This window comes from Mycobacterium gordonae (genome assembly GCF_001417955.2).
Taxonomy (GTDB): Bacteria; Actinomycetota; Actinomycetes; order Mycobacteriales; family Mycobacteriaceae; genus Mycobacterium; species Mycobacterium gordonae_B.
The window spans coordinates 171914-225318 of sequence record NZ_LKTM01000310.1 but is presented as its reverse complement, the minus strand read 5'-3'; the positions used below and the strand labels follow the sequence as shown (position 1 = coordinate 225318).

The 53405-nt window shown below is 68.0% G+C and carries 51 protein-coding genes and 1 pseudogene (1 of these 52 cut by a window edge); 40 read left to right on the top strand and 12 right to left on the bottom strand.

The window, feature by feature from the left end:
• Nucleotides 1–490, bottom strand: a 490-nt coding sequence (locus AO501_RS21350; RefSeq protein ID WP_156452711.1) for a PE family protein, incomplete at its 3' end; no start/stop codon positions are given.
• Between the two features lie 212 nt (nt 491–702).
• Here AO501_RS21350 and aroC point away from each other — a divergent pair.
• The 4 genes from aroC to aroQ are packed head-to-tail and all read left to right on the top strand — an operon-like array spanning nt 703 to nt 3945.
• Nucleotides 703–1911, top strand: a complete 1209-nt coding sequence (gene aroC, locus AO501_RS21345; RefSeq protein ID WP_055579587.1) for a chorismate synthase — start codon at nt 703–705, stop codon at nt 1909–1911.
• Between the two features lie 5 nt (nt 1912–1916).
• On the top strand, nt 1917–2441 hold the full coding sequence (locus AO501_RS21340; RefSeq protein ID WP_055579586.1) for a shikimate kinase: 525 nt from the start codon (nt 1917–1919) through the stop codon (nt 2439–2441).
• Complete coding sequence (gene aroB / locus AO501_RS21335; RefSeq protein WP_055579585.1) at nt 2438–3523, top strand: 3-dehydroquinate synthase; 1086 nt, start codon at nt 2438–2440, stop codon at nt 3521–3523. Before AO501_RS21340 ends, aroB begins: the two co-directional genes overlap by 4 nt.
• Entirely contained in the window at nt 3520–3945 is a 426-nt protein-coding gene (gene aroQ / locus AO501_RS21330) for a type II 3-dehydroquinate dehydratase (protein ID WP_055579584.1), read from the top strand. Before aroB ends, aroQ begins: the two co-directional genes overlap by 4 nt.
• Here aroQ and AO501_RS21325 read toward each other — a convergent pair whose 3' ends face one another.
• Nucleotides 3946–4701, bottom strand: a complete 756-nt coding sequence (locus tag AO501_RS21325) for a B-4DMT family transporter (protein ID WP_055579583.1) — start codon at nt 4699–4701, stop codon at nt 3946–3948.
• Between the two features lie 33 nt (nt 4702–4734).
• On the opposite strand from AO501_RS21325, the gene AO501_RS21320 reads away from it, so the two are divergent.
• The 13 genes and pseudogenes from AO501_RS21320 to AO501_RS21265 all read left to right on the top strand — a co-directional run bounded on the left by AO501_RS21320 (nt 4735) and on the right by AO501_RS21265 (nt 18045).
• Nucleotides 4735–5847, top strand: coding sequence for a M24 family metallopeptidase (locus AO501_RS21320; RefSeq protein WP_055579582.1), 1113 nt, complete (start codon nt 4735–4737; stop codon nt 5845–5847).
• Between the two features lie 186 nt (nt 5848–6033).
• Nucleotides 6034–6257, top strand: a pseudogene (locus tag AO501_RS39580) (M24 family metallopeptidase); the annotation flags it as partial.
• 14 nt (nt 6258–6271) lie between these two features.
• Nucleotides 6272–6835, top strand: coding sequence for an elongation factor P (gene efp, locus AO501_RS21315; protein WP_055579581.1), 564 nt, complete (start codon nt 6272–6274; stop codon nt 6833–6835).
• Between the two features lie 2 nt (nt 6836–6837).
• Complete coding sequence (gene nusB / locus AO501_RS21310) at nt 6838–7353, top strand: transcription antitermination factor NusB (RefSeq protein WP_055579580.1); 516 nt, start codon at nt 6838–6840, stop codon at nt 7351–7353.
• Nucleotides 7350–7754 carry a hypothetical protein gene (locus tag AO501_RS21305; protein WP_055579579.1) on the top strand — a complete coding sequence of 135 codons (405 nt, stop codon included), beginning with the start codon at nt 7350–7352 and terminating at the stop codon, nt 7752–7754. Before nusB ends, AO501_RS21305 begins: the two co-directional genes overlap by 4 nt.
• Before the next feature lie 114 nt (nt 7755–7868).
• On the top strand, nt 7869–8336 hold the full coding sequence (locus tag AO501_RS21300; RefSeq protein ID WP_055579578.1) for a DUF6636 domain-containing protein: 468 nt from the start codon (nt 7869–7871) through the stop codon (nt 8334–8336).
• A complete protein-coding gene (locus AO501_RS21295; RefSeq protein ID WP_055579577.1) occupies nt 8333–11164 on the top strand; it encodes an aminotransferase class I/II-fold pyridoxal phosphate-dependent enzyme in 2832 nt (943 codons plus the stop codon). The genes AO501_RS21300 and AO501_RS21295 overlap by 4 nt, the downstream gene beginning before the upstream one ends.
• Nucleotides 11165–11411: 247 nt before the next feature.
• A complete protein-coding gene (locus AO501_RS21290) occupies nt 11412–12149 on the top strand; it encodes a GntR family transcriptional regulator (RefSeq protein WP_055579576.1) in 738 nt (245 codons plus the stop codon).
• On the top strand, nt 12146–12376 hold the full coding sequence (locus AO501_RS21285; protein ID WP_055579575.1) for a 4Fe-4S dicluster domain-containing protein: 231 nt from the start codon (nt 12146–12148) through the stop codon (nt 12374–12376). The genes AO501_RS21290 and AO501_RS21285 overlap by 4 nt, the downstream gene beginning before the upstream one ends.
• 50 nt (nt 12377–12426) lie before the next feature.
• Entirely contained in the window at nt 12427–13779 is a 1353-nt protein-coding gene (locus AO501_RS21280) for an ABC transporter substrate-binding protein (protein WP_371935014.1), read from the top strand.
• Nucleotides 13776–14630 carry an ABC transporter permease gene (locus tag AO501_RS21275; RefSeq protein WP_055579573.1) on the top strand — a complete coding sequence of 285 codons (855 nt, stop codon included), beginning with the start codon at nt 13776–13778 and terminating at the stop codon, nt 14628–14630. Before AO501_RS21280 ends, AO501_RS21275 begins: the two co-directional genes overlap by 4 nt.
• Nucleotides 14627–15367, top strand: a complete 741-nt coding sequence (locus tag AO501_RS21270; protein WP_055579572.1) for an ABC transporter ATP-binding protein — start codon at nt 14627–14629, stop codon at nt 15365–15367. Before AO501_RS21275 ends, AO501_RS21270 begins: the two co-directional genes overlap by 4 nt.
• Nucleotides 15364–18045, top strand: coding sequence for a fumarate reductase/succinate dehydrogenase flavoprotein subunit (locus tag AO501_RS21265; RefSeq protein ID WP_156452708.1), 2682 nt, complete (start codon nt 15364–15366; stop codon nt 18043–18045). The genes AO501_RS21270 and AO501_RS21265 overlap by 4 nt, the downstream gene beginning before the upstream one ends.
• Before the next feature lie 16 nt (nt 18046–18061).
• Here the strand turns inward: AO501_RS21265 and AO501_RS21260 are convergent, their stop codons facing one another.
• Nucleotides 18062–18613 carry a GNAT family N-acetyltransferase gene (locus AO501_RS21260; RefSeq protein ID WP_055579570.1) on the bottom strand — a complete coding sequence of 184 codons (552 nt, stop codon included), beginning with the start codon at nt 18611–18613 and terminating at the stop codon, nt 18062–18064.
• Nucleotides 18610–19818 carry a serine hydrolase domain-containing protein gene (locus AO501_RS21255; RefSeq protein WP_055579614.1) on the bottom strand — a complete coding sequence of 403 codons (1209 nt, stop codon included), beginning with the start codon at nt 19816–19818 and terminating at the stop codon, nt 18610–18612. The genes AO501_RS21260 and AO501_RS21255 overlap by 4 nt, the downstream gene beginning before the upstream one ends.
• A 393-nt stretch (nt 19819–20211) precedes the next feature.
• Between AO501_RS21255 and AO501_RS21250 the strand changes: the two genes are divergently transcribed.
• From AO501_RS21250 to AO501_RS21235, 4 genes are all read left to right on the top strand, one after another.
• A complete protein-coding gene (locus AO501_RS21250; protein ID WP_055579613.1) occupies nt 20212–21075 on the top strand; it encodes an LppX_LprAFG lipoprotein in 864 nt (287 codons plus the stop codon).
• 321 nt (nt 21076–21396) lie between these two features.
• Nucleotides 21397–22866, top strand: a complete 1470-nt coding sequence (locus AO501_RS21245) for a fatty acid desaturase (protein ID WP_082658756.1) — start codon at nt 21397–21399, stop codon at nt 22864–22866.
• Nucleotides 22863–24044: a type III polyketide synthase gene (locus AO501_RS21240; RefSeq protein ID WP_055579568.1), complete on the top strand. Its 1182-nt coding sequence runs from the start codon at nt 22863–22865 to the stop codon at nt 24042–24044. The genes AO501_RS21245 and AO501_RS21240 overlap by 4 nt, the downstream gene beginning before the upstream one ends.
• Before the next feature lie 5 nt (nt 24045–24049).
• Nucleotides 24050–25018: a sulfotransferase domain-containing protein gene (locus AO501_RS21235; protein ID WP_055579612.1), complete on the top strand. Its 969-nt coding sequence runs from the start codon at nt 24050–24052 to the stop codon at nt 25016–25018.
• Here AO501_RS21235 and AO501_RS21230 read toward each other — a convergent pair.
• A complete protein-coding gene (locus tag AO501_RS21230) occupies nt 25015–25668 on the bottom strand; it encodes a class I SAM-dependent methyltransferase (protein ID WP_055579567.1) in 654 nt (217 codons plus the stop codon). The two genes, AO501_RS21235 and AO501_RS21230, sit on opposite strands and share 4 nt — an antisense overlap.
• Before the next feature lie 236 nt (nt 25669–25904).
• On the opposite strand from AO501_RS21230, the gene pyrR reads away from it, so the two are divergent.
• The 12 genes from pyrR (at nt 25905) to metK (ending at nt 39003) form a co-directional block, all read left to right on the top strand.
• Nucleotides 25905–26456 (top strand): bifunctional pyr operon transcriptional regulator/uracil phosphoribosyltransferase PyrR, encoded by a 552-nt coding sequence (gene pyrR / locus AO501_RS21225; protein WP_055579566.1) that lies wholly within the window; start codon nt 25905–25907, stop codon nt 26454–26456.
• Complete coding sequence (locus AO501_RS21220) at nt 26453–27400, top strand: aspartate carbamoyltransferase catalytic subunit (protein WP_055579565.1); 948 nt, start codon at nt 26453–26455, stop codon at nt 27398–27400. The genes pyrR and AO501_RS21220 overlap by 4 nt, the downstream gene beginning before the upstream one ends.
• Nucleotides 27397–28689: a dihydroorotase gene (locus tag AO501_RS21215; protein WP_055579564.1), complete on the top strand. Its 1293-nt coding sequence runs from the start codon at nt 27397–27399 to the stop codon at nt 28687–28689. The genes AO501_RS21220 and AO501_RS21215 overlap by 4 nt, the downstream gene beginning before the upstream one ends.
• Nucleotides 28686–29186 carry a hypothetical protein gene (locus AO501_RS21210; RefSeq protein ID WP_055579563.1) on the top strand — a complete coding sequence of 167 codons (501 nt, stop codon included), beginning with the start codon at nt 28686–28688 and terminating at the stop codon, nt 29184–29186. Before AO501_RS21215 ends, AO501_RS21210 begins: the two co-directional genes overlap by 4 nt.
• 30 nt (nt 29187–29216) lie before the next feature.
• Complete coding sequence (gene carA, locus AO501_RS21205; protein ID WP_055579562.1) at nt 29217–30335, top strand: glutamine-hydrolyzing carbamoyl-phosphate synthase small subunit; 1119 nt, start codon at nt 29217–29219, stop codon at nt 30333–30335.
• Nucleotides 30336–30426: 91 nt separating this feature from the next.
• Complete coding sequence (gene carB / locus AO501_RS21200) at nt 30427–33771, top strand: carbamoyl-phosphate synthase large subunit (RefSeq protein WP_055579561.1); 3345 nt, start codon at nt 30427–30429, stop codon at nt 33769–33771.
• Complete coding sequence (gene pyrF / locus AO501_RS21195) at nt 33768–34586, top strand: orotidine-5'-phosphate decarboxylase (RefSeq protein ID WP_055579560.1); 819 nt, start codon at nt 33768–33770, stop codon at nt 34584–34586. The genes carB and pyrF overlap by 4 nt, the downstream gene beginning before the upstream one ends.
• A 415-nt stretch (nt 34587–35001) precedes the next feature.
• Nucleotides 35002–35316, top strand: coding sequence for an integration host factor, actinobacterial type (gene mihF / locus AO501_RS21190; RefSeq protein ID WP_036355303.1), 315 nt, complete (start codon nt 35002–35004; stop codon nt 35314–35316).
• 25 nt (nt 35317–35341) lie between these two features.
• On the top strand, nt 35342–35947 hold the full coding sequence (gene gmk / locus AO501_RS21185) for a guanylate kinase (protein ID WP_055579559.1): 606 nt from the start codon (nt 35342–35344) through the stop codon (nt 35945–35947).
• Between the two features lie 89 nt (nt 35948–36036).
• Complete coding sequence (gene rpoZ / locus AO501_RS21180) at nt 36037–36369, top strand: DNA-directed RNA polymerase subunit omega (RefSeq protein WP_055579611.1); 333 nt, start codon at nt 36037–36039, stop codon at nt 36367–36369.
• A 14-nt stretch (nt 36370–36383) separates the two neighbouring features.
• On the top strand, nt 36384–37652 hold the full coding sequence (gene coaBC, locus AO501_RS21175; protein ID WP_055579558.1) for a bifunctional phosphopantothenoylcysteine decarboxylase/phosphopantothenate--cysteine ligase CoaBC: 1269 nt from the start codon (nt 36384–36386) through the stop codon (nt 37650–37652).
• 139 nt (nt 37653–37791) lie between these two features.
• Nucleotides 37792–39003, top strand: coding sequence for a methionine adenosyltransferase (metK, locus tag AO501_RS21170; RefSeq protein ID WP_055579557.1), 1212 nt, complete (start codon nt 37792–37794; stop codon nt 39001–39003).
• Between the two features lie 96 nt (nt 39004–39099).
• Here the strand turns inward: metK and AO501_RS21165 are convergent, their stop codons facing one another.
• The 4 genes from AO501_RS21165 to AO501_RS21150 all read right to left on the bottom strand — a co-directional run bounded on the left by AO501_RS21165 (nt 39100) and on the right by AO501_RS21150 (nt 43226).
• On the bottom strand, nt 39100–39666 hold the full coding sequence (locus AO501_RS21165) for a pyridoxamine 5'-phosphate oxidase family protein (RefSeq protein WP_055579556.1): 567 nt from the start codon (nt 39664–39666) through the stop codon (nt 39100–39102).
• Between the two features lie 116 nt (nt 39667–39782).
• Nucleotides 39783–41276 carry a flavin-containing monooxygenase gene (locus AO501_RS21160; RefSeq protein ID WP_055579555.1) on the bottom strand — a complete coding sequence of 498 codons (1494 nt, stop codon included), beginning with the start codon at nt 41274–41276 and terminating at the stop codon, nt 39783–39785.
• Complete coding sequence (locus AO501_RS21155) at nt 41273–42235, bottom strand: alpha/beta hydrolase (protein ID WP_055579554.1); 963 nt, start codon at nt 42233–42235, stop codon at nt 41273–41275. The genes AO501_RS21160 and AO501_RS21155 overlap by 4 nt, the downstream gene beginning before the upstream one ends.
• A 25-nt stretch (nt 42236–42260) precedes the next feature.
• Entirely contained in the window at nt 42261–43226 is a 966-nt protein-coding gene (locus AO501_RS21150; RefSeq protein ID WP_055579553.1) for an alpha/beta hydrolase, read from the bottom strand.
• Here AO501_RS21150 and AO501_RS21145 point away from each other — a divergent pair.
• From AO501_RS21145 to AO501_RS21135, 3 genes are all read left to right on the top strand, one after another.
• On the top strand, nt 43225–43950 hold the full coding sequence (locus AO501_RS21145) for a lysoplasmalogenase (protein ID WP_055579552.1): 726 nt from the start codon (nt 43225–43227) through the stop codon (nt 43948–43950). The two genes, AO501_RS21150 and AO501_RS21145, sit on opposite strands and share 2 nt — an antisense overlap.
• Nucleotides 43951–43997: 47 nt before the next feature.
• Nucleotides 43998–46013, top strand: coding sequence for a primosomal protein N' (locus AO501_RS21140; protein WP_197419914.1), 2016 nt, complete (start codon nt 43998–44000; stop codon nt 46011–46013).
• A 175-nt stretch (nt 46014–46188) separates the two neighbouring features.
• Complete coding sequence (locus AO501_RS21135; protein ID WP_055579551.1) at nt 46189–46668, top strand: MarR family transcriptional regulator; 480 nt, start codon at nt 46189–46191, stop codon at nt 46666–46668.
• A gap of 18 nt (nt 46669–46686) precedes the next feature.
• Here AO501_RS21135 and AO501_RS21130 read toward each other — a convergent pair whose 3' ends face one another.
• Entirely contained in the window at nt 46687–47511 is an 825-nt protein-coding gene (locus tag AO501_RS21130) for a class I SAM-dependent methyltransferase (RefSeq protein WP_055579550.1), read from the bottom strand.
• A 139-nt stretch (nt 47512–47650) separates the two neighbouring features.
• On the opposite strand from AO501_RS21130, the gene fmt reads away from it, so the two are divergent.
• The 4 genes from fmt to ribD are packed head-to-tail and all read left to right on the top strand — an operon-like array spanning nt 47651 to nt 51726.
• Complete coding sequence (fmt, locus tag AO501_RS21125; RefSeq protein ID WP_055579549.1) at nt 47651–48583, top strand: methionyl-tRNA formyltransferase; 933 nt, start codon at nt 47651–47653, stop codon at nt 48581–48583.
• Nucleotides 48580–49995: an RsmB/NOP family class I SAM-dependent RNA methyltransferase gene (locus AO501_RS21120; RefSeq protein WP_055579548.1), complete on the top strand. Its 1416-nt coding sequence runs from the start codon at nt 48580–48582 to the stop codon at nt 49993–49995. The genes fmt and AO501_RS21120 overlap by 4 nt, the downstream gene beginning before the upstream one ends.
• 1 nt (nt 49996) lies before the next feature.
• A complete protein-coding gene (gene rpe / locus AO501_RS21115; RefSeq protein WP_156452716.1) occupies nt 49997–50698 on the top strand; it encodes a ribulose-phosphate 3-epimerase in 702 nt (233 codons plus the stop codon).
• Complete coding sequence (ribD, locus tag AO501_RS21110; protein WP_055579546.1) at nt 50695–51726, top strand: bifunctional diaminohydroxyphosphoribosylaminopyrimidine deaminase/5-amino-6-(5-phosphoribosylamino)uracil reductase RibD; 1032 nt, start codon at nt 50695–50697, stop codon at nt 51724–51726. Before rpe ends, ribD begins: the two co-directional genes overlap by 4 nt.
• On the opposite strand, the gene AO501_RS21105 is transcribed toward ribD, so the two are convergent.
• Together AO501_RS21105 and AO501_RS21100 are read right to left on the bottom strand one after the other, a co-directional pair.
• Nucleotides 51707–53329 carry an MFS transporter gene (locus AO501_RS21105; RefSeq protein ID WP_156452715.1) on the bottom strand — a complete coding sequence of 541 codons (1623 nt, stop codon included), beginning with the start codon at nt 53327–53329 and terminating at the stop codon, nt 51707–51709. The genes ribD and AO501_RS21105 overlap by 20 nt on opposite strands.
• Before the next feature lie 5 nt (nt 53330–53334).
• On the bottom strand, nt 53335–53405 hold the 3' end of the coding sequence (locus AO501_RS21100) for an LppX_LprAFG lipoprotein (RefSeq protein ID WP_082658755.1). The gene runs 649 nt beyond the window's last position; 71 of the gene's 720 nt are visible here — the last part of the coding sequence; the start codon falls outside the window, past its right edge; the stop codon is at nt 53335–53337.

Below are 53405 nucleotides of genomic sequence, written 5' to 3'. Positions count from 1 at the left end.
CGTCGTTGAACGCGCCGTTCGCTCCGGCTGTTCCGGCGCTGCCGTTGCCACCCCGGCCGCCGTTGCCGCCGTTGCCGAACCACAGTCCGCCCGGGCTGCCGGCCTGACCCGGCGCCTTCCCGTCAGCACCGTTACCGATCAGCGGGCGTCCCGTCACCGCCGCAGCCGGGGCGTTGACCGCTCCGAGCAGAGAGTCCACCGACCAGGCGTTGAATGCCTCGGACGTGGCGTACGCCCCGGCGGCGTCGCTAAGCGCTTGCGCGAACTGGGCCCGAAACGCGTCCGCCCGGGCGCTGAGCTGCTGATATTCCCGGGCGTAGCCGGTGAACAACGACGCGATGGCCGTCGACACTTCGTCCTGGGCGGCGGCGGCCAGGCTGGTGGTCCGCGCGACCGCTGCCGAGTTCGCCGCGCCGATCGCCCGGCCGATGCCGCTCAGATCGCCGGCCGCTGCCGCCAATGACGTCGGGGCCACCACTGCAAATGACATGAAATCTCCCGCCGCGCCGATGCCTGACCTCGTCGTCAGGGTGGCCTTCGCGGACTGAGCAACAGTGGGATAAATGTGAAATCGCCAGCTAGAGGCGCAATCCTGCGGGTGAGTCCCTCGGCCGTGGCGATACGCGCACCGCCGACGCACCGGCAATCGCCTGGTCACGGGTGCGAATCGGGGCACGGCCGCACACGTGGGAAGATGTTCGGGTGTTGCGCTGGATCACTGCTGGGGAATCCCATGGCCGCGCGCTGGTGGCCATGGTCGAGGGCATGGTCGCCGGCGTCGAGGTGACGTCCACCGAAATCGCCGACGAGCTGGCCCGCCGGCGTCTGGGCTATGGCCGCGGCGCCCGGATGAAGTTCGAGCGCGACGCGGTGACCATGCTGTCCGGCGTGCGGCACGGTGTCACGCTGGGCGGGCCCATCGCGATCGAGATCGGTAACACGGAGTGGCCGAAGTGGGAGACCGTGATGGCCCCCGACCCCGTCGACCCGTCCCAGCTCGCAGACAGCGCCCGCAACGAGCCACTGACTCGCCCGCGGCCGGGACACGCCGACTACGCGGGCATGCTCAAGTACGGCTTCGACGACGCCCGTCCGGTGCTGGAGCGCGCCAGTGCCCGCGAGACCGCGGCCCGCGTCGCCGCGGGCACCGTGGCCCGGGCGTTCCTGCGCCAGGCGCTGGGCGTCGAGGTGCTCTCGCACGTCATCTCCATCGGCGCGTCAGAGCCGTACGCCGGCCCGCCGCCGCGACCCGAAGACCTGGCCGCGATCGACGCCAGCCCGGTCCGCGCGTACGACGAGGACGCTGAGAGGTCCATGATCGCCGAGATCGAGGCGGCCAAGAAGGACGGCGACACCCTCGGTGGCGTGGTCGAGGTGGTGGCATCGGGCCTGCCGGTCGGTCTGGGCTCATTCACCAGCGGCGACAACCGGCTGGACAGCCAGCTGGCGGCCGCGGTGATGGGCATCCAGGCGATCAAGGGCGTCGAGATCGGTGACGGTTTCGAAACCGCCCGCCGTCGTGGCAGCCGGGCCCACGACGAGATGTACCCGGGGCCCGACGGGGTGGTCCGCTCCACCAACCGGGCCGGTGGGCTCGAAGGCGGTATGACCAACGGCCAGCCGCTGCGGGTGCGCGCCGCGATGAAGCCGATCTCCACCGTGCCGCGGGCACTGGCCACCGTCGATATGGCCACCGGTGATGAGGCCGTCGCCATCCACCAGCGCTCGGACGTCTGCGCGGTGCCCGCGGCCGGGGTGGTCGTCGAGACCATGGTGGCGCTGGTGCTGGCCCGCGCGGCGCTGGAGAAGTTCGGCGGTGACTCGCTGGCCGAAACACGCCGCAACATCGAGTCCTACCAGCGCACGGTCGCCGAGCGGGAGGCGCCGGCCGCCCGCGCCGCCGGAGGCTAGCCGACATGGCTCCCAGGGCGGTACTCGTAGGCCTGCCGGGTTCCGGCAAATCCACCATCGGGCGTCGGCTGGCCAAGGCGCTCGGAGTCGGCCTGCTCGACACCGACGCCGCCATCGAGCAGCGGACCGGGCGCACCATCGCCGACATCTTCGCCACCGACGGCGAGCAGGAGTTCCGCCGCATCGAGGAGGAGGTGATCCGTGCGGCGCTCGAGGAGCACGACGGCGTGCTGTCGCTGGGCGGCGGCGCGGTCACCAGTCCGGGGGTGTGTGCGGCGCTGGCCGGTCACACCGTCGTCTACCTCGAGATCAGCGCCGCCGAAGGCGTGCGGCGCACCGGCGGTAACACGGTGCGGCCGCTGTTGGCCGGGCCCGACCGCGCCGAGAAGTTCCGTGAGCTGATGTCCAAACGTATTCCGCTGTACCGCCGGGTCGCGACGATCCGGGTGGACACCAACCGCCGTAACCCCGGCGCGGTGGTCCGCTACATCGTGTCGCGACTGCAAACCCAGGTAGAGGCCACCAAATGACAGACAACGCACCGGTCACCGTCGAGGTGGCCGTCGACCCGCCGTACCCCGTGGTGATCGGCACCGGGCTGCTCGACGAGCTGCTCGAGCAACTGGCCGGCCGGCACAAGGTGGCCATCCTGCATCAACCGGTGCTTGCGCACACCGCCGAAAAGATACGAACACGCTTGGCGGACAACGGGGTTGACGCACACCGCGTCGAAATACCGGACGCCGAAGCGGGTAAGGAGTTGCCGGTCGTCGGCTTCATCTGGGAAGTGTTGGGGCGCATCGGGATCGGGCGTAAGGATGCCCTGGTCAGTCTGGGCGGCGGGGCCGCCACCGATGTCGCCGGTTTCGCCGCGGCCACCTGGCTGCGCGGGGTGTCGATCGTGCACGTGCCCACCACGCTGCTCGGCATGGTCGATGCGGCCGTCGGCGGCAAGACCGGCATCAACACCGAAGCGGGCAAGAACCTGGTCGGCGCGTTTCATCAGCCGCTGGCCGTCCTGGTCGATCTCTCGACGCTGAAGACGTTGCCGCACAACGAGATCGTCGCCGGCATGGCCGAAGTGGTCAAGGCCGGGTTCATTGCCGACCCGGTGATCCTCGACCTTATCGAGGCCGACCCGCAGGCGGCGCTGGACCCCGAAGGCGAGGTGCTGCCCGAACTCGTCCGGCGGGCGATCGCCGTCAAGGCCGAGGTCGTCGCGGCCGACGAGAAGGAATCCGAGCTCCGCGAAATCCTGAACTACGGCCACACATTGGCCCACGCGATCGAACGCCGCGAGCGATACCAGTGGCGCCACGGGGCCGCGGTGTCGGTGGGGCTGGTGTTCGCGGCCGAGCTCGCGCGGCTCACCGGCCGCCTCGACGACGCGACCGCCGCCCGTCACCGCGACATTCTGACGTCGCTGGGCCTGCCGGTCAGCTATGACCCCGACGCGCTGCCGCAGCTACTGGAGTACATGGCCGGTGACAAGAAAACCCGTGCCGGTGTGTTGCGGTTCGTGGTTCTGGACGGACTGGCCAAACCCGGCCGGCTGGTGGGGCCCGACCCGGGTCTGCTGGTGACGGCCTACGCGGGAGTGTGCACGCCATGACGATCAACGTGATCAATGGACCCAACCTGGGCCGGCTCGGTAAGCGCGAGCCCGCCGTCTACGGAAGCACCACCCACGACGACCTGGTCGCCCTGATCGAAGCCGAAGCCGCCCAACTTGGCCTGAAAGTCGTTGTGCGGCAGAGTGACAGCGAGGCCGAGCTACTGGACTGGATCCACCGGGCCGCCGATGCGAGCGAGCCGGTGATCCTCAACGCCGGCGGTCTGACCCACACCTCGGTGGCCCTGCGCGACGCCTGCGCGGAGTTGAGCGCACCGCTGATCGAGGTGCACATCTCGAATGTGCATGCGCGCGAGGAGTTTCGGCACCACTCCTACCTCAGTCCGGTCGCGACCGGGGTGATCGTGGGTCTGGGGGTCCAGGGCTACCTGCTGGCCCTGCGCTACCTGGCGGCCGGGTAGCTACTTCTTGTCCGGCTTGTCGAGGTTGATGACCTCGGTCTTGGCGTCACTGTTGTCGCCGGTGCGGATCACCTCGGTCTTGTCCTCGTGACCGTGGTTGCCGGTGCGGATGACCTCAGTCTTGGCGTCGTCGCCGTGGTCGCCGGTGCGGATCGTCTCGGTGGGTGCTTCGCGTTCGCGCTCGACGGTGGCCACCGACGACGTCCGCTCCTCGGTCTGGCCGCCGGACGTCCGGATCTCGCCGGTCGGGCTGTCGTCCCCGCGCACCGCGGAGAACACGTCGGTGTCGGCGCTGCGATCGCGGTTCGGGTCATGGTCGGGCTTCTCGACCGGGGGAGCGTTGCGGTCGATGCGCCACCGCCCGATGGCCACGCCGACGATCGCGAACAGGAACACGATCAGCGCCGTGAACGCCGCGAAGGTTGTTAGCTCGTTGATCAAACCGCCGGTGTAGATGCCCTTGTAGAAGATGGCGATAATCCAGGCCACCAGCCCGCTGACCACTCCGGCCACCAAACCGCCCAGCAACCAGACCATGGCCAGGTCCTCGCGCCGGTCCGGGTCCGGGTTGGCCTTGGCGTCGGCGCGGCCGTCGAAATAACCCCACACGGCCGCACAGATGACGAAGATCGTCAGAAGCACCACGCTGATCAGCGCCGACTGGGTCTGCCACGCGTTGATCAGCGCCCCTTGAAACAGGCGAAGAACGACCATCCCGGCGGCAAAGACCAATCCACGCAGCATCCACTTGTTCATGGGCAAACAGCGTAGCGAGTACGGTCAAGGGTCGTGACACATTCCCAGCGCCGACACAACCTGAAAACCAAAATCAGTGCCGCCGGACTAGACGCGATGCTGGTCACCGACTTGATAAATGTCCGCTATCTATCCGGTTTCAGCGGGTCCAACGGCGCGTTGCTGGTGTTTGCTGACGACCGCGAGGCGGTACTGGCCACCGACGGCCGCTACCGCACCCAGGCGGCGCAGCAGTCACCTGATCTGGAGGTGGCCATCGAGCGGGCCGTGGGACGTTATCTGGCTGGCCGGGCCGGCCAGGACGGCGTCGGAAAGCTCGGGTACGAGAGCCACGTGGTCACTGTCGACGGCCTGGACGCGCTGGCCGGTGAACTCGACGGCCGCACCACCGAACTGGTGCGCGCGTCGGGGACGGTGGAGACCCTGCGAGAGATCAAAGACGCGGGTGAGCTGGCCTTGTTGCGGCTGGCCTGTGAGGCGGCCGACGCCGCGCTGACCGACCTGGTGGAACGGGGCGGTCTGCGGCCGGGCCGTACCGAGCGTGAGGTCAGTCGCGAACTGGAAGGCCTGATGCTCGACCACGGCGCCGATGCGATCTCGTTCGAGACGATCGTGGCCGCCGGCCCGAATTCGGCCATCCCGCACCACCGGCCCACCGACGCGGTGCTGGCGTCGGGCGATTTCGTCAAGATCGACTTCGGTGCGCTGGTCGCGGGCTATCACTCCGACATGACCCGCACCTTCGTGCTGGGCAACGCCGCCGATTGGCAGCTGGAGATCTACGAGCTGGTCGCCGAGGCGCAGCGAGCGGGCCGGAAGGCGCTGCACCCGGGCGTTGAGCTGCGCGACGTCGATGGCGCCGCACGCCAGCTGATCGCTGACGCGGGCTACGGCGATCACTTCGGTCACGGCCTGGGACACGGAGTCGGCCTGCAGATACACGAAGCGCCGGGCATCGGAGCGACATCGTCCGGGAAGCTGCTTGCGGGCTCGGTGGTGACCGTGGAGCCGGGCGTCTACCTACCCGGCCGTGGCGGGGTCCGCATCGAGGACACTTTGGTGGTGCCGAGCGCCATCGCGCACCACCCCGAACACGCTCCGGAACTGTTGACGCGGTTCCCGAAGGAACTGGCCATCCTGAGCTAACGATCGCAGGCCGCTAGGGCGAACTTGTTCCGCCGGCGCCGCCTGCCCCGGCGAGGCCGACGTCGCCGCCCGCCGAGCCGGACGGGTTGGGTGCCGGCTGCCCCGGCGCGCCCGGAGTGCCATGGGTGCCCGGGCAGCCGCTCGATCCGGTACCGCCGTCACCCCGTATTCGGGTTGTCGAAACTCGGGGTAGCGTGCGCAGATAACGAAGCGTTGGGCACCGGGGCGGCATCCGCCGGTACACTACTTGCGGGCTCCGTAGTGACGCTGGAGCCCGGCATCTATTACCCGGCCGCGACGGTGTCCGCGTCGAGGACACAGTGGTGGTGGTCTCGGAGACACCAGCCGCCTCGCTCAGCGCCGGACCGGAATTGTTGACCCGGTTCCCGAAGGAACTGGCCATTGTGTAGGAGATTTAAAGGACGTGGCGAGCACTGCTGACTTCAAGAACGGACTTGTCCTGGTCATAGACGGCCAGCTGTGGACCATCACCGAGTTCCAGCACGTCAAACCCGGCAAAGGCCCCGCCTTCGTGCGGACCAAGCTGAAGAACGTGCTCTCCGGCAAGGTCGTCGACAAGACCTACAACGCAGGAGTCAAGGTCGACACCGCTACCGTCGACCGGCGCGACGCCACCTACCTCTACCGCGACGGCTCGGACTTCGTCTTCATGGACAGCGAGGACTACGAGCAGCACCCGCTGCCGGAGTCACTCGTCGGCGACGCCGCCCGGTTTCTGCTGGAGGGGCTTCCGGTGCAGGTGGCGTTCCACAACGGCGCGCCGCTGTACCTCGAGTTGCCGGTGTCCGTCGAACTGGTGGTCTCCCACACCGAGCCCGGCCTGCAGGGCGACCGGTCCAGCGCGGGCACCAAGCCGGCCACTGTGGAGACCGGCGCGGAGATTCAGGTGCCGTTGTTCATCAACACCGGCGACAAGCTCAAGGTGGACACCCGCGACGGCAGCTACCTGGGGCGGGTCAACACCTGAACATGCCGGATGACAAAGCGAGCAATGAGCGGCCGTCCCGGCCATCCCGCCCCACGCGCCCGTTCAAGGGTCGGCACCTGGCCCGCAAAGGCGCGGTGGAACTGCTGTTCGAGGCGGAGGCTCGCGGCCTGAGCCAAGTCGAGATGGTCGAGATGCGCACGGCGCTGGCGCAGTCCAACCCGGACGTGAGCCCGCTGCTTCCGTACGCGGCAGTGGTGGCGCGCGGTGTCGCCGAGCACGCGGCCCACGTCGACGAGCTGATCACCTCGCATCTGCAGTCCTGGAACCTGGACCGCCTGCCCGCGGTGGATCGCGCGATTCTGCGGGTCGCGGTATGGGAGCTGCTGTACGCCGACGACGTGCCGGAGCCGGTCGCCGTCGACGAGGCCGTGGAACTGGCCAAGGAACTTTCCACCGACGATTCGCCGGGCTTCATCAACGGCGTGCTGGGCCAGGTCATGCTGGTGACGCCACAGATCCGCGCGGCCGCCCGAGCCGTGCAAGGAGGTGCCTCGTGACCCGGCTGGAACTGCGTGTCGTCCTGGCGGTCCTGGCGGCGGTCACGGTCGTCGTGGGAGCGGTCATCAGTGCCGCATTCGACTGGACCATCCTCGCCTCGGTGCTGGCGATCTTCGGCCTGGGCGTGGGTGCCGCGGTCTACCACACGGTCGAGCGCCTGATCCTGGCCCGCCGCATCAGTACCGTGCGTACCGCTGCCAAGCCGCTGCAGCCGCTGCTGCCGGTGATGGCGGCCATCATGGGTCTGACCCAGGGTGTGGTGCGTTCACTCGGCGACGTCACCGATCTGCCCGGTCGCCGCTTCGAACTGCCGCAGCTTCCGTTGTTCAAGTGGATGGAAAACCCGCTGAGCAAAGGCAATCGACAGATCATCGACAGCGACGACGAGTTGGACGGCTGATCACCCCGCTGAACCAGGGCCGTCAAAATTCCGGATCGAAATGATCGCGCTTTGCGCGCGGGCGCGACACAATGGCCGTTGGTTACCAACGGAAAGCGGTCGACGGTGAAGTCAATGAAGGGCCCGGGCGTGCTGGCCTGCGCCGGGACGGCGCTGGCGGTTCTGACCCCGGCCACCGCGCACGCCGACGGCTTCGACTTCTTCCAGACACCGTCGGGCAACATCGCCTGTGCGATGGGATTGTTGGACGGTTCGACACTGGTCGACTGCGAGATCAGCGACCACACCTGGGCGGCGCCGGCGCGCCCGACTCCGTGCATGGGGGCCTTCGGGGATCGGATCAGCATGCGTCAGGGGAGTGCGCCCAGGCTGACCTGCCACAGCGATACCGTCCGGGGGACCGGCTACCCGGTTCTGCAGTACGGCCAGTCCCGCTCCCGCAACTCGGTAACCTGCGAAAGCGAGCAATCCGGTATCACCTGTACCGACAGCGGTACGGGCCACTACTTCCGATTTTCCGGTTCCAACTTTCCCGCGATACCTACGAGCTGCACTGACGCTCAAGAACAGGTGACGACATGAATCGAGACAGTGCCCCCAAGCGACGGCTTCGCGTCTCCGCCCTTGCGGCGGTGGCCAATCCGTCGTACACGCGCGTCGACACCTGGAACCTGCTAGACGACGCCTGCCGCCACCTGGCCGAGGTCGACCTGGCCGGTCTGGACAAGACCCACGATCTGGCGAAGGTGAAGCGGTTGATGGACCGGATCGGCGCCTACGAGCGGTACTGGCTATATCCCGGCGCCGCGAACCTGGCCACCTTCCGGGCGCACCTGGAAAGCCTGTCCACGGTGCGCCTCGCCGAAGAGGTGTCGCTGGCTGTGCGACTGCTCTCCGAATACGGCGACCGCACAGCATTATTCGATCTTTCGGCACCCCTGGCCGACCAGGAACTGGTGGCGCAGGCCAAGCAGCAGCAGTTCTACACCGTGCTGCTGGCCGATGACGCGCCGTGCACGGCACCGGACTGCCTGGCCGACGCGCTGCGCCAACTGCGTAACGCCGCGGAAGACATCCAATTCGAGATCCTGCTGGCCCCCAGTGTGGAGGACGCGATCACAGCGGTCGCGTTGAACGGGGAGATCCAGGCCGCCATCGTCCGCCACGACCTGCCGCTGCGTTCGCGGGACCGGGTGCCGCTGATGAACACCCTGCTCGGCTGCAATGAAGACACCGGGGTGTCCGATCGGTCGCACGACTGGATCGAGTGCGGCGAGTGGATTCGCGAACTGCGGCCCCACATCGATCTCTACCTGCTCACCGACGAGTCGATCGCGGCCGGCGGCGACGACGAACCCGACGTCTACGACCGCACCTTCTACCGGCTCAACGACGTCACCGATCTGCACAGCACCGTGATCGCGGGGCTCCGGAATCGTTTCTCCACACCATTTTTCGACGCTCTTCGCGCCTACGCGGCGGCGCCGGTGGGCCAGTTCCACGCGCTTCCCGTCGCCCGCGGCGCCAGCATCTTCAACTCGAAGTCCTTGCAGGACATGGGCGAGTTTTACGGCCGCAACATCTTCATGGCCGAAACATCCACCACTTCAGGCGGTTTGGATTCGTTGCTGGATCCGCACGGCAACATCAAGAAGGCGATGGACAAGGCCGCGGTCACCTGGAACGCCAACCACACCTACTTCGTCACCAACGGAACCTCCACCGCCAACAAGATCGTCGTGCAGTCGTTGACCCGCCCGGGTGACATCGTGCTCATCGACCGCAACTGCCACAAATCCCACCACTACGGCCTGGTGCTGGCCGGGGCGTACCCCCGCTACCTGGAGTCCTACGCGCTGCCGCAGTTCGCCATTTACGGGGCGGTGCCGCTGAGCACCATCAAGAAGGCGCTGCTGGATCTCGAGGCGGCCGGGCACCTGGACAAGGTGCGCATGCTGCTGCTCACCAACTGCATCTTCGACGGTGTCGTGTACAACCCCCGGCGGGTGATGGAAGAGGTGTTGGCGATCAAACCCGACATCGTCTTCCTTTGGGACGAGGCCTGGTATGCGTTCGCGACCGCCGTGCCGTGGGCCCGGCAGCGCACCGCGATGGTGTCGGCCGAGCGGCTCGAGCAGATGCTCGCGTCACCGGAATACGCTGAGGAATACCGCAATTGGAAAGCCTCGATGGAAGGGGTGCCGCGCGAGGAGTGGGTGGACCGCCGGCTGCTGCCCGACCCCGCCAAGGCCCGGGTGCGGGTGTACGCGACCCACTCCACCCACAAGTCGCTGTCCGCGTTCCGGCAGGCCTCGATGATCCATGTGCGCGATCAGGACTTCAACGCCCTGGCCCGCGACGCGTTCGGCGAGGCGTTCCTGACGCACACCTCCACGTCGCCGAACCAGCAACTGCTGGCGTCGCTGGACCTGGCGCGCCGGCAGGTCGACATCGAGGGCTTCCAACTGGTGCGGCAAACCTACGACATGGCGCTGGTATTCCGGCACCGGGTTCGCAAGGACCGCCTGATCAGCAAGTGGTTCCGCATCCTCGACGAGGCCGACCTGGTGCCCGAGGAGTACCGGGCATCGCACGTCAGCTCCTACCGTGAAGTCAGGCAGGGCGCACTCGACGAGTGGAACGAGGCCTGGCGGTCGGATCAGTTCGTCCTCGACCCGACGCGGGTGACGCTGTTCCTCGGCAAGACCGGGATGAACGGGTACGACTTCCGCGAAAAGATCCTGATGGACCGCTTCGGCATTCAGATCAACAAGACCTCGATCAACAGTGTGCTGCTCATCTTCACCATCGGCGTCACCTGGTCGAGCGTTCACCATCTGCTCGACGTGCTGCGCCGGGTGGCAACGGACTTCGATCGCACCCAGGCCGCAGCCAGTGCCGCTGACTGGAAACTGCACGAGCGCCGGGTCGAGGAGATCACCGAGGACCTGCCGCACCTGCCCGACTTCAGCCAGTTCGACGTGGCGTTCCGGCCCGACGAAGGCAGCGTGTACGGCGACACCCGCTCGGCCTTCTACGCCGGGTATGAGGAGAAGGACCGCGAGTACGTGCTGATCGGCACCGCGGGGCGACGTATTGCCGAGGGAAAGACGTTGGTTTCCACCACATTCGTGGTGCCCTATCCGCCGGGCTTCCCGGTGCTGGTGCCAGGGCAGGTGGTGTCCAAGGAGATCGTGTACTTCCTGGCTCAGCTCGACGTCAAGGAGATCCACGGCTACAACCACGAGCTGGGCCTGTCGGTGTTCACCCAGGAGGCGCTGAGTCGGATGGAGGCCGCCCGTGCCGCGGTCACCCAAGCCGCCAAGGTGTCCGGCAACGGGTCGTCGGAACCGGCCCGGGCGCCCGAAGCGCCGATGTTGGCCAGCGAGCACTCGGTCCAGGTGAACTGACGTTCGGCGCGTTGACCGAGGCGGTAATTGTGCTGGCTGGTGAGGGCCCTCCTGACAGTCTCGGCGCATCAGGTTCGGCTCACCAGGATCGAAAGGCCGGACGCTCGACTGTGGTGGCGTAATGGTCCGGTGACGCCGAGGTTTGGGCTGGTCGCCACCGGACCCGGCCTGGCGCAATGGTCTCGCGCGCTCGGCACCCGTCATCGCGGTCCCTCGGCAGCCCCCTGACCTGCATTAGCGTGACGGCGTGGCCGAAGCAGTGCCGATCCAGGGAGCCCGGGCCGACCGGGCGCGCCGCACCGCCGACGTGTTGCGTCAGCAGATCCACGCCGGTGCCTACGCCGACGGCTTGCCCGCGGAGAACGTGTTGGCCGCGGAATTCCTGGTGTCGCGCAACACCATTCGGGAGGCGCTCGCGGTGCTGAAGAACGAGGGGCTGATCGACCGCGGACCCAGGGTCGGCACCCACGTGGCGCAGCGCAAGTACGAGCACGGCCTCAACACCCTGGCGGGGCTCAAGGAAACCTTCAAGAACCAGGGCGAAGTACGCAACGAGATACGGGCGGGGATGCTGGTGGCCGCGCCCCCCTCGGTCGCCCGCCGGCTCCGGCTGAGGGCAGGTGAACACGCGGTGTTCATCGAGCGGCTGCGGTATCTCGGTAACCTGCCGCTCAGCCTCGACTTGACCTATCTCGTCCCCGACATCGGCACCCAGATCCTGGGGCACCCGCTGGAAGACAACGACCTGTTCGCGCTCATCGAGCGGGTGAGCGGACAGAAGCTGGGCTCTGCGTCGTTGGCGCTGGAGGCCATTCCCGCCGACGCGCACTCGGCGGCCACGCTGCAAATGCCTGACGGTGCACCGCTGTTGATGCTGGAGCGGCTCACCAGCCTCGACGACGGCAGGCCCGTCGACCTGGAATACATCCGCATGCGCGGTGATCGAATCACCATGCGCGGCAGTCTCATTAGGAGCAAACCGTGACGCTGGTCAACAACATCCGGGCCGACGTGCCGGTCACGGTAGACGAGTCGCTGTGTATCGACGGCTGCACTCTGTGCGTGGAGGTGTGCCCGCTGGACGCGCTGGCGATCAACCCCGACACGGGCAAGGCGTTCATGCATGTCGACGAATGCTGGTACTGCGGACCCTGCGCGGCGCGCTGCCCGACCGGCGCAGTCACCGTGAACATGCCCTATCTGCTGCGCTGACCTCAGGACCAGCCGTGAAAAGACCCGCCACTCGTCTGGTGTCGGTCGTGATGACCGTCGCCGCGATCACCTCCGGGTGCTCGCTGGAATCGCTCGCCGAATCTTCGGGTGTGGTCAGCCTCGTTGTCGGCTACCAGTCGAAAACCATCAATACCGTCACCGCCGGCACGCTGCTGCGCGCCCAGGGCTACCTCGAGCGCCGACTGTCGGATATCACCTCCCGCACCGGTACCAGGTACGCGGTCCGCTGGCAGGACTACGACACCGGCGCGCCGATCACCGCGCAGATGCTGGCCGAGAAGATCGACATCGGGTCGATGGGGGACTACCCCCTACTGATCAACGGCTCCAAAACGCAACCGAACCCGCTGGCGCGCACCGAGATGGTGTCGGTCACCGGCTACAGCCCCAAGGGCGCGTTGAACATGGTTGTGGTGAGCCCGGATTCACCGGCCACCACGCTCGCCGAGTTGGCCGGGGCCAAGGTGTCGGCCAGCGTCGGGTCCGCGGGACACGGCACCCTGGTACGCGCACTGGACAAGGCGGGGGTGGCGGGGGTCGATGTGCTCAACCAGCAACCGCAAGTCGGTGCCTCGGCGCTGGAATCCGGCCAGGTACAGGCACTTTCACAGTTCGTCGCTTGGCCAGGGCTGTTGGTGTACCAGAACAAGGGCAGATTGCTCTACGACGGCGCCGAATTGAACGTGCCCACGCTGCACGGTGTGGTGGTGCGGCGTTCGTATGCCGGCAACCACCCGGAGGTGCTGGCCGCGTTCTTGCAGGCTCAACTGGACGCCACCGACTTTCTCAACGCCAAGCCACTGGAAGCGGCGCGCATCGTCGCCGGCGCCAGCGGGTTGCCGACCGAGGTCGTCTACCTCTACAACGGCCCGGGCGGCACATCCTTCGACACCACATTGAAGCCGTCGCTGGTGGACGCGCTGGAAAGTGATGTGCCGTACCTGAAGTCGATCGGTGACTTCGCCGACCTCGACATCGGCGGATTCGTCCGGGACGAACCACTGCGCGCGGTATTCGGGGCCCGCGGACTGCAATACGACGCGGCGCGGGCGCGCACGACGAACCCGTCGGCCCTGGCCGGCGACCCCGCGCTGGCCAGCGAGTTGTGGCTGGACGGAACGGATGCCACGCAGGCGATTGCCACTCCCACCGTGTTACTGCAGGCGATCAGGGCGGCGACGGCCCGCGGCGCCAAGGTTCGCGCAGCCTACGTACCGGACACCGAACTGGGCACCCGGTGGTTCGCCGACAAGGCGGTCTGGGTCCGCGAGGGGGGCGACTACCGCCCGTTCGGCACCGTGGCCGGAGCGCGCCGTTACGCGGCAGCGCACCCGGGCGCCGTGACGGTGAGTTATCAACAAGCACTTGGAGGTTCGCTATGACGGCCGAGTTGACGGACCGGATAACCGGGTCCGTTCCGGTCCCCGCCCCGGTCGCGCCGCGGCGAACCCCCTCCCGGTGGCGCTCGCGCCTGCTGCGGTTGGCGTCGGTCATCGCCGCGATCGGGCTCTGGCAGCTACTCACCGCCGGCAAGGTGCGGTTCTGGTTGCGGTTCGACACCCTGCCGACCGTCACCGAGATCGCGCACGCGCTGACGCGTCGGCTGGGTGCCTACGAGTACTGGCTGGATCTGGCGCAGTCAGTGTTGCGCATCCTGACCGGCTTCGGGCTGGCCGCCGCGGCCGGTGTCGCCACCGGCGTGCTGCTGGCCCGGTCACGCACGTTGGCCGATGTATTCGGCCCGCTGACCGAACTGGCCCGGCCGATCCCCGCGATCGCGGTCGTGCCGGTGGCCATCCTGCTGTTCCCGACCGACGAGGCCGGCATCGTGTTCATCACCTTCCTGGCCGCCTACTTCCCGATCATGGTCAGCACCCGGCACGCCGTACGGGCACTGCCCACGCTGTGGGAGGACTCGGTCCGCACCCTGGGTGGCGGCCGCCGGGAGGTGCTGACCCGGGTGGTGCTGCCGGGGATCCTGCCGGGTGTCTTCGGCGGCCTGTCGGTCGGCATGGGAGTGGCCTGGATCTGCGTGATCTCCGCCGAGATGATCTCGGGTCGGCTCGGCGTCGGGTACCGCACCTGGCAGAACTACACCGTGCTGGCCTATCCGCAGGTTTTCGTCGGAATCATCACGATCGGCGTGCTGGGGTTCGCGACATCTGCGGCGGTGGAATTGGTGGGCCGCCGGGTCACCCGGTGGCTGCCACGAGGGGAGGAGACCAAAAAATGACGGAGGGCATGAGTCTGGAGCTGGACCGGGTCCGGTTGTCCTACAACGGTGTTCCGGTGATCGACGGCCTGAGCCTGACTGTGCGCCCGGGGGAGATCCTGGTGCTCACCGGTCCGTCCGGTTGCGGAAAGTCGACGGTGCTGCGCGCGCTGGCCGGACTGCTTGCACCTGACGACGGACGGGTAGTGGCCGACGGCACGATAGTCACGGGCACCTCCGGCGATCGCGGAATGGTGTTCCAGGACAACGCCCTGCTGCCGTGGCGTTCGGTCCGCTCCAACATCGAGCTGGCGTTGCGGCTGCGTGGTGAGCCGCGTGCCGCCAGGCGTACCCAGGCTCAGCGCTGGATCTCCGAGGTCGGTCTCAGCGGGTTCGGTGACTATTTGCCCAAGAGCCTGTCCGGCGGCATGCGGCAACGGGTGCAGTTGGCCCGCGGCCTGGCCGGGGCGCCGCGGGCGGTCATGATGGACGAGCCGTTCGGAGCGCTGGACACCCAAACCCGCTCTGCCATGCAGCGGTTGCTCATCGACACCTGGCGGGCCCACCCGACGACCGTCGTGTTCGTCACCCATGATGTCGACGAGGCGTTGACGCTCGGGGACCGGGTCGCCGTGTTGGGCCACGCCGGCCGCCCGCTGCGCGCGCTGCTCGACGTGCCGGAGCCGCGAACCGTTCGGCCGCGCCCGGAGCTGCGCGCGGAAATCATTGCCGCGCTCGATTATTCGGTGGCGGCATGATGCAGATGCCCGCTGTCGAACCACAACTCCGGCTGGACTGCGACGTGCTGGTCATCGGCGGCGGCACCGCGGGCACCATGGCGGCGCTCACCGCCGCCGAGCACGGTGCGCAAGTGCTGCTGCTGGAAAAGGCGCACGTACGGCATTCCGGCGCACTGGCGATGGGCATGGACGGGGTGAACAATGCTGTGATTCCCGGCAAGGCCGAGCCGGAGGATTACGTCGCCGAGATCACCCGCGCCAACGACGGAATCGTCAACCAGCGCACCATCTATCAGACGGCTACCCGTGGGTTCGCAATGGTGCAGCGACTCGAGCGTTACGGCGTCAAGTTCGAGAAAGACGAGCATGGCGAGTACGCGGTGCGCCGGGTACATCGCTCGGGCTCCTACGTGCTGCCGATGCCGGAGGGCAAGGACGTCAAGAAAGCGCTCTACCGGGTGCTGCGGCAACGCTCGATGCGCGAGAAGATCCGGATCGAGAACCGCCTGATGCCGGTGCGGGTGCTGACGGAGGCCGGCCGGGCGGTGGGTGCGGCCGCGTTACACACCCGCACCGGAGAATTCGTCGCGATCGGTGCCAAGACGGTGATCCTGGCGACGGGAGCGTGCGGACGACTCGGCCTGCCGGCGTCGGGGTACCTGTACGGCACCTACGAGAACCCGACCAACGCCGGCGATGGCTATTCGATGGCTTACCACGCCGGCGCTGAGTTGTCGGGAATCGAGTGCTTCCAGGTCAATCCGCTGATCAAGGACTACAACGGCCCGGCGTGCGCGTATGTGGCCAATCCGTTCGGCGGTTACCAGGTCAACGCCCTCGGCGAGCGGTTCGTCGACTCCGACTACTGGTCGGGACAGATGATGGCCGAGGTCAAGAGCGAGATCGACTCGGCCCGGGGGCCCATCTACCTCAAGGTGTCCCACCTGCCCGACGAGACGCTCACGGCGCTGGAAAACATCCTGCACAGCACCGAGCGGCCCACCCGGGGTACCTTCCACGCCAACCGCGGCCACGACTACCGCACCCACGACATCGAGATGCACATCTCCGAAATCGGCTTGTGCAGTGGACATTCCGCATCCGGCGTCTGGGTGGACGAACACGCCCGCACCACCGTGCCGGGCCTGTATGCGGCGGGCGACCTGGCCTGCGTCCCACACAACTACATGATCGGCGCATTCGTCTTCGGTGATCTCGCCGGCGCCCACGCCGCCACCCACGCTGCGGAAGTCAAGGCACCGCAACAACTTCCGGAGAAACAGTTGCGCGAGGCGCACGAGCTCATCTACCGGCCGCTGCGCCATCCGGACGGCCCGCCGCAGCCGCAGGTGGAGTACAAGTTGCGGCGCTTCGTCAACGACTACGTGGCACCCCCGAAGTCCGCGACCAAGTTGTCGATCGCGGTGCGCACCTTCGAAAGGATGCGGGACGAAATCGCACTCATGGGTGCCGGCACACCGCACGAGCTGATGCGCGCGGTCGAGGTGTCGTTCATCCGCGACTGCGCGGAGATGGCCGCCCGGTCCTCGCTCACCCGGACCGAATCTCGCTGGGGCCTCTACCACGACCGTGCCGACCTACCGGCCCGCGACGACGCCGATTGGGGCTACCACCTCAACCTGCGCAAGGATCCCGGCGGAGACATGGTGTTTCTCAAGCGCCCGGTGGCTCCCTACTTCGTGTCGGTACCGGAGTTCGACGGACTGCCACCGACGGATCAAGGGGTGCGGGAGGTGACTCAACCGCCACTGATCGGAGGCCAGGCGCCACCCACGGCCCGGTCCCGGATCGTCCCCGTCGCCGCCGCCGATCCGCCGTCGCCGCGGATTGCCGAGGTGCTGGCCTTGGCCGAGCCGACCATCGCCGAGCTCTCGCACTTCCTGGCGGACTCCGATGCCGGAGTGCGGCGCACTGCCGTGGCAACCCTCACCGAACACATTCCCGACGGTTATGCGCCGGCCCTGCTGGCGGCGCTGAACGACACTGATGCCTCGGTTCGCCGCACCGCGGCCGAAGGAGTCCGCGAGCTCGTCGAAGTTTTGCCGGACCCCGCCGGCGCCCGCCCGTATCTGGAGTCTCCCGACTCGGTGGTGCGGGCGGCCGCACTGTCGCTGCTGGCCGCGCGCCGAGTGGGGGAGCCGGCGCAGTTCCGTGGGGCGCTCGACGACGCCGACCACCGGGTGCGTATCGAGGCGGTACGTGCGCTGGTGTCCGTCGACGACGTGGCCGGAGTGGTTGCCGCCACCGCCGACGAGAACCGCGAGGTTCGCATCGCGGCGGCGGCCGGCTTGGCCACCCTGGGTGACGGTACGCACGCGGTCGGTGCGCTGATCAAGGACCCGGACCCCCTGGTGCGCGCGGCGGCACTGACGGCTCTGGCCCAATTAGGTTGCAGCACAGCGGAAATGACTTCCGTCGAGGAGGCGCTGCGGGCGCCGGCCTGGCAGGTGCGGGAGGGCGCGGCTCGCGCGCTGGCCGGTGCCCCGTCCGACTTCGCGGTACCGCGATTGACCGAGGCACTGGGCGATGCGCACCTCGACGTACGCAAGGCCGCGGTGCTGAGCCTGGCCCGGCTGCCCGGCGAACCCGCCATTCGCGACGCGCTCGGATTAGCGCTGAAAGACAACGACGCCGACGTGCGGGCCTACGCGCGGCGCGCGCTGGAGCGGGTGTGACGGCGGCTGCGCAGACTCAGCGCGTGATCCTGGCGTAGATCAGGCTGTCGTGCGGTTCGGTACCCATCGTCGGGTACACCGCGTGCCGGCGCAGCCGGCCTTCCAGCGAGAACCCGGTGCGCTGCAGCAGCCGCGCTGATCGCGAGTTATCGACGTGGCAGGTCGCCCAGACCCGGAACACGGCGGGGTCGGCGGCCAACTCGTCCACCACCAACTTGAGTGCCTCGGACATGTAGCCCATGTCCCACCAGTTCCGGCCCAGGCAATAGCCGATCTCGACGGAATGGCTGACCGGACGACGGCAGCTGATCAGCCCGACGATGTCGCCGGTGCGGCGCAACGAGATCACCCAGTTCCGGTCGTTCTTCGTCGAGATGAGCTGCTCGATGAGCACCCGACGGGTCTCCACCGCATCCGGGTGGGCGGTCCAGAGCAGAAACCGGGTGACTTCGGGATCGCCGGACACGCTTTCGAAGATCTCGGCGGCGTCCTCGACGACCGCCGGCCGCAGGTGCAGCCGGGGTCCGTCGAGGTGCGTCGGCGGCCGCTCGTAGGAGTAGCCGCTCACGACAGCCCGAGTGCGCGGTAGGTGTGGCGGACGAAGTTGGGCTGTGCGGTCCGCAGCCGCGCCAGGACCGGGTTGCCCGCGACCGCCGCCGCCGCGTTCGCGGTCAGGTCGGGGCAGTACTGGATGAGGTACATGAGAATCAAATCTGCGCTCGGGTCGGCCTGCCACCACGTCCCGTACGCGCCGGGCCAACCGAACGTCCCGACGCCGCCGGGACCGAACAGGGGCGTGGCCCTGGCGGGATCGGTTACGACCGACAGGTTCAGCCCGAATCCCCGGCCCACCCAGAAGGGCGAGCCGAGAAAGTTGTGCCGCTTGTGTTCGTCGGTCAGCCGGTCGGTCCGCATCTGGCGCACCGACTCCGGGGACAGCACCCGGACACCGTCGACCGAGCCGTCGCCCAGCAGCATTCGCGCAAACCGCAGGTAGTCGTCGGCCGTCGACCACAATCCGCCCCCGGCATTGCAGAACGACGGCGGCTTGACGTGCGGCGGACCCATCACGTCGTGCCGCAACTGGTCGTGCTCGTCGTGCCTGTACATCGTCGCCGCCCGCGGTCGCGCCGCCGGCGTGACGAAGAACCCGGTGTCCGGCATGCCGACCGGGCCCAGCACCCGATCGTCGAAGACCTCATAGAGCGGCTTGCCGTCGATGCGGGACGCGATCACTCCCAGCACGTCGATGGAGTGGCTGTAGGTCATCTTCTCGCCGGGCTGGTGCACGAGCGGGAGCGCGGCCAGCTCGGACAGCCACACGTCCGAACCCTGGTTGAACGGCAGCCGCAGGTACGCCCGCGCGATCGGTCCGGTCACTGAGAAGCCGTAGGCCAGGCCGCTGGTGTGGGTCAGCAGATCTTCGATCAGGATGGCGCGCCGGGCGGGATGGGTGCGGTCCAGCGGGCCGTGCGGGTCGTCGAGCACCCGCACCTCCGCGAGCTCCGGAACCCATCGGGCGATCGGGTCGCTCAGCGCGAGCTTGCCCTCGTCGACCATGCTCATGATCGCCGCCACGGTCACCGGCTTGGTCATGGACGCGATACGGAACAGCGTGTCCCGTCCCATCGGCAGCTTCGCCTCGACGTCGCGGTACCCGATCTCGTTGACCTGCAACAGTTCTCCGCGCTGCCAGACGACGGTGACCGCTCCCGACAGCAGCCCGGCGTCGCAGACCTCGCGGATGGTCGCCTGATTGCCGTCGAGATTCACCGGCATGAGGTTAGCCCCTCGAAGTAATTGGCGCACACGTGGGATCACCTTCGCCGCATCGATGAAATCTGTGTGAACTCCGCAAAGATCAGCGAGGCCCGAAGCGGCGCCTCAGGTCCGGCGACAGTTACTTACGCGAATCTGTTTGCAGCGCATCGGCCCCGTGTTACTGTCGCGCTCTCCGGCAAAAGCTATCTGGGGAACGTGCTGAGGGGCAGTGGCCTGCGGTTGACCGCAACGTCGTTGCTGGTGAACCAGGGTGCGGGTGTGCAGTCACCGAGATCCGCGACCATTGGGCGTGGACCCGACAGCGGGGCCTCGTTCAAACCATACGACGAAGGTAGCGACTCGCTGCTCATCACCACCGGTTGGATAACTCAGCAAAGGCTGGCCATGAATGGCTTGATGTCACAAGCGCAAATCTCCCACCGACGTGTCTCCCGTCGACCCTCGACTCCGGTTATTGCGATCGTGTTCGCAGCAGCCCTCGTCGCGGCGATCGCCGGATGCGGACACAAATCCTCAACCGCGACCTCCCAGACTTCGGGTTCATCGGGAACCTCTGCTGCGACGTCGTCCGGGGCCACGTCCGGAACATCCGGAACATCCGCGGCCCCGTCGCCGGAAGCGCAGCAACTCGTCACGGACGCCTCCAAGGCGACCACCGCGCTGCACTCACTTCACGTCAACCTGCAGACCACCAACATCACCACCCTGCCCATGGAAATGGTCAACGCTGACGTCACCAACCAGCCGGAGGGCAACGGCCAGGCCGTCGGTGACGCCATGATCAGGCTGCAGCCCAAGACCCCGGCGGTACCCAAGCAGTTCATCGTCACCAACAAGACGATGTACACGAAGAACGAGGCCGGTGCTTACACCTCGGTGGGGCCGGCGGACAAGATCTACGACCCGGGTGTCGTCCTGGACAAGGAAAAGGGCCTCGGCGCGGTGATCGGCAAGGTCTCCAACCCGCAGTCCGGTGGCAGCGAGACGATTGACGGCGTGGCCACCACCAAGGTGACGGGCACCATCGACCCCGCGATCATCGACCCGCTGGTGCCGCAGATCGGCAAGGACGCGAAGGGCCCACTGCCGGTGACCTTGTACATCGCCGACGTGAAGGCGCCGGGCGCGCCGGGAACGCCGCCGAGCGCATACCTGGTCCGGATGGTGATTGACAAGGACCAGGGCCACGTCACCATCACGCTGTCCAATTGGGGAGCCCCGGTAACCATCCCGAACCCCGCCGGGTAACAGGTTCCGGGCCACAACAAGTGAACTCCGGATCGAGGACCGGCCCGACAGTGCGGCACGCCGATGGCGTCCGTACCGCGGGTCGGTTCTCGTCCGTGGTTCTCGATCGGCGGCGACGGGGGCGGCCTGCTGACGGCACGGGGGATTCCGGACACACCCAGGTCGGGTGAGTGTGTCTGGCGTGGCGGTGTTTCCGTGAGCCGCACGTCCTTTGAGAATCCGCCGAGAATCCTTTGAGGCCGCGCTCTAACTATTGGGGCCAGCTCGCCGGAAAAGCCGGCGTGCAGCCGATTTCACCCCAACAGATTCGCAGGAGCACGAATGACCAACGACCTTCCTGATGTTCAGGAGCGTGGCCCGAGTCCACACCTGGGGCCGCCGCCGGGTGGGCCTCCCGTGCTCCCGGATGTGTGGGTGTACAACGGGCGGGCCTACGACCTCAGTGATTGGATATCCAAGCACCCTGGTGGCGCCTTCTTCATCGGTCGCACCAAAAACCGTGACATCACCGCGATTATCGCCTCCTACCACCGCGACCCGGCCGTCGTGGAGCGGATCCTGGAGCGCAAGTACGCATTGGGCCGCGACGCGACTCCGCGCGATATCCACCCCAAGCACAACGCGCCGCCGTTCCTGTTCAAGGACGACTTCAACAGCTGGCGCGACACCCCGAAATACCGCTTCGACGACCGAGAAGACCTGATGCACCGGGTCAAGGCGCGACTGACCGAGCCCGCGCTGGCCGCCCGGATCAAGTGGATGGACCGCCTGTTCAACATCGTGGTCGCTCTGCTGGCGGTCGCCTATTTCGCCGTCCAGGGCGTGCGACTGGTCCAGCCGGCGTGGATGCCGCTGTGGGCGTTCGTGATTGCGATGGTCCTGCTGCGCAGCTCGCTGGTCGGGTACGGCCACTACGCACTGCACCGCGCCCAACGGGGCCTGAACCGGGTGTTTGCCAACACCTTCGACTTGAACTACATCGCGCTGGCGTTGGTGGTCGCCGACGGGCATACGCTGCTGCACCACCCGTACACCCAGAGCGACGTGGACATCAAGAAGAACGTGTTCACCATGATGATGCGGCTACCTCGGTTGTATCGCGTTCCGGTGCACACCCTGCACAAGTTCGGCCACCTGGTGACCGGCATGGCTATCCGGATCGCCGACGTGTGGAACATGACGCGCAAGGTCGGTGTGGAGGAAGGATACGGAAGCTGGCGTAACGCGCTGCCGCACTTTCTCGGTTCATCGGGGGTGCGCCTGCTGCTGGTGACGGAGATGGTGGTCTTCCTGGCGGCCGGCGACTTCTGGGCCTGGGCCCTGCAATTCGTGGCGACCTTGTGGGTCAGCACGTTTCTGGTGGTGGCCAGCCACGAGTTCGAGGACGAGGACACCGATGAGGTGGCCGGCCAGGACTGGGGTGTCGATCAGGTCGAGCACGCCAACGATCTGATGGTCGTCGGGAACCGGTACGTCGACTGCTTCCTGTCGGCCGGGCTCAGTTCGCACCGCGTCCATCACGTACTGCCGTTCCAGCGCAGCGGATTCGCCAACATCGTCACCGAGGACGTGCTGCGCGAAGAAGCGGCCAAGTCCGGCGTCGAGTGGTTACCGGCCAAGAGTTTCCTCACCAACCGGTTGCCCAAGCTGTGCCGCACCTATCTGCTGTCGCCGTCGCGTGTCGCCCGGGAGAACCAGTGGGGCGTGTTGCGCGAGCATCTCTCGCCGGCTGCCTGGAAAGAGAGCGCCCACTACGTCGCTGCCGGTTTCGTCGGAATCGGGTCGGTATGAGCACCGCAGCCGAGAGCGGCATCGTGTCGCCACCCGCAGCGCAGTCCGCGATCGATCTGGCCCAGCTGCCGCCCGCGCCACCGACGACGGTGGCGGTCATCGAGGCCATCGCGACCGGCGGACCGCAGCGTGAGGTGGGGCAGACTTCGGCCGCCGCTCATGTCGCCGGGCTCTTCGCCGATCCCGAACAGCGGGAACGGATTCCGCGGCTGTACCAGAAGACGCGGATTGACAGCCGCCGGATGGCGGTCGACCCGCTCGATCCAGAGTTCGACGCGTTCCGGCGCAGTCCCGGAACCATCCGGGAGCGGATGGACCTGTTCTTCGACCACGCGGTGCCGATTGCGGTCGACACGGCAAGGCGCGCCCTGGCCGGACTGCCCTACCAGACAGACGAGATCGGGCTGCTGGTGTTCGTCACCAGCACGGGGTTCGTCGCGCCGGGAGTGGATGTCGCGGTCGTCAAGGAACTGGGGTTGTCCCGCTCGGTGTCGCGGGTCGTGATCAACTTCATGGGATGCGCGGCCGCGATGAACGCGATCCGTACCGCCGCGACGTATGTGCGCGCTCACCCGAGCATGAAGGCTTTGGTGGTGTGCATCGAATTATGTTCGGTCAACGCGGTTTTCGCCGATGACATCAACGACGTCGTGATCCACAGCCTGTTCGGTGACGGCTGCGGGGCGCTGGTGATCGGCGCCAGCCAGGTGCAGCAACCGCTGCCGGCGGCCAGTGTGGTGATTCGCAGCAGCTTCAGCCGGCTGCTCGATGATGCCGGCGACGGCATCGTGCTCGGTGTCAATCACAACGGCATCACCTGTGAGCTGTCCGAGAACCTGCCGGACTACATCTACCGCGGCGTCGAACCGGTGATCGCGGAGGTGTTGCGGGACAACGGCTTAGCGAAAGCAGATATCGATCTGTGGGCCGTCCATCCGGGCGGGCCCAAAATCATCGAGCAGTCCGTGCGATCGCTGGGTATCTCCGCCGACTGTGCCGCGCAGAGTTGGGAGGTGCTGGCCCGGTTCGGCAACATGCTGAGCGTGTCACTGATCTTCGTGCTGGAAATGATGGTGCGGCAGGCGGAATCGGCCAAACCGATCTCGACGGGCATAGCTTTCGCCTTCGCGCCGGGCGTCACCGTCGAGGGCATCCTCTTCGACATCATCCGGCGGTGAGTGAGATGACCCGTGTGTTGTATCGCTCGCTGATGAGCGACAACCTGCGCTGGGACGCACTGCGATTGCGTGAGGGTGACATCATCATCTCCACGCCGTCGAAATGCGGGATGACCTGGATGCAGCGGCTGGTGTCCCTGCTGGTTTTCGACGGGCCGGCCCTGCCGGGGCCGCTGTCGACCGTGTCGCCCTGGTTCGACCAGACCATCCGGCCGCTCGACGAGGTCGTCGCTGTTCTCGAGGCGCAGACCCATCGCCGGTTCATGAAGACGCACACTCCGCTGGACGGCCTGGTGCTCGACGAGCGGGTGACGTACATCTGCGTGGGACGGGATCCGCGGGATGCGGCGGTGTCGATGTTGTTCCAGACCGCCAACATGGACCGGGACCGGATGCGGGCGCTGCACGACGCCGCCGTACCGGTCCGGCACCGGCACGGCCCGCCGGGACCCGAACCCCTGCACGAACCTGCCGAGCGCGGTCCGATGGAGGAGTTTCGGGACTGGATGGAGGGTCCGGCGCACCCGCCCCCAGGGGTCGGGTTCGCGCCACCCAGGGGGATCGGCACGCTCGCGAACATTCTCGACCAGTTCGGCAAGACCTGGGAGCGTCGGCAGCTACCCAACGTCGCGCTGTTCCACTACGCCGACCTGCAACAAGACCTGGTCGGTGAGTTGATCCGGCTCGGCGCGGTCCTGGGGTACGACGTCAGCCGGGACCGGGCGCAGGAGTTGGCCGGGGACGCGTCGCTGGATGCGATGCGCTCGCGCGCCGCGGACGTAGCGCCGAACACCACCGACGGCATCTGGCACAGCAACGAGAGGTTCTTCCGGAGCGGGGGCTGCGGGGAGTGGCAGCACTATTTCGGCCCGGCCGAGTACCGGCGCTACAACGACCGGATCAATCAATTGGCGCCACCGGACCTGCTCGCGTGGGCACATGAAGGTCGGCGGGGATGGGACCCGCGCCGCTAGTCTCGCCGCAGTGCGCGCACGTACCAGAACGTCATCTCGACATCGGTGCCGTCCATCTCACGGTTCAGCGTGACCTGATCGGCCGAGTCGATGTCCCACCCGGCCCCGCCGAGCACGTCGTGCAGCGTCTGCTCGGACACTGACGGGCGCGGCCAGTCGTCGCTGGGCTGGTTGGTATCGGAGAAGCAGCTGATCAGCAAGGTGGCGCCCGCCCTGGTGGCGCGATGCACCGCTGCGGCGTAGCTGCGCTTTCCGTCGTCGTCCAGGCAGTGGAACATTGCGGAGTCGATGACGGTGTCGAACCGATCGGAGTAACCGTCGAGTCTTGTCGAGTCGGCCGCCGCGAATGTGATGTCGACGCCGGCGTCGTGGGCGCGGCGTTCGGCGGTGATCAGCGCCGTCGGGGCGATGTCCAGCCCCGTGACGTGATAGCCCTGCTGAGCCAGGTAGATCGCGTTGTCACCGAGCCCGCAGCCGATGTCGAGCACGTCGCCGTGCACCCATCCGGCGTTGTGCCAGGCGACGACGTTCTCCTTGGGCGCCTTGGTATCCCACGGCGGAGTGTGCACCGGAGGAAGGCCTTCGCCGGGGCTTTCGCCGCGGTAGAGGGCGTCGAAATCGATGTGCGGGGAGGAACTGGAAGAACTCATTTCCGCCAGGGTAGGCCGGTAGCGTGAACAGACGCCCGGCCGAGACGATCGACTGTGCGCTGCGCGCCTCCAGTGTGCGGGGGCTGCGGCATTTCGCGCCGGAAGCCACCGTGGACGCACGCCCAAAGCAGTGAGCGCACACCCGTCGCACGGGGAGGCCGTGTTAGGCTGCCCCCGCAAGTCGACATCCTTTAACGATCCGTCCGGAGAGGCGGAGAAGGAGGTCAAGATCTCGCATGGGTGCCAGTGATCAGCGGGAATTGATGTCAGCGGCCGATGTCGGTCGCACCATTTCCCGCATGGCGCACCAAATCATCGAAAAGACCGCGCTGGACAACCCGGATTCCACCCGGGTGGTACTGCTCGGCATTCCCACGCGTGGGGTGACCCTGGCCAGCCGCCTGGCCGCCAACATCGCCGAATACAGCGGCGTGGACGTCGGCCACGGCTCGCTGGACATCACGCTCTACCGCGACGACCTGATGATCAAGCCGCCGCGTCCCCTGGAAAACACCTCGATCCCGGCCGGCGGCATCGACGACGCGCTGGTGATCCTGGTCGACGACGTGCTGTACTCCGGGCGCTCCACTCGCTCTGCCCTCGATGCGCTGCGCGACGTCGGCCGGCCGCGCGCGGTTCAACTGGCGGTGCTGGTCGACCGCGGCCACCGCGAACTGCCGATCCGCGCCGACTACGTCGGCAAGAACGTGCCCACCTCACGCAACGAAAGCGTGCACGTACAACTCAAGGAAGACGACGGACGAGACGGCGTGGTGATCACCCGATGACCCCAAGACACCTGCTGGCCGCGGGCGACCTGACCCGCGACGAAGCCACCGCGATCCTCGACGACGCCGACCGCTTCGCGCAGGCGCTGGTGGGCCGCGACGTCAAAAAGCTGCCGACGCTGCGCGGCCGCACCGTGGTCACCATGTTCTACGAGAACTCCACCCGCACCCGGGTGTCCTTCGAGGTGGCGGGCAAGTGGATGAGCGCGGACGTGGTCAACGTCAGCGCGTCGGGGTCGTCGGTGGGCAAGGGCGAGTCGTTGCGCGACACCGCGTTGACGCTGCGCGCGGCCGGCGCCGACGCGCTGATCATCCGTCACCCCGCCTCCGGCGCCGCGCACCTGCTGGCCGACTGGACCAGGGTCGCCGACGGCTCTCCGTCGGTGATCAACGCCGGCGACGGCACGCACGAGCACCCCACCCAGGCCCTGCTGGACGCGCTGACCATCCGGCAGCGCCTCGGCGGTATCGAAGGCCGTCGCATCGTGATCGTCGGTGACATCCTGCACAGCCGGGTCGCCCGTTCCAACGTCATGCTGCTGGACACGCTGGGGGCCGAGGTCGTGCTGGTCGCGCCGCCGACGCTGCTGCCGCGCGGCGTCGAGGGGTGGCCGGTCACGGTTTCCAACGACTTCGACGCCGAACTACCGGCCGCCGACGGCGTCCTGATGCTGCGGGTGCAGGCCGAACGCATGAACGGCGGCTTCTTCCCGTCGGTGCGGGAATACTCCACGCTCTACGGCCTGTCCGCCCGGCGTCAGGCCCTGCTGCCCGATCACGCCGTGGTGCTGCACCCGGGGCCGATGCTGCGCGGCATGGAGATCTCGTCGTCGGTGGCCGACTCGCCGCAATCGGCTGTGCTGCAACAGGTTTCCAACGGAGTGCATGTGCGGATGGCGGTGCTGTTCCATGTGCTGGTCGGGGCGGAGGAAGTCGCGGCATGAGTGTGCTGATTCGTGGTGTCCGGCTCTACGGCGAAGGGGACCCGGTCGACGTGCTCGTCGATGACGGGCAGATCGCGGAGATCGGGGCTGGACTCGAGATTCCCGACACCGCCGACGTGATCGACGCTACCGGCCAGGTACTGCTACCGGGCTTCGTCGACCTGCACACCCACTTGCGTGAGCCCGGCCGCGAATACGCCGAAGACATCGAAACCGGTTCGGCGGCAGCCGCTCTCGGCGGCTACACCGCGGTCTTCGCAATGGCCAACACCAACCCGGTGGCCGACAGCCCGGTGGTGACCGACCATGTCTGGCACCGCGGCCGGCAGGTCGGCCTGGTCGACGTGCATCCCGTGGGCGCGGTCACCGTCGGATTGGCCGGGGTCGAGCTGACCGAGATGGGCATGATGCACGCCGGCGCCGCGCAGGTGCGGATGTTCTCCGACGACGGTATCTGCGTACACGATCCGCTGGTGATGCGCCGCGCCCTGGAATACGCCACCGGCCTGGGTGTGCTGATCGCCCAGCACGCCGAAGAGCCCCGGCTCACCGTCGGCGCCGTCGCGCACGAAGGGCCCACCGCCGCCCGGCTCGGACTCGCCGGATGGCCCAGGGCGGCCGAAGAATCCATCGTCGCCCGCGACGCGCTGCTGGCCCGCGACGCGGGGGCGCGCGTGCACATCTGCCACGCGTCCACCGCGGGCACCGTGGAGATCGTCAAATGGGCTAAGCAGCAGGGTATTTCGATCACCGCCGAGGTCACACCGCACCACCTGCTGCTCGATGACGGCCGGCTGGTCAGCTATGACGGGCGTAATCGGGTGAACCCGCCGCTGCGGGAGTCCTCCGACGCGCTGGCGCTGCGGCAGGCGCTGGCCGACGGCGTCATCGACTGCGTGGCCACCGATCACGCGCCGCACGCCGAGCACGAGAAGTGTGTCGAGTTCGCCGCCGCGCGCCCCGGCATGCTGGGGCTGCAGACCGCGCTGTCGGTGGTGGTGCAGACCATGGTGCAGCCGGGCCTGCTGAGCTGGCGTGACGTCGCCCGGGTGATGAGCGAGAACCCCGCGCGCATCGTCGGGCTGCCCGACCACGGCCGTCCCCTGGAGGTCGGTGAGCCGGCGAACCTGACCGTCGTGGATCCCGAGGGCAGCTGGACGGTCAGCGGGGACGCACTGGCCAGCAGGTCGGCCAACACCCCGTACGAGTCGCTCACCTTGCCCGCCACCGTGACGGCGACACTGCTGCGCGGGAAGGTCACCGCCCGGGACGGGAAGAGCCCGGCATGACGTCGGGCACCCTGGTGGGATCGCTGATCTTCGCGGCGGTCCTGGTGGTGTTGCTGGCGGTGGTGATCCACCTGATGATGCGGGGCTGGCGGCGACGGGCCGAATCGCAGGTCGAACTCATCGGCGAGCTGCCCGGTCTACCGGACGCGGTCGGCGCCCCGGCGGTGAGCACCCGCGGCCTCTACGTCGGCAGTACGTTGTCGCCGGCCTGGAACGACCGGGTGGCCGTCGGTGACCTGGGTTACCGAAGCAAGGCGGTTTTGATCCGTTACCCCGAGGGAATTCTGGTCGAACGCATTCGCGCGCAACCGATCTGGATTCCACAGGAATCTATCACCGCCATCCGCACCGAACGCGGCGTCGCGGGCAAGGTCGCGGCCCGCAACGGGATCCTGGCGATCCGGTGGCGCCTGCCCTCGGGAACCGAGATCGACACCGGGTTCCGGGCGGACAACCGGGACGAATACGTGCATTGGATAGAGGAGGAGGCCGCGTGAGTCGCGCCGACAACGCAGTGGAGGCAGCCCATGAGTAAGGCCCTGCTGGTACTCGAAGACGGCCGTGTCTACACCGGCACCACATTCGGGGCGATCGGTGAAACCCTGGGCGAAGCCGTGTTCAGCACCGGTATGTCCGGTTACCAGGAAACGCTGACCGACCCCAGTTACCACCGGCAGATCGTGGTGGCCACCGCGCCGCAGATCGGCAACACCGGCTGGAACGACGAGGACGCCGAGAGTCGCGGCGACAAGATCTGGGTTGCCGGCTACGCCGTGCGCGACCCGTCGCCGCGCGCCTCCAACTGGCGCGCCACCAGCACGCTGGAAGCTGAGCTGGTCCGCCAGCGCATCGTCGGGATCGCCGGTATCGACACCCGGGCCGTGGTGCGCCACCTGCGCAGCCGTGGCTCGATGAAGGCGGGTGTGTTCTCCGGCCCGGCCCTCGCCGAGCCCGAGCAGCTGGTCGAGCGGGTCCGCGCGCAGCAGCCGATGCTCGGCGCCGACCTGGCCGGACAGGTCAGCACACCCGAGACCTACATCGTCGAACCCGAAGGGGCCCAGAGGTTTACCGTCGTCGCGCTGGACCTCGGTATCAAGACCAACACGCCGCGCAACTTCGCCCGTCGCGGGATCCGCAGCCACGTGCTGCCCTCCTCGGCGACCTTCGACCAGATCGCCGCGATCAAGCCCGACGGTGTGTTCCTGTCCAACGGCCCGGGCGACCCGGCTACCGCCGACCACACCGTCGCGCTCACCCGCGAGGTGCTGGGAGCCGGAATACCGCTGTTCGGGATCTGCTTCGGCAACCAGATCCTGGGCCGCGCACTAGGGTTGTCGACGTACAAGATGGTGTTCGGCCACCGCGGCATCAACATCCCGGTGATCGACCACGCCACCGGCCGGGTCGCGGTGACGTCACAGAACCACGGCTTCGCGCTCGAGGGGGAGGCGGGTCAGTCCTTCGACACGCCGTTCGGCACGGCGCAGGTCAGCCACACCTGCGCCAACGACGGTGTGGTCGAAGGCGTCAAACTCGTTGACGGACGGGCATTTTCGGTGCAATACCACCCGGAGGCCGCCGCCGGACCGCACGATGCGGAATACCTATTCGACCAGTTCGTCGACCTGATGGAAGGGAACCGCTGATGCCCTTCTGCGCGAACGTGCGTGTCTGTACAGCGACACGCCGAAAATCCCGGACAACCGCGCACGCTCGCGCCGGCAAAGGAGGCTGCTAGTGCCGCGTCGTACCGACCTCAACCACGTGCTGGTGATCGGCTCCGGGCCGATCGTCATCGGCCAGGCCTGCGAGTTCGACTACTCCGGCACCCAGGCGTGCCGGGTGTTGCGAGCCGAGGGGCTGCAGGTCAGCCTGGTCAACTCCAACCCGGCCACCATCATGACCGACCCGGAGTTCGCCGATCACACCTACGTCGAACCGATCACCCCGGCCTTCGTCGAGCGGGTGATGGCCCAGCAGGCCGAGCGCGGAAACAAGATCGATGCGCTGCTGGCCACCCTGGGCGGGCAGACCGCGCTGAACACCGCGGTCGCCCTCTACGAGAACGGCGCGCTGGAGCGCTACGGCATCGAACTCATCGGCGCGGACTTCGAGGCCATCCAGCGCGGTGAGGACCGGCAGAAGTTCAAAGACATCGTCGCCAAGGTCGGCGGCGAATCCGCCCGCAGCCGAGTGTGTTTCACGATGGACGAAGTCCGCGAGACGGTGGGCGAACTCGGTCTGCCGGTCGTGGTGCGGCCCAGCTTCACGATGGGCGGGCTGGGTTCGGGGATGGCGCGCTCGGTCGAGGAGGTCGACCGGATGGCCGGCGCCGGCCTGGCGGCGAGCCCCAGCGCCAACGTGCTGATCGAGGAATCGATCTACGGCTGGAAGGAATTCGAACTCGAGCTGATGCGCGACGGCCACGACAACGTGGTGGTGGTGTGCTCGATCGAGAACGTGGACCCGATGGGTGTGCACACCGGTGACTCGGTCACGGTGGCGCCCGCGATGACGCTGACCGACCGCGAATACCAGCGGATGCGTGATCTGGGCATCGCCATCCTGCGCGAGGTCGGCGTCGACACCGGCGGCTGCAACATCCAGTTCGCGGTCAACCCGAAAGACGGCCGGCTCATCGTCATCGAGATGAACCCGCGGGTGTCGCGCTCCAGCGCGCTGGCCTCCAAGGCCACCGGTTTCCCGATCGCCAAGATCGCCGCGAAACTGGCCATCGGCTACACCCTCGACGAGATCGTCAACGACATCACCAAGGAAACCCCGGCCTGCTTCGAGCCGACGCTGGACTACGTCGTGGTCAAGGCGCCGCGCTTCGCCTTCGAGAAGTTCCCCGGTGCCGACGACACCCTGACCACCACGATGAAGTCCGTCGGTGAGGCAATGTCGTTGGGCCGCAACTTCGTCGAGGCGCTCGGCAAGGTGATGCGCTCGCTGGAAACCACCCGCGCGGGATTCTGGACGAAACCGGACGCCGAAGGCTCGGTGGACGACGTGCTGACCCGGCTGCAGACTCCCACCGAGGGCAGGCTCTATGACATCGAACTGGCGCTGCGGCTCGGCGGGTCTGTGGAGCAGGTGGCCCAGGCCAGCGGCGTCGACCCCTGGTTCGTCGCCCAGATCGACGAACTGGTGGCGCTGCGCGCCGAACTCGTCGACGCCCCGGTCCTGGATGCCGAACTGCTGCGGCACGCCAAGCACTGCGGACTCTCCGACCGCCAGATCGCCGCGCTGCGGCCGGAGCTGGCCGGTGAAAACGGGGTGCGCTCGCTGCGGGAGCGCCTGGGCATCCACCCGGTGTACAAGACCGTGGACACCTGCGCCGCCGAGTTCGAGGCCAAGACGCCGTATCACTACAGCAGCTACGAACTCGACCCGTCCGCCGAGACCGAGGTGGCCCCGCAGACCGAGCGGCCCAAGGTGCTCATCCTGGGCTCCGGCCCCAACCGGATCGGGCAGGGCATCGAGTTCGACTACAGCTGCGTCCATGCGGCAACCACGTTGAGCGAGGCCGGTTTTGAGACGGTCATGGTCAACTGCAACCCCGAGACGGTGTCCACCGACTACGACACCGCCGACCGGCTCTACTTCGAGCCGCTGACGTTCGAGGACGTGCTCGAGGTCTACCACGCCGAAGAACAGTCCGGCACCGGCGGACCGGGTGTGGCCGGGGTCATCGTGCAGCTGGGCGGCCAGACCCCACTGGGCCTGGCGCAACGGCTCGCCGACGCCGGGGTGCCGATCGTGGGCACCCCGCCGGAAGCGATCGACCTCGCCGAGGACCGTGGCTCGTTCGGCGACGTGCTGAACACCGCGGGGCTGCCCGCGCCCAAGTACGGCACCGCAACCACGTTCGAGCAGGCCCGCCGCATCGCCGCCGACATCGGTTACCCGGTGCTGGTGCGGCCGTCCTACGTGCTCGGCGGTCGCGGGATGGAAATCGTCTATGACGAGGAGACCCTCAAGGGTTACATCACCCGGGCCACGGAGCTCTCTCCCGAACATCCGGTGCTCGTCGACCGCTTCCTCGAGGACGCGGTCGAGATCGACGTCGACGCCCTGTGCGACGGCACCGAGGTCTACATCGGCGGCATCATGGAGCACATCGAGGAGGCCGGCATCCACTCCGGCGACTCGGCCTGCGCCCTGCCGCCGGTGACCCTGGGCCGCAGTGACATCGAGAAGGTGCGCAAGGCGACCGAAGCCATCGCGCAGGGCATCGGGGTGGTGGGCCTGCTCAACGTGCAGTACGCCCTGAAGGACGACGTGCTGTACGTGCTGGAGGCCAACCCGCGAGCGAGCCGCACCGTTCCCTTCGTATCGAAGGCCACCGCGATTCCCCTGGCCAAAGCTTGCGCGCGAGTGATGTTGGGCGCCAAGATTTCCCAGCTTCGCGAAGAGGGAATGCTGGCCGAATCCGGGGACGGCGGCAGCGTGGCTCCCGACGCCCCGATCGCGGTCAAGGAAGCGGTGCTGCCGTTCCACCGGTTCCGGCGCGCCGACGGCGCGGCGATCGACTCGCTGCTCGGTCCGGAGATGAAGTCCACCGGTGAGGTGATGGGCATCGACCGGGATTTCGGCAGTGCCTTCGCCAAGAGCCAGACCGCCGCCTACGGCTCACTGCCCGCACAGGGCACGGTGTTCGTCTCGGTTGCCAACCGGGACAAGCGATCCCTGGTGTTTCCGGTAAAGCGCCTGGCGGACTTGGGTTTCCGCGTGCTGGCAACCGAAGGTACCGCGGAAATGCTGCGCCGCAACGGAATTCCATGCGACGAGGTCCGAAAACACTTCGAGGCGCCGCAGGAGGGCAGACCGGCGATGTCGGCGGTGGACGCCATCCGGGCCGGCGAGGTCGACATGGTGATCAACACGCCGTACGGAAACTCGGGGCCGCGGGTGGACGGCTACGAGATCCGGTCGGTCGCGGTGGCCGTCAACATCCCCTGCATCACCACGGTTCAGGGCGCGTCGGCGGCGGTGCAGGGCATCGAAGCCGGAATCCGGGGCGACATCGACGTGCAGTCGCTGCAGGAGTTGCACCGCGCCATCGGTACCAGACGGTGACCGGTTTCGGGGCTCGGCTGGCACAGGCGCGGTCGAGTCGCGGACCGCTCTGTCTGGGCATCGATCCGCACCCCGAGTTGTTGCGGGCCTGGGAGCTGCCGGTCACGGCCGACGGCCTGGCCGCGTTCTGCGAGGTCTGCGTCGACGCCTACGCGGGGTTCGCGATGGTCAAGCCGCAGGTGGCGTTCTTCGAGGCGTACGGTTCGGCCGGTTTCGCGGTGCTCGAGCGCACGACGGCCGCGCTGCGTGCCAACGGCGTGCTGGTGCTGGCCGACGCCAAACGCGGCGACATCGGGTCGACGATGGCGGCCTACGCGACGGCGTGGGCCGGCGACTCGCCACTGGCCGCCGACGCCGTGACGGCCTCGCCCTACCTCGGGTTCGGGTCCCTGCGGCCGCTGCTGGAAGTCGCGGCCGCACACGACCGCGGCGTGTTCGTGCTGGCCGCCACCTCGAACCCGGAGGGGCCGACGGTGCAGCGCGCCGATGCCGGCGGACGCACGGTGGCCCAACTGATCGTGGATCACGTCGGTCAGGCCAACCAGGGGGCCGGCGCCGGCTCCGTCGGCGTGGTCGTCGGCGCGACGGTGCTGCAGGCCCCCGATTTGAGCGAGTTGGGCGGGCCCGTCCTGGTGCCCGGCGTAGGGGCTCAGGGCGGGCGTGCCGAGGCGCTGGCCGGTCTCGGTGGGGCCGCGCCGCACCAGCTGTGGCCCGCGGTGTCGCGCGAGGTGCTGCGGGCCGGACCCGCCGTGGCTGAGCTGCGTGCCGCCGGCGAGCGCATGCTCGACGCCGTCGCCTACCTAAACGCAGGCTGACGGCGCGACACGCGCGAAGCGCCGCGAAAAAGCGTGATCCACGGCACTGCCACCTGCGGTTGTCTGCTGCCACCGACGCTGCCGAGGCGCCGTCAACGCCTTCGCGACCGGCATGACATCCCGAATGTCGGGAAAAACTGCAGGTCGAGGCCTTTTTGTCGGCGGGGGCCGGTCCGGGGGCGCCTCGCGCAGCCCGCGGCAGGAGGGTTCGGCGACGTTGCTGAGCAAACCTTGCGACGGCGGCGCCCGGCGCGTCGCGGCGGTGCCACGCTGGACAAATGACCCCGAAACCGGGGGGTCGGGTTAGATTTCGTCAGGAAGCGTGGGTACGGTCGTCTGCGCTGGCTGGAGTACCCGGCCAAGACAATGAAGATCGACAGATATCCGAGAGATATCGCTGAGAGACGGAGGAATCGTGGCCCTTCCCCAGTTGACCGACGAGCAGCGCGCGGCCGCGTTGGAGAAGGCTGCTGCCGCACGTCGAGCACGAGCTGAGCTCAAGGATCGGCTCAAGCGTGGCGGCACCAACCTCACCCAGGTGCTCAAGGACGCCGAGAGCGACGAAGTTCTCGGCAAGATGAAGGTCTCTGCGCTGCTGGAGGCGTTGCCGAAGGTGGGCAAGGTCAAGGCGCAGGAGATCATGACCGAGCTCGAGATCGCTCCGACCCGTCGGCTGCGTGGTTTGGGCGACCGTCAGCGCAAGGCCCTGCTGGAAAAGTTCGGCTCCTAGTCGGGCCACCGACCCTGGAGCGCCGGTGAGCGCCGGCGGGGGACCGGAGGGCACGACGCCTGTTGGGAGAACAGTCGTGCTGTCCGGTCCCTCCGCGGTCGGCAAGTCGACGGTGGTCCGGTGTCTGCGCGAGCGGATACCGAACCTGCACTTCAGCGTCTCGGCCACGACGCGAGCACCACGGCCGGGGGAGGTCGACGGCGTCGACTACCACTTCGTCAGCCCCGCCCGTTTCCAACAGCTGATCGATCAGGGTGAACTGCTGGAATGGGCGGAAATCCACGGGGGATTGCATCGATCGGGCACGTTGGCCCAGCCGGTGCGCGCAGCCACGGCGGCCGGGTTTCCGGTACTCATCGAGGTCGATCTGGCCGGCGCCCGTGCGGTCAAGCAGGCCATGCCGGAGGCGCTGACGGTGTTTCTGGCCCCGCCGAGCTGGGAAGATCTGGAGGCCCGGCTGGTCGGCCGGGGCACCGAAACCCCCGATGTCATCGCGCGCCGGCTGGATACCGCGCGCGTCGAATTGGCCGCGCAGGGAGACTTCGACGTGGTGGTGGTGAACAGTCGATTAGAGTCTGCGTGCGCCGAATTGGTATCCTTGCTGGTGGGAACCGTCCCTGACGCTGTTTAGCGGGTCCCCGAATTTCGATAATCGAGTTTTTCGCCGTTCAAAACCGTTTGAACGCACTACGAACGTCCGAGCACCAGGAGATTTTTTACGTGACCATTCCGCAGTCCGACACGTCGCTGACCGCCGTCGCAGCCGGGGATCAGCTCGATCCGTCGGCCGGTGTGGCGGGCGCCTACGACACCCCGCTGGGCATCACCAACCCGCCCATCGACGAGTTGCTGGACCGCGTCTCTAGCAAGTACGCGCTGGTGATCTACGCGGCCAAGCGGGCCCGTCAGATCAACGACTACTACAACCAGCTCGGCGAGGGCATCCTCGAGTACGTCGGCCCGTTGGTCGAGCCCGGCTTGCAGGAGAAGCCGCTTTCGATCGCGATGCGCGAAATTCACGCTGACCTGCTCGAACACACCGAGGGCGAGTAACAGGGTCTGGCGCCGTGGACAGTGAGCGCAGCAAGCGGATCATCGTCGGCGTTTCCGGCGGTATCGCGGCCTACAAGGCCTGCACGGTTGTCCGTCAGCTCACTGAAGCCGGCCACCGCGTCCGGGTAATACCCACCGAGTCGGCCCTGCGCTTCGTGGGCGCCGCCACCTTCGAGGCGCTCTCCGGCGAGCCGGTGCGCACCGGGGTATTCCAGGACGTTCCCGAGGTGCCTCACGTCCGGCTCGGCCAGCAGGCCGATCTGGTCGTGGTCGCCCCGGCGACCGCTGATCTGTTGGCCCGGGCCGTGGCCGGTCGGGCCGACGACCTGTTGACCGGAACGCTGCTCACCGCGCGCTGCCCGGTGATGTTCGCGCCGGCCATGCACACCGAGATGTGGTTGCACCCGGCCACCGTCGACAACGTCGCCACGCTGCGCCGCCGCGGCGCGGTGGTGCTGGAACCCGCCTCGGGCCGCCTCACCGGCGCCGACAGCGGCGCCGGGCGCCTGCCTGAGGCGGAGGAGATCACCACCCTGGCCCATTTGCTGTTGGAGCGCCACGACGCGTTGCCCTACGACCTCGCCGGCTGCAAGGTGCTGGTGACGGCCGGCGGCACCCGCGAGGCGATCGATCCGGTGCGCTTCATCGGCAACCGCAGTTCCGGCAAGCAGGGGTATGCCGTGGCCCGGGTGGCCGCCCAGCGCGGCGCGGAGGTCACGCTCATCGCGGGGCACACCGCGGGACTCATCGACCCGGCCGGGGTGAACGTGGTGCACGTCAGCTCCGCCGAGCAGCTCGGCAGCGCGGTGTCCAAGCATGCCGCGGAAGCCAACGTGCTGGTGATGGCCGCGGCGGTGGCCGACTTCCGGCCCACCCAGGTTGCCACCGCCAAGATCAAAAAGAGCCCGGACAGCCAACAGGGGCCCGCTCCCATCGAACTGGTCCGCAACGACGACGTGCTGGCCGGCGCGGTGCAGGCCCGCTCACACGGTCAGCTGCCCAACATGCGCGCCATCGTCGGGTTCGCGGCCGAGACCGGTGACGCCAACGGCGACGTGCTCTTCCACGCCCGCGCCAAGCTGCGGCGCAAGGGCTGCGATCTGCTGGTCGTCAACGCCGTCGGTGACGGCAGGGCATTCGAAGTGGACAGCAACGACGGCTGGCTGCTGGCTGCCGACGGCACCGAGTCGGCGCTGCAGCACGGCTCCAAGACTTTGATGGCGAGCCGTATCGTTGATGCGATCGCCACGTTCCTGCACGGGGACGTCGCCGAAGACAGATAACGTGTGCCGGGCAGCGTGGCCCGTCGGGAACCCCCGAGAATTTGCAGACTGGCCGTCGGGTCCGGTTTGCTTGATGGCAGTGAAAAATAATTCGCCTAACTAACAGTTGGGCGGGCATGGACTGGAAGGACGTACCAGGGTGAGCGAGAAGGGTCGGCTATTTACCAGCGAGTCGGTGACCGAGGGGCATCCAGACAAGATCTGTGACGCGATCAGTGACTCGGTCCTCGACGCGCTGCTGGCGGGCGACCCGCGCTCCCGTGTGGCGGTCGAGACGCTGGTGACCACCGGGCAGGTGCACGTGGTGGGCGAGGTGACGACGTCCGCGAAAGAGGCGTTCGCCGACATCACCAACACGGTGCGCGCACGGATCCTCGACATCGGCTACGACTCTTCGGAGAAGGGCTTCGACGGCGCGTCCTGCGGGGTCAACATCGGCATCGGCGCGCAATCCCCGGACATCGCCCAGGGCGTCGACACGGCGCACGAGGCCCGCGTCGAGGGTGCGGCGGACCCGCTGGACTCCCAGGGCGCCGGCGACCAGGGCCTGATGTTCGGCTACGCGATCAATGACACCCCCGAGCTGATGCCACTGCCCATCGCGCTGGCCCACCGGCTGTCCCGCAAGCTGACCGAGGTCCGCAAGAACGGCACGCTGGACTACCTGCGGCCGGACGGCAAGACCCAGGTGACCATCGCCTACGAGGACAACGTTCCGGTGCGGCTGGACACCGTGGTGGTCTCGACCCAGCACGCCGACGGCATCGACCTGGAGAACACGCTGGACCCCGACATCCGCCGGCACGTGCTGCAGACGGTGCTGGAGGAACTGGGCCACGAGACACTGGACTCGTCGTCGACGCGCGTACTGGTCAACCCGACCGGGAAGTTCGTCCTGGGCGGGCCGATGGGTGACGCCGGCCTGACGGGCCGCAAGATCATCGTCGACACCTACGGCGGCTGGGCCCGGCACGGAGGCGGCGCGTTCTCCGGCAAGGACCCGTCCAAGGTGGACCGGTCGGCCGCGTACGCCATGCGCTGGGTGGCCAAGAACGTCGTTGCGGCCGGGCTGGCGGAGCGCGTGGAGGTCCAGGTGGCCTACGCCATCGGCAAGGCCGCCCCGGTGGGGCTGTTCATCGAGACGTTCGGCACCGAGGCCGTCGACCCGGTCAAGATCGAGAAGATCATCCCCGAGGTGTTCGACCTGCGGCCCGGCGCGATCATCCGCGACCTCGACCTGCTGCGCCCGATCTACGCGCCTACGGCTGCCTACGGGCACTTCGGCCGGACGGACATCGAGCTGCCCTGGGAGCAGCTGGACAAGGTCGACGACCTCAAGCGCGCGATCTAGCGTTCTCCCGCGAGCAGACGCAAACTCGCACTGCGCGGCTTCGCCGCGCGCGAGTTTGCGTCTGCTCGCGAACGGGAGGTGCCCCCAGCTCGCGCACTAGCGGGGCGGCAGCGGGTGGTCCGGGTCCAGCCCGGTCAGCCCGTCGATGCTGTGCTGATTGCGTCCGATGGTGCCGGCGTAGGCCTCGTGCGGCTGCTTGCTGTGATAGTTGTCCAGCACCGGACGCTCGTCGACCAGTTCGTAGTAGGGCACCGCGAACCCGCACGCGTCCGCGATCCGTTCCACATCGACGACGATGGCCGCCCGCACGCCCGCCCGCAGCTCCCCGAAATGGGCTCTCACAGCAGCGAATTCGTCATCATCGGGGCGCAGCGCCCGGCCGGTGCCGAACAGCCGCAGGATGCGCGAGTTTCGGGTGAACGAGCAGAACATCAGCGTGATGCGGCCGTTGTCCCGCAGGTGCGCAATCGTTTCCACGCCGCTGCCGAACAGATCGAGGTAGGCCACCGTGTGGTCGTCGAGCACCGCGAAAGTGTCGGCGTATCCCTTGGGGGACAGATTGATTCGGCCGCCCTCGGTGGGGGCGGTCGCGACGAAGAACATCGCCTGTTCGTCGATGAACGCCCGCAGCGAGTCGTCGAGATGGGAGAACACTTTCGCCATGGCCAAAGCCTAGCGGCAGGCCGGCGGCGGCCGACGGCGTCGTCGAAACTGAAACCAGGTACACCTAGCACGGCGTGTCGTGTGCCTAGGTTAAGTGTCGCGAATGCCGCGCGGTCCTATCCCGTGTACCGGTAGTCGTCCAGATCGAAATGCCTACTGCGCCAGTGCGCTTCGACCGTCGTCGTGGGCCGTATCGGAACGTCGCCGTGCTTGTTGAAGTAGTAGCTGTTGGCCAGGCGGCAGCTGTCCTGCCAGAACACCTGGCGGTAGCGCCGGCGCATCATCTCGGCGAAATAGCGGTCGTTGGCCTCCTCGGTGACCTCCACCCGCGTCGCACCCTCGGCGCGCGCCCGCTTCAGGCAACGCAGGATGTGGTGAGTCTGGGTCTCGATCAGCGCGAAGTACGACGACCCGACGTAGCCGTAGGGGCCGAACACCGCGAAGAAGTTGGGGAAGCCCGGAATGCTGACGCCCTCATAGGCCTGGGCGCGGTGCTCGTCCCAGAATCGGCTCAACGACTTCCCGCCGACGCCGGTGACCGCGTAGGTCAGCACGTCGTCGCTGTCCATCACCTTAAAGCCGGTGGCCAGGATCAGGACGTCGACGTCGAAATGGGTCCCGTCATCCGTCGCGACCGATGACGGGGTGATCTTTTCGATCGGCCTGGTGACCAGCCGAACGTTGTCCCGGTTGAACGTGGACAGGTAGGTGTTGTGGAAACCCGGGCGCTTGCAGCCCACCGCATACTGCGGGGTGAGTTGCTCGCGCACCGTGGGGTCGTCGACCTCTTGCCGCAGGAAGCGCCGACCTGCCGCGGCCGTCCACTTGGCCAGCGGAAACACCTTGAAATAGTTCGCCGAGATCGGGAAGGTCGCTTCGACAAAGGCCTGGCTGAGCGCTCGCTGGACCGCTTTGCCACCGGGGACCCGCATTGCCCAGCGGGCGGCCGCCGGCAGGGGAAGGTCGAACTTCGGGAAGCACCAGATGGGGGTGCGCTGAAAGACGGTGAGGCTCGAGACGGTCGGCGCGATCTCCGGGATGATCTGGACGGCCGAGGCGCCGGTGCCGATGATCCCGACGCGCTTGCCGGTCAGGTCCTGGGTGTGGTCCCAGCGCGCGGTGTGCATGGTGATGCCGTCGAAAGAATCGACACCGTCGATGTCGGGCAGCTTGGGCACCGTCAGGATGCCGCTGGCGCTGATGATGTAGCGGGCCGTGATCTCACCGTCCGGGTCGGTCTGTACCCGCCACAGACCCCGCTGCTCGTCGAACTCGGCCGCGATCACTTTGGTGTTGAAGCGAATTCGTGACCGGATGCCGTACTTCTCCACGCAGTGCTCGGCGTAGGCCCGCAGCTCCCGGCCGGGCGCGTAGGTGCGGGACCAATCCGGGCTCTGCTCGAAGGAGAACTGGTAGGAGAACGACGGAATGTCCACGGCGATACCGGGATAGGTGTTCCAGTACCAGGTGCCGCCGACGCCGTCGCCGGCCTCGACGATCAGATAGTCGGAGAATCCCGCCTCGTCCAGCTTGATGGCGGCGCCGATGCCGGAGAACCCGGCGCCGACGATCAGGACTTCGTAATCGGGTGTGGTATCTGCGCGGCTCACGGGTACAACGCCTTCTTCAGCGCGGCCAGGCCGCGGTTGGTCGCTTCGGCAGCGGCCGGCACCACCAGGCCGAAGCTGACGTACCCGTGCACCATGTTGGGCTCATTGACCAACTCCACCGGAACGCCTGCGGCGCTGAGTAACTCGGCATACAGCCCACCGTCGTCGCGCAGCGGGTCGTGGTGGGCCGTGCCGATGAACGCCGGCGGCAGCCCGGCCAGCTCGCCATTACCGGGCGCCAGGTTGACCGGCAGGGTGGTGTGATCGCTGACGTCGAGGTGCGGGACATACCAACTCAGGAACGCGTCGATGACGTCGTCGTCGAGGATGTGGGCGTTGGCGTTCTCGATGAACGACGGCAGTGTCCGGTCGCCGATGCACGACGGATACCACAGCAGCTGAAAGACCACCGACGGCGAGCCGTGGTCGCGGGCCAGCTGCGCCATGATCGCCGAGATATTGCCGCCGGCCGAATCCCCGGCCACGGCGATCCGGTTCGGGTCACCACCGAGCTCGGCGGCGTTCTCGCCGACCCAGCGCAGCGCCGCCCAGCTGTCCTCGACTCCGGCCGGGTGCGGGTGCTCGGGGGCCAGGCGGTAGTCCACCGACACCACGATCGCCTCGGCGCCCACGGCATGGGCGCGCGCGACATGGTCGTGGGTGTCCAGGTCACCGAGTGCCCAGCCGCCGCCGTGATAGAAGACGACCACCGGCAGGTTGTCCTGCGCGGCGGTGGGCGGCCAGTAGATCCGTACCGGAATGTCGGCGTGCTCGCCGTAGCCGATCGTGCGGTCCTCGATCCGCAGGTCCGGCAGCAACTCCGGCGGCGCCTTCAACGCGGCCAGCTGGGCGCGGGCAACTTCGACACCGTCGGACGCTTTGAAGGTCATGGGAACGGCGTCGAGCAGCATCTTCAGCAGCGGATCGATTTCCGGTCGGGCATCGGTGGGGTCCGTCATGGATCTAGGGTATGCACGCTGGCAACTATCCGTGCAGCGCAACGCGCAGTGCGGCCAGGCCCCGGTCCATCGCTTCGGTGGCAGCGGGTACCACCCCGGCGTAGCCGACGTAGCCGTGCACCATGGTCTCGGCGTTGTGCACCTCGGTGGGGACACCGGCACCGGCCAGCAGTTCGCCGTACCTGATGCCGTCGTCGCGCAGCGGGTCGAAGCCCGCGACGGCGATATAGGCGGCCGGCAGCTCAGCGAAGTTGTCCGCCCGTCCCGGAGCCATGGCGGCCGGTGGGTTGGCCATGTCTGCCTCGCCCGCATACCAGCGGGAGAAGTCGGCGATGGCCTTGGCGTCCAGGATGAGCGCGTTTGCGTTCTCGGTGAAAGACGGCAGCGACGAGTCCCACATCGTGGATGGGTACCACAGCAGCTGGAACGCCAGGGCCGGTGCGCCTTCGTCACGCGCCCGTTGGGCCACCGCCGCCGCAATGGTGCCGCCCGCCGAGTCGCCGGCGACGGCGATCCGGCTGGGGTCGGCGCCGATCTCGGACCCGAACTCGGCCACCCATTTCGTTGCGGCCCAGGCATCCTCGATGGCGGCGGGGTAGGGGTGCTCGGGCGCCAGGCGGTAGTCGACGGATACGACGATCGCGTCGGCCCCCACCGCGTGCTGGCGCGAGGTGCCGTCGTGAGTGTCTAGGTCGCCCATCACGAAGCCGCCGCCGTGAAAGAACAGGACCACCGGCGCAACGGATGTCGTTGGCGGCCAATATATTCTGACGTCGATGGGTCCGCCGGGCCCGTCGATGGCACGGTCTTCGACGCGCAGTTCGGGGTGTAACGCGCGACGCGGCAGGTCGCGGAGTCGTTGTCGCACGGCATCGATTCCGTCGTCGGTTGATAGCCGGAATGGAACCGCATCCAGTACCTTCAGCAGGATGGGATCGACTCCGGGTTTCTCGTTACCCCGAAGCAAGGCGGCGTCGTCGAAATTCGGCATGGACGTACCGTACGCATCCCGTCTGATGGTCGGCGGCTGGGTGGCGGCCTGCTGGGCGGGAATCGCCTACGGCGTCTACCTGACGGTCATCGCGCTGCATCTGCCGCCCGGCAGCGAACTCACCGGACACTGGATCCTGCAGCCGCCGTTCAAGGCGTCGATGGCGCTGCTGCTGACGGTCGCCGCCCTCGCACATCCTGTCACCCGCGAGCGGCGCTGGCTGGTGCCGGCGCTGCTGTTCTCCGCCGGGGGTGACTGGTTGCTGGCGATCCCGTGGTGGACCATGTCGTTCGTCCTGGGACTCGGGTCATTCCTGTTGGCGCACATCTGTTTTCTTGGTGCGCTGGTGCCTCACATCGCTGCGACCCGGCAACGCGTCGCAGCTGCCGCGGTCATGGTGCTGGCCTCGGTGTCGATGCTGGTCTGGTTCTGGCCCCATCTGAACACCGGCAAGGAGAACCTGACCCTGCCGGTGACGGTCTACATCACCGTGCTGTCGGCGATGGTGTGCACGGCGCTGCTGGCCAAGCTGCCCACCATCTGGACCGCCGTGGGAGCTGTGTGCTTCGCGGCCTCGGATTCGATGATCGCCATCAGCCGGTTCATCCTGGGCAACGAGGCGCTGGCGGTGCCGATCTGGTGGTCCTACGCAGCCGCCGAGATCCTGATCACGGCCGGCTTCTTCTTCGGTCGCACCGACGTTGCCGCGTCCGCCGAGAGCTAGTTGTCGCTGCCCGCAGTTACGGTGGACCTACCGTGACAAGAAAGAGCATGTCTGACAACGCAATTCGGCATACCGCCGGTGCGGTGGCCGAAGTGGAGCCGATCGCCCGGGTGCTGCCGATGCTGTCGGTGCCACATCTCGATCGCGAATTCGACTACCTGGTGGCACCCGATCAGTCCGACGACGCGCAGCCCGGGGTGCGGGTCCGGGTGCGTTTCCACGGTCGGCTGGTCGACGCGTTCGTCCTGGAACGGCGTAACGACACCGATCATCAGGGGAAGCTCGGCTGGCTGGACCGGGTGGTGTCCGCCGAACCCGTCCTCACTCCGGAGATCCGGCGACTGGTCGAAGCGGTCGCCGCCCGCTACGCCGGCACCAGGCCGGACGTGTTGCGCCTGGCGGTGCCGGCCCGGCATGCCAGGGTCGAAAAGGAGCTCACCGCGGTCCCGGCCCTGCCGGTGGTGCAACCGGTAGACCCTGTCGGCTGGCAGAGCTACGGTCGCGGTGGTCAGTTCCTGGATGCGCTGGCGCAGTCCCGCGCCGCCCGCGCGGTGTGGCAGGCGTTGCCGGGGGAGCAGTGGGCGGAGCGGTTCGCCGAGGCGGCCGCCCAGACCGTGGCGGCCGGTCACTCGGCGCTGGCGATCGTGCCCGATCAGCGTGATCTCGACACGTTGTGGCACGCGGCGGTGGGACTGATCGACGAGACCAGCGTGGTGGCCCTGTCGGCCGGACTCGGCCCGGCGGCGCGGTATCGGCGGTGGCTGGCCGCGCTGCGCGGCAGCGCGCGCGTGGTGATCGGTACCCGCAGTGCGGTGTTCGCGCCGGTCAGCGATCTGGGTCTGGTCATGGTGTGGTCGGACGCCGACGACAGTCTGGCCGAACCGCGGGCGCCTTATCCCCATGCCCGCGAGGTGGCGATGCTGCGTGCCCATCAGGCGCGCTGCGCCGCGCTGATCGGCGGCTACTCCCGCACCGCCGAGGCTCAGGCGCTGGTTCGCAGCGGGTGGGCCCAGGACGTCATCGCGGCCCGGCCGGTGGTGCGCGCCCGTACGCCGCGAGTGGTGGCGCTGGACGACAGCGGATATGCCGATGAGCGCGACCCGGCCGCGCACACCGCACGCCTGCCGTCCATCGCGCTGCGTGCCGCCCGGTCCGCGCTGGACTCCGGGGCGCCGGTGCTGGTCCAGGTGCCGCGGCGCGGTTATGTGCCGTCGCTGGCGTGTGGTCGCTGCCGGGCTATCGCACGTTGCCGGCACTGCACCGGCCCTCTGGCGCTGACCGATCGCGGCGGCGCTGCGATGTGCCGGTGGTGTGGCCGGGTTGATCCGGCACTGCGCTGCGCCCGTTGCGGGTCGGATGCGGTACGCGCCGTGGTGGTCGGCGCCCGGCGCACGGCCGAGGAACTCGGCAGGGCGTTCCCGGGCACGCCGGTGGTGACCTCGGCGGGCGACGTCATCGTGTCGCAGGTGCCCGCACGCCCGGCGCTGGTGGTCGCCACCCCCGGCGCTGAACCGTGTGCCGCGGACGGCTACGGTGCCGCGTTGCTGCTGGACACCTGGGCGCTGCTGGGACGGCAGGACCTGCGTGCTGCCGAGGACGCGTTATGGCGGTGGATGAACGCCGCTGCCCTGGTACGGCCCCGCGGTGACGGCGGGGTGGTCACGGTGGTCGCGGAGTCGGCGCTACCGACGGTGCAGTCGCTGATCCGCTGGGACCCGGTCGGTCACGCCGACGCCGAGCTCGCCGCGCGCGCGGAGGTGGGTCTGCCGCCGAGTGTGCACATCGCCGCCCTGGACGGAACCGCCGACGCGGTGGCCGCCCTGCTCGAGGAGGCGCGGTTACCCGAGCATGCGGAGTTGCTGGGCCCGGTGGATCTACCGGCGGGAGCTCGCCGCCCGGCGGGCATCGCGGCCGACGCGGCGGTCACCAGGATGCTGGTTCGGGTCCGCCGTGCGGACGGACTGCGGCTGGCGGCGGCGCTGCGCGGCGCCGTCGGGGTGCTCAGCGCCCGCCAGGCCCATGACCCGGTTAGGGTTCAGATCGATCCGCTGCACATCGGCTGACCCTCACCGACGAACGGTTGGGTCAGCCGCGTGGTGGGGGTGGCCCGGGCCGGCCGGCCTCCCGCAAATAAAATCCGCTGGCAATTATATGTCCAGGCAACAATTAAACTATTCGATAATAGGAGGCTGTTACAATTTCTTTGCTCTAGCTAGGCACCGGGGAAAGGGGGCTTCGATGGCAACAGAGAACACGACGACCGAGTCGCTGGACATGATCACCGACGCGTTGTTGACAGCGTCCCGGCTGTTGGTCGGAATTTCGGCGAATTCTATTGCGGCAGTGGACGACACGATCACCATCCCGCAGTTCCGCACGTTGGTCATCCTGTCCAATCGCGGTCCGGTGAATCTGGCGACGCTGGCGACTTCGTTGGGTGTGCAGCCCTCGGCCACTGGTCGCATGGTCGACCGCCTGGTCAGTGCCGGTTTGATCGACCGCCTGCCGCATCCGACCTCGCGTCGGGAATTGCTTGCTTCCCTCACCAAGCGGGGCCGCGAAGTCGTTGCGAAGGTGACCGCCAACCGGCGGAGCGAGATCGCCCGCATTGTGGAGAAGATGCCGGCGGCGGAACGTCACGGGCTGGTCCGGGCGCTGACCGCGTTCACCGCCGCCGGCGGCGAACCCGACGCTCACGTCGACTTCCACGAACTGTGAGCGCCGGGCCGCTTCGCGTCAGCGTTTCTCGGCGGTGAGCAGCAGGTATTCCCACTCCATGATGCCGTTCGTCAGGTATTCGTCGGCCAGTTCGACGAGTTGAGCGTCGAGTTCGGCGGCCAGCACGTGGTTCCCGCCGATGTTCTCGTACGCCTCGATCGTCGGTCCGTAATTGTTCTTGAAGTAGTCGTGCACCTCTCGAGCGCCGTCGAAGCGCGTCACCTCCAGCAGGCCGCGCCGCGTCTCCACGCCGGTGACGCGATCTCCGAGTAAGCCCGTGATGTAGGCCTCACGACCCCACAGGGCAGACGGTGGCAGGTCCGAAGACAGGCTGGGCCGGTAGGGCCTGATGGTCGCCAGCATCCGGCCGAAAAAGCCCTCGTGCGTCCAGCTGATCAGGCCGATCGTCCCACCCGGCCGGCACACCCGGACCAGCTCGTCGGCTGCACACTGGTGGTCCGGGGCGAACATCACCCCGATCGCCGAGATCACCGCGTCGAAGGTGTTGTCGCCGAACGGAAGTGCCTGCGCGTTGGCCTCCTGGTAGTGCAACTTCAGGCACTCCGCCGACGCCCGCGCCTGGGAGCGTTGCAGTAGTTCCGGGGTGAGGTCGGTCGACGTGACGGAGGCGCCGGTCCTGGCCGCGGGCAGCGAGATGTTGCCTGACCCCGCGGCGACGTCGAGCACCCGGACGCCCGGTCCGATACCAGCGGCGGCCACCAGCAGGGGGCCCAGTGGGGCCATCACCTCTTCGGCCATCAGGGCGTAATCGCCAAGGGCCCACATGGCCCGGTGGGTGGCTTCGAGTGCCTCGTCGGCGCGAATCGGGGTTTCGATCGTCATGGGGGATCTCCTTGCGGGGAGTGCGGGTGCAATTTCATTGCGTACGGACACAGTATGCATAGGCAAGTTTGTAACTAGCTGTGATTTCGCTGTCGGGCTGTCGGACGCCCCGGATCGGGGGAGTTCATAGACTGTCTCGGTGCGCATCGTCTTCGCCGGTACCCCCGACCCCGCGTTGCCCGCTCTGCGTCGCCTTATCGACTCGCCCCGCCACGAGGTCATCGCGGTCTTGACCCGTCCCGACGCGGCATCCGGGCGGCGCGGTACACCCGAGCCGTCGCCGGTGGCGCGAGAGGCGCTGGATCGGGGCATTCCGGTGTTGCGTCCGGCGCGACCCAACTCGCCGGAGTTCGTGGCCGAACTGACCGAACTGTCCCCGCAATGTTGCGCGGTGGTGGCCTACGGCGCGCTGCTTGGTGAGGCGCTGCTCGCGGTCCCCCCGCACGGGTGGGTGAACCTGCACTTCTCGCTGCTGCCCGCCTGGCGCGGCGCCGCGCCGGTGCAGGCCGCGATCGCGGCGGGCGACACCATCACCGGGGCCACCACCTTCCAGATCGAGCCCAGCCTGGACTCCGGGCCGGTGTACGGCATTGTCACCGAGACCATCCGGCCGACCGACACGGCCGGCGACCTGCTGGCGCGACTGGCCGTTTCGGGCGCGGAGCTGCTGGCGGGCACTTTGGACGGAATCGCCGATCAAGCGCTGACGCCGCGCCCGCAACCCGTCGACGGGGTCAGCCTGGCGCCCAAGATCACCGTCGAGCAGGCCCGGGTGCGCTGGGACCTGCCGGCGCAGGTGGTCGAGCGGCGGATCCGCGCGGTCACGCCCAACCCGGGCGCCTGGACCCTGATCGGCGACATACGCGTGAAAGTCGGCCCGGTACAACTGGATTCGGGTGCCCACGCGTCGTTGGAACCCGGTGCGATTCAGGTCGACCGCAAGAGTGTGTGGGTCGGCACCGCTTCGCAACCGGTCCGGCTGGGCCAGATACAGCCGCCCGGGAAGAAGCCGATGAACGCCGCCGACTGGGCGCGGGGTGCTCGGCTCGACCCGGAGATCCGTGCCTCATGACCCAGGACCGGCCTTACCGCAAGCGTCCCGACCGCAAACCCCAGAAGCCTCCGCACCGCCCGCGCCGCAAACCCCTGGACCCCGCCCGCCGCGCCGCGTTCGACGCGCTGCGGGCGGTCAGCGAGCGCAATGCCTACGCGAACCTGGTGCTGCCCGCGCTGCTACGCGAACGCGGGATCACCGGCCGCGACGCCGCGTTCGCCACCGAGCTCACTTACGGAACATGCCGCAGTGCCGGCCTGTTGGACGCGATCATCGCCGCCGCCGCCGGCCGGGCGCCGGACACCATCGATCCGGTCCTGCTCGACCTGCTGCGACTGGGGGCCTATCAGCTGTTGCGCACCCGGGTGGACGCGCACGCCGCGGTCTCCACCACCGTCGACCAGGCGGGCATCGAATTCGATTCGGCGCGAGCCGGTTTCGTCAATGGTGTGCTGCGCACCATCTCGGGCCGAGACGAGCAGTCCTGGGTGCAGGAACTGGCCCCCCGCAACGACCCGGTCGGCTACGCGGCATTCGTGCACGCCCACCCACGCTGGATCGCTCAGGCCTTCGCCGACGCCCTGGGAACATCGGCCGGCGAGCTGGACGCGGTGCTGGCCAGTGACGACGAACGGCCCCTGGTGCACCTGGCGGCCCGCCCCGGGGTGCTGACGGCCGGCGAGCTCGCCGAGACCGTGCACGGCACCGTCGGGCGGTACTCGCCCTACGCGGTGTATCTGTCCGGCGGTGACCCCGGGCAGCTGGAGCCGGTCCGCGAGGCCCGGGCGCTGGTGCAGGACGAGGGCAGCCAGTTGGTGGCGCGGGCGCTGACACTGGCTCCGGTCGATGGCGACACCGGGCGCTGGCTGGACCTGTGCGCCGGGCCCGGCGGCAAGACCGCGCTGCTGGCCGCCCTCGGCGCGCAGTCTGGAGCCTCCGTGACGGCGGTGGAACCCGCCGCGCACCGGGCGGACCTGGTCGTGGCGAACACCCGGGGGCTGCCGGTCGAGGTGTTGCGGGTGGACGGTCGGGAGTCCGGCCTGGCGCCGGGTTTCGACCGCGTTCTGGTCGACGTGCCCTGCACCGGGCTGGGTGCGCTGCGCCGTAGGCCAGAGGCGCGCTGGCGGCGCCAGCCGTCCGACGTGCCGGCCCTGGCCCGGTTGCAGCGCGAACTGCTGGGTGCCGCGATCAAGCTCACCCGCCCCGGTGGGGTGGTGCTGTATGCGACCTGTTCGCCGCACCTCGCCGAGACGGTGGGAGTGGTCGCCGACGCGCTGCGCCGTCATCCGGTGGAGGCCATCGACACCCGGCCGCTGTTCGAACCGGTGGACGGGTTGGGTGAGGGTCCGTACGTGCAGTTGTGGCCGCACCGGCACGGCACCGACGCCATGTTCGCGGCTGCCCTGCGCCGGCTTCCGGACGATCAGTAGTCTGTCGCACATGCCTGGTACGGGGGGTCCGCTGATAGCGCCGTCGATCCTGGCGGCTGACTTCGCTCGGCTCGCCGACGAAGCCGCCGCGGTGCACGGCGCCGACTGGCTGCACGTCGATGTGATGGACGGCCACTTCGTGCCGAACCTGACGATCGGTCTGCCAGTGGTAGAGAGCTTGCTTGCAGCCACCAGCATCCCGATGGACTGCCATCTGATGATCGACAACCCGGACCGCTGGGCGCCGCCGTACGCCGAAGCCGGCGCCTACAACGTCACCTTCCACGCCGAGGCCACCGACAACCCGGTCGGGGTCGCCCGCGACATCCGCGCCGCCGGAGCCAAGGCCGGAATCAGTGTCAAGCCTGGTACCGAACTCGAGCCGTACCTGGAAATCCTGCCCCAGTTCGACACGCTGCTGATCATGTCCGTCGAACCGGGTTTCGGCGGCCAGAGCTTCATCCCGGAGGTGCTGAGCAAGGTGCGTACGGTACGCAAGCTGGTGGACGCGGGGGAGCTGACGATCCTGGTCGAGATCGACGGCGGCATCAACGAGGACACCATCGAGCAGGCCGCCGAAGCCGGTGTCGACTGCTTCGTGGCGGGGTCTTCGGTATACGGCGCGCAGGATCCGGCCGCCGCCGTCGAAGCGCTGCGACGACAGGCCGCTGCCGTGTCGCGCCACTTGGGGGACCGGTCATGACCGGCCCAAACGTGCCCGAGCAGGTCAAGAGCATCGAAGAGGCCATGAAGCTGGCCATCGAGCACTCATATCAGGTCAAGGGCACCACGTATCCGAACCCGCCGGTGGGTGCCGTGATCGTGGACCAGGAAGGCCGCGTCGTCGGTGTCGGCGCCACCCAACCCGCCGGCGGGGACCACGCCGAGGTCGTGGCGTTGCGCCGGGCCGGCGGTCTGGCCGCCGGCGGTATCGCGGTGATCACCATGGAGCCGTGCAATCACTACGGCAAGACGCCGCCCTGCGTCAACGCCCTCATCGAAGCGCGGGTGGGGACGGTGATCTACGCGCTCAACGACCCGAACGGCATCGCCGGCGGCGGGGCCGGCCGACTGAACGCGGCGGGTGTGCAGGTGCGGTCGGGCATCATGGCCGACCAGGTCGCGGCCGGTCCGCTGCGGGAGTGGCTGCACAAGCAGCGCACCGGTTATCCGCATGTGACGTGGAAGTACGCGACCAGTATCGACGGGCGTAGCGCGGCGGCCGACGGATCCAGCCAGTGGATTTCCAGCGAGGCCGCCCGCGCTGACCTGCACCGTCGCCGCGCGATCGCGGACGCGATCGTGGTCGGCACCGGAACCGTTCTCGCCGACAATCCCACGCTGACCGCCCGGCTCCCCGACGGTTCGCTGTCGCCGCAGCAGCCGCTGCGGGTGGTGGTGGGCAAGCGCGAAGTTCCGCCGGAAGCCAACGTGCTCAACGAAGACTCACGCACCATGGTGATCCGCACCCACGAACCCGTAGAGGTGCTCCGGGCGCTGGCGGACCGCACCGACGTGCTGCTGGAAGGCGGCCCCACGCTGGCCGGGGCGTTCCTGCGCGCCGGGGCGATCAACCGGATCCTGGCCTACGTGGCGCCCATCCTGCTGGGCGGTCCGGTGACCGCGGTCGATGACGTCGGGGTGTCCAGCATGGCGCACGCGTTGCGCTGGCAGTTCGACAGCGTCGAACAGGTCGGACCGGACCTGTTGCTCAGCCTGGTGGCTCGCTAGCTGCCTCGACCTGCGGCTCGACCGCCGGTTGTTCGGCAACCTCCGGCTCGTCGGCGTGCTCGCTACGCCCACCGATCAGCAGCCCGAGCAGCGCGCCCACCACACAGATGACCACGGTGACTTTGAAGATGTCGCCGTACATCAGCGCGAACGCCTGCAGGTACTGGTGTCCCTGAATGGTCACCCGTTCCAGCACGCTGGCATCCGGGGGAATGGTCGCCGAGAGGTGCGCCAGGTTCTGGTTGAACCGGTACAGCCCCCAGGCGCTCAACGCGGCCACGCCGATCAGCATGCCGGTCATCCGGGCGACCACGACCGCGGCCGAGGCGATGCCGTGCTGGGCCGCGGGCACCACCCGCAGCGCCGCCGACGACAGCGGTCCGATCACCAGACCGAGCCCGATGCCGGCCACCAGCAGGTCGGTGTGCACCGCCGGCAGCATCAATCCGAGGATGTCGTGCTTGCGCTGCATCAGGTCGCCGCGCCAGAACGAGATCAACCAGTAGCCGGCGCCCGCGATGAGCATTCCGACGAAGGCCACGACCCGGTCGCCCGCCCGGGTGGCGATCCACCCGCCGAGCACCGCGCCGATCGGCAGCGCGATCAGGAACCACAACAGCAGGCCCGCCGCCTGGTTCTGGTCCATCTGCAGCACGCCCTGGCCGAACAACTCGACATTCACCAGCGTCACCATCAGGGCCGCGCCGGCGCAGACCGAGGTGCCCAGGGCGGACAGGAACGGACGGAAATGCACGCCGGCGGGTTCGATGAGCCGGGTGCGTGCGAAGCGCTCCCAAGCGAAGAACGCGAGCGCTGCGACGGCCGCGCCGATCACCAGGGGCAGCCCGTAGCTAGGCAGCACCTGCTTGCCGTCGGGGTTGGGGTTGTACAGGCCGATGACGGCTAGGCCCAACGCGAGGGCCAGCAGCAGACCGCCGGTGATGTCGATCTTCTCGGGGGAGTCGCTGCGGTCGTGTGAGGGCAGGCTGAAGTGGATCATCACCATGGCGATCAGGGTCAACGGGACGTTGATCCAGAACACGTGACGCCAGTCGTGGAACAGAAAGACGATGAAGATGCCGTACAGCGGGCCCAGCACGCTGCCCAGTTCCTGCGCGGCGCCGATGCCGCCGAGGACCCCGGCGCGGTTGCGCTCCGACCACAGGTCGGCGCCCAGCGCCAGCGTCACCGGCAACAGGGCGCCGCTGGCGATGCCCTGGATGGTGCGGCCCACGATCAGCACGTGGAATGCCCGGTTCGGGTCCGGGGACAGCAGGATGTAGTCGCCGGCCTCGATCGTCCAGTTGCCGATCTGCACCGACAGCGCGGTCACCACCGAGCCGACGATGAACATGAGCAGGCTGGCCTGCAGCACGAACTTGCGCCCGAACCGGTCGGAAGCGCGGCCCAGCAGCGGCATCGCCGCGATGTACCCCAGCAGGTACATCGTCACGATCCAGGTGATCCGCTGCAGCTGGTTCACCGGGATGCCGACACTGCTCATGATGTCGCGCATGATCGTGACCACGACATAGGTGTCGAGGGCACCGAGCAGCACCGCCAGGCTGCCCGCGCTGATTGCGATCCGTCGCCCCGCTTGCATGGCCATCAGCTCAGCGGGGGCTTGGTGACCTGGACCTGCTGGCCCCAGTTGGACAAGGTCATCTGCACGGAGTTGC

Excerpts from the sequence above, each read along its gene's own strand:
- AO501_RS21340 (WP_055579586.1), top strand. The coding sequence starts at position 1,917 with ATGGCTCCCAGGGCGGTACTCGTAGGCCTGCCGGGTTCCGGCAAATCC.
- aroB (WP_055579585.1), top strand. The coding sequence starts at position 2,438 with ATGACAGACAACGCACCGGTCACCGTCGAGGTGGCCGTCGACCCGCCG.
- aroQ (WP_055579584.1), top strand. The coding sequence starts at position 3,520 with ATGACGATCAACGTGATCAATGGACCCAACCTGGGCCGGCTCGGTAAG.
- AO501_RS21325 (WP_055579583.1), bottom strand. The coding sequence starts at position 4,701 with ATGAACAAGTGGATGCTGCGTGGATTGGTCTTTGCCGCCGGGATGGTC.
- nusB (WP_055579580.1), top strand. The coding sequence starts at position 6,838 with ATGCCGGATGACAAAGCGAGCAATGAGCGGCCGTCCCGGCCATCCCGC.
- AO501_RS21300 (WP_055579578.1), top strand. The coding sequence starts at position 7,869 with ATGAAGGGCCCGGGCGTGCTGGCCTGCGCCGGGACGGCGCTGGCGGTT.
- AO501_RS21295 (WP_055579577.1), top strand. The coding sequence starts at position 8,333 with ATGAATCGAGACAGTGCCCCCAAGCGACGGCTTCGCGTCTCCGCCCTT.
- AO501_RS21280 (WP_371935014.1), top strand. The coding sequence starts at position 12,427 with ATGACCGTCGCCGCGATCACCTCCGGGTGCTCGCTGGAATCGCTCGCC.
- AO501_RS21275 (WP_055579573.1), top strand. The coding sequence starts at position 13,776 with ATGACGGCCGAGTTGACGGACCGGATAACCGGGTCCGTTCCGGTCCCC.
- AO501_RS21270 (WP_055579572.1), top strand. The coding sequence starts at position 14,627 with ATGACGGAGGGCATGAGTCTGGAGCTGGACCGGGTCCGGTTGTCCTAC.
- AO501_RS21265 (WP_156452708.1), top strand. The coding sequence starts at position 15,364 with ATGATGCAGATGCCCGCTGTCGAACCACAACTCCGGCTGGACTGCGAC.
- AO501_RS21250 (WP_055579613.1), top strand. The coding sequence starts at position 20,212 with ATGAATGGCTTGATGTCACAAGCGCAAATCTCCCACCGACGTGTCTCC.
- AO501_RS21245 (WP_082658756.1), top strand. The coding sequence starts at position 21,397 with ATGACCAACGACCTTCCTGATGTTCAGGAGCGTGGCCCGAGTCCACAC.
- AO501_RS21240 (WP_055579568.1), top strand. The coding sequence starts at position 22,863 with ATGAGCACCGCAGCCGAGAGCGGCATCGTGTCGCCACCCGCAGCGCAG.
- AO501_RS21235 (WP_055579612.1), top strand. The coding sequence starts at position 24,050 with ATGACCCGTGTGTTGTATCGCTCGCTGATGAGCGACAACCTGCGCTGG.
- AO501_RS21230 (WP_055579567.1), bottom strand. The coding sequence starts at position 25,668 with ATGAGTTCTTCCAGTTCCTCCCCGCACATCGATTTCGACGCCCTCTAC.
- pyrR (WP_055579566.1), top strand. The coding sequence starts at position 25,905 with ATGGGTGCCAGTGATCAGCGGGAATTGATGTCAGCGGCCGATGTCGGT.
- AO501_RS21220 (WP_055579565.1), top strand. The coding sequence starts at position 26,453 with ATGACCCCAAGACACCTGCTGGCCGCGGGCGACCTGACCCGCGACGAA.
- AO501_RS21215 (WP_055579564.1), top strand. The coding sequence starts at position 27,397 with ATGAGTGTGCTGATTCGTGGTGTCCGGCTCTACGGCGAAGGGGACCCG.
- AO501_RS21210 (WP_055579563.1), top strand. The coding sequence starts at position 28,686 with ATGACGTCGGGCACCCTGGTGGGATCGCTGATCTTCGCGGCGGTCCTG.
- carA (WP_055579562.1), top strand. The coding sequence starts at position 29,217 with ATGAGTAAGGCCCTGCTGGTACTCGAAGACGGCCGTGTCTACACCGGC.
- AO501_RS21165 (WP_055579556.1), bottom strand. The coding sequence starts at position 39,666 with ATGGCGAAAGTGTTCTCCCATCTCGACGACTCGCTGCGGGCGTTCATC.
- AO501_RS21155 (WP_055579554.1), bottom strand. The coding sequence starts at position 42,235 with ATGACGGACCCCACCGATGCCCGACCGGAAATCGATCCGCTGCTGAAG.
- AO501_RS21145 (WP_055579552.1), top strand. The coding sequence starts at position 43,225 with ATGGACGTACCGTACGCATCCCGTCTGATGGTCGGCGGCTGGGTGGCG.
- AO501_RS21150 (WP_055579553.1), bottom strand. The coding sequence starts at position 43,226 with ATGCCGAATTTCGACGACGCCGCCTTGCTTCGGGGTAACGAGAAACCC.
- AO501_RS21140 (WP_197419914.1), top strand. The coding sequence starts at position 43,998 with ATGTCTGACAACGCAATTCGGCATACCGCCGGTGCGGTGGCCGAAGTG.
- AO501_RS21135 (WP_055579551.1), top strand. The coding sequence starts at position 46,189 with ATGGCAACAGAGAACACGACGACCGAGTCGCTGGACATGATCACCGAC.
- AO501_RS21130 (WP_055579550.1), bottom strand. The coding sequence starts at position 47,511 with ATGACGATCGAAACCCCGATTCGCGCCGACGAGGCACTCGAAGCCACC.
- AO501_RS21120 (WP_055579548.1), top strand. The coding sequence starts at position 48,580 with ATGACCCAGGACCGGCCTTACCGCAAGCGTCCCGACCGCAAACCCCAG.
- ribD (WP_055579546.1), top strand. The coding sequence starts at position 50,695 with ATGACCGGCCCAAACGTGCCCGAGCAGGTCAAGAGCATCGAAGAGGCC.
- AO501_RS21105 (WP_156452715.1), bottom strand. The coding sequence starts at position 53,329 with ATGCAAGCGGGGCGACGGATCGCAATCAGCGCGGGCAGCCTGGCGGTG.